This window comes from Vogesella indigofera (assembly GCF_028548395.1).
Lineage (GTDB): Bacteria > Pseudomonadota > Gammaproteobacteria > Burkholderiales > Chromobacteriaceae > Vogesella > Vogesella indigofera_A.
Window position 1 is genome coordinate 54861 of record NZ_JAQQLA010000005.1, and the last position, 55422, is coordinate 110282.

The window sequence follows — 55422 nt, forward strand, 5'->3', positions numbered from 1 at the left end:
AGCAGGAATTTGTCCTGTTCCGCCTTCCATTTTGCCGGTTCGCTCCAGATCGCCGGCTTGGCGCGGCTGACGTCGTCGATGGTGCCCGGCTTGAACTGGCTGAACGGTGCCGCGGCGACCGCTTTCAGTGCGTCGGCGTGCTTGATGAACACATCTTTGCGATAGCCGCTGCCGCGCAGCATCACCCCCATCGGCTCGAAGCTGCGCAGTACCTGTTTGAAGGCTTTCTGGCGGTCTTCACCGGGGCCGGCCTGGCTGGTGGTGGCAAGGAGGGCGAGGGTGGCAAGCAGGAGAATTTTTTTCATGATCTTGAGGCGGGTGAAAAGAGTGGCCATTGGGCGCCGGGCACCCAAAAAAGTTCAGCCCCGCTCGGGGCTGAACGCGGTGATGGACGCCGGACTCAGTCGTTGCGGAAGCTGTCGTGACAGGCCTTGCAGGTCTTCTGGGTGGCGCCAAACTGTGCCTTGATCGCGGCGAGGTCACCGCCGGCAGCGGTCTGCTTCAGCTTGGCGGTCTCGGTCTTGTGCTTGTCGATGGCGGCTTTCCAGTCTTGCGGCTTGCTCCAGATCTCGGCGCGGGCATCGGTCTTGCCCTTGTCGCTGCCGGCCGGGAAATGCTGCCACGGCTGCTGCGCCAGCGCATCCAGGTGCGCGGCGAGTTTGGCGAACTCGTCCTTGCTGTACGGCGTTTCGCCCTTCACGGTCTTGGCCATGGTGCCGACGGTTTGCTTGTACTGCTTGAAGATTTCCTGGCGCTGGGCGACCGGGTCGGCGGCAAATGCCGGGCTCAGCAGCACGGTACAGGACAACACGGTGAGCAGTAGCTGTTTCATCTGCAGGCTCCTTACGGATGGGTAGGCAATGGATGCCGACAGCTTAGCACACCGCATTGCACCATCGAAGCCGCGGGCGGTTAACAGTTGTTAACGGTGTTGTTATATAGTAACATTTAAGAATTGCTGCTATTTGTCTTCCTTATTCCCTTTAATTCCCGGTGACTTGTCATGGATAAAGCTGGCTTTATGGCCGCAGCCGACCACCAGTGCCAGCAACAAGGCGTGAAGCTGACCGCGCTGCGCCGCCAGGTGCTGGAGCTGGTGTTGGCGCACGAAGGCGTGGTCAAGGCTTATCAGGTGCTGGCCGATCTGCAGCGCGAGCGCGGCATTGCCGCGCCGCCGACGGTGTACCGGGCGCTGGATTTCCTGGTGGAAGCCGGCCTGCTGCACAAGGTCGACGCGCTCAACGGCTATATCGTGTGCAGTCACGTTGGTTGCTGTCACGAAGGGCTGATCCTGGTGTGCACCGCCTGCGGCAGCGTCAACGAGCTGGAGGCAGCGCCGGCGCTGGACACGCTGCGACAGCAGGCGGCAGCGCAGGGCTTTGCCATCGCGCAACAAAACCTATTACTGACCGGACTGTGCCAGGCATGTCGAGTATGAAAAAAACCACCGTCAACGTGCTCACCGGCTTTCTCGGGGTGGGCAAGACCACGGCGCTGCGCCACCTGATCGCGCAGCGGCCGCAACATGAAAAATGGGCGATCATCGTCAACGAGTTCGGCGAGATCGGCATCGACGGCGCGGTGCTGGACAACGGCGAGCTGCCGATTGCCGAGATCGCCGGCGGCTGCCTGTGCTGCGTCGCCGGGCCGCAGATGACGGTCACCGTCGCCAACCTGCTGCGCCGCGAACGGCCGGACCGGCTAATCATCGAGGCCAGCGGCCTCGCCCACGCCGCCGGGCTGATCGACGAGCTGCGCGCCGAGCCGCTGGGCAACGCGCTGGAAGTGGGCGCGGTGATGACGCTGGTCGATCCGCGCCAGTTCGCCAACAACGACTACTTCCGCCAGCCGCTGTACCGCGACCAGGTGATGATCGCCGACGTGCTGCTGGCCACCAAGTGCGACCTCGCCGACGCGCCAACGTTGGCCGCATACCGCGACAAGGCCGCCGCGCTGTTTCCGCCCAAGTCGCTGATCGCCGAGATCAGCGACGGCGCCGCCGATCCGGCGTGGCTGGATGCCGCGGTGCAGAACAAGTCGCGCTACCGGCCGGCGGTGCGGCCGGGCGATGCCTCCGGCTGGCAGTCGCAGGGCTGGACCTTCGCGCCGGAAGCGGAGTTCTCCGGCGAGGCGCTGACCGACCTGTTCGACCGCCTGCCGCAGCTGGTCGACGGCCTGGTGCGCGCCAAGGGCGTGTTCCGCGTGCTGGATACCTGGCTGTGGCTGAACTGGACTGAAGGGCAGTGGGCGGCCAACCAGGTGGCGTGGCGCCGCGACAGCCGTTTCGAGGTGATCGGCAGCCAGATCGACGCCGACGCGCTGGAAGCCGCCATCCAGGCCTGCGTATTGCCGGCCGGCAGCGAGAACGGGGCGTGAGCGGTATGACACCTTCCCATCCGCACGAACCGCATTCACACGATCATGCGCACGCACACGGCGCCGCGCATGCGCACTCCCATCCGCACCCGCACGCCGCCGGCGAGACCTCGCACCTGCCGCGCTGGCGTTTGCTGTCGCTGTCCGCCGGCCAGCGCCTGCTGCTGGCCGCGCTGCCGCTGGCCGCGCTGTGGCTGCTGGTGCACTGGGCATTGCAGGAGGTGGCATGATCCGGCTGGAAAACCTGACGGTGTCCTACCGTCGCCACCCCGCCGTGCACCACGTCAGCGGTAGCTTTGCCGATGGTCAGGCCACGGCGATCTTCGGCCCCAACGGGGCCGGCAAGAGCACCTTGCTGAAAGCCATCATGGGCGCGCTGAAGCCGGATGCCGGTCGCGTGCTGATGCGCGGAGTGGCACGCCGTGACATGGCCTATCTGCCGCAGCAGTCGGAAATCGACCGTTCGCTGCCGGTGTCGGTGATCGACCTGGTATCCAGCGGCCACTGGCAGCGCAGCGGTCTGTTCGGCAAGGTTGGCCGCAACGATGACGACGCGTCGTGGAACGCGCTGGTTACCGTGGGGCTGGAAGACTTCGCCACCCGCCCGATCGCCGCGCTGTCCAGCGGCCAGTTCCAGCGCGTGCTGTTCGCTCGCATCCTGGTACAGGACGCGCCGCTGATCTTGCTCGACGAGCCGTTCAACGCCGTCGACGCCGCCACCACCGCCGATCTGCTGGCGCTGGTCGAACGCTGGAAGGCGGAAGGGCGCACCGTGATCGCGGTGCTGCACGACGAGCAGCAGGTGCGCGAGCACTTTCCGCAGACGCTGCTGATGGCGCGCGAGGTGATCGCCTGGGGCGACACCGCCGAGGTGCTGACCGCGGACAAGCTGCGCCGCGCCAGCGATACCGCCGCGCACTGGTCGGCCAATGCCCCGGTGTGCCGCGTGGATGGAGTAACTCAGTGATCGATTTCCTGTACCAATGGGTGCTAGCACCCTTTGTCGAGTTTGCCTTCATGCGCCGTGCGCTGGTGGCGTGCCTGGCGCTGGCGCTGGGCAGCGCGCCGGTCGGCCTGTTTCTGGTGATGCGGCGCATGAGCCTGGTCGGCGACGCGATGAGCCACGCGGTGTTGCCCGGCGCCGCGGTCGGCTTCCTGATCGCCGGCCTGAGCCTGCCGGCGATGAGCCTCGGCGGTTTTGTCGCCGGCGTGCTGGTGGCCGGTTTTGCCGGGCTGGCGACGCGCTTTACCGAGATCAAGGAAGACGCGAGCTTTGCGGCGTTTTATCTGCTGTCGCTGGCCATCGGCGTGCTGCTGGTGTCCAGCAGCGGCAGCAATGTCGACCTGATGCACCTGCTGTTCGGCTCGGTGCTGGCGGTGGACGATGCCGCGCTGCTGCTGGTGGCCAGCGTCGCCAGTGTGACGCTGCTGACACTGGCGGTGATCTATCGCCCGCTGCTGCTGGAAAGCCTGGACCCGGTGTTCCTGCGCGCGGTCGGCGGCCACGGCAGCGTGTGGCACCTGCTGTTCCTGCTGCTGGTGGTGCTGAATCTGGTGTCCGGCTTCCAGGCGCTGGGCACCCTGATGTCGGTGGGGCTGATGATGCTGCCGGCGATCTGCTCGCGGCTGTGGGCGGCCACCGTCGGCGGCATGCTGCTGGCGGCGTTCCTGATCGCCGCGCTGGCGGGCATGGGCGGGCTGCTGCTGTCCTATCACGTCGAGCTGCCGTCCGGGCCGTGCATCATCCTGCTGGCCGGCCTGTTCTATATCGTTTCGCTGTTTGTTGCCCCGCAGGGCGGCGTGTTGCCCCGCCTGCTGCGGCAACGTCATTTGGAGAGTTGAGCGCGTGAACGTACGGAAAATTATTGTGAGCAGCCTGCTGCTGTCGCCGCTGGCGGCGTGGGCCAACCTGCCGGTGGTCGCCAGCTTCAGCATCATGGCTGATATCACCCGCGAAGTCGGCGGCGAGCGCGTCAGCGTGGTGTCGCTGGTCGGCGCCGATCAGGATGCCCACGTGTTCCAGCCCAAGCCGGCCGACGTCAAGAAGCTGGCTGAAGCCAAGGTGTTCGTGGTCAACGGCCTCGGTTTCGAGGGCTGGATCAACCGCCTGAACAAGTCGGCCAACTTCAAGGGCGTGACCGTGACCGCCGCTAACGGCCTTAAGCCGCTGGCGGTGGCGGAAGACGGGCACGGCCACGACGAGCATGGTCACGATCACGGCCGTGCCGATCCGCACGCCTGGCACAACCCGCAGCACGTACTGCGCTATGTCGACAATATCGCCGCCGGTCTCAGCCGTGCCGATGCCGCCGGCGCCGCTTACTACCGCGAGCGCGCCGCTGCCTACAAGGCGCGGTTGCAGGAACTGGACAGCTGGGCCGGCAAGCAATTTGCCGCGGTGCCGGCGGCACGGCGCAAGGTGCTGACCTCGCACGACGCCTTTGCCTATCTCGGCCAGCGCTACGCGATCCGCTTCATGGCGCCGCAAGGGGTGAGCACCGACGCCGAGGCCTCGGCCAAGTCCGTGGCGCAGCTGATCCGGCAGGTGAAAAAGGAACAGGTGAAGGCGGTGTTCATCGAGAACATGTCCGACCGGCGCTTGATCGACCAGCTGGCGAAAGAGGCCGGCGTCAAGGTCGGCGGCAAGCTGTACTCCGATGCGCTGTCCAGCCAGCCCGGCGCGCGCAGCTATCTGGAGATGTTCCGCAGCAATGTGACCGCGCTTAGCCAGTCGATGTAAGCAGCAGCCACAGGTGCCAGCCACCGAGTGCCATCACGGCCAGTCCCGCCACCAGGCGGACTGGCCGTTGCTGTTTCAGCTGCTGCAATTTGCTGGCAAACAGCCCCATCAGCAGCAGGTTGGGCAGGGTGCCGAGGCCGAAGGCCAGCATCACCAGCGCGCCCTGGCCGGCACCGCCGGAGGCCAGCGCGGCGATGCTGGCGGTGTAGACCAGCCCGCACGGCAGCCAGCCCCAGATCGCACCGGCCAGCAGCGCCTGGCGGGCGGTGCGCACCGGCAGGTAGCGGCGGGTCAGTGGCTGCAGTCGTCGCCACAGCGGCCGGCCGAGGTGTTCGATGCGGGTGATGGCGGCGGACAGGCCGGCCAGGTACAGGCCGAGCAGGATCAGCAGCAGGTTGGCCGCAATGAACAGCGCGGTCTGCAGCGGCTGGTACGCCGCCTGGCTCAGTCCCCACTGCGCCAGGCCACCGAGCAGCGCGCCGGCACAGACGTAGCTGCCGATGCGGCCAACGTTGTAGCACAGCAGGTGCCACAGCGGCGCCGATTGCGACTTGCCCAGCGAAATGGCGGTGACGATGCCGCCGCACATGCCGAGGCAGTGCACGCCGCCGAGCAGGCCGGCAAGAAACAGGGACAGCAGACTGATTTCCAGCATGGGTGACAACGCAGGCAAAAATGATGGCCGCTAGTGTAGCAGCCGGGCCCGGCCGCGGCGCGGAACTTGTCGCGGTCGGCCATTTGTAAACGCTGTTTATTGAATGGCTGGCAGCAAATTGCGCCACCGTTTGCCCGGCGGGGCGAAACTTGCAAAATCAGCAACATAGTCCATGGTTAAAGCTAGCAAACCCGCGTCAATGCTCACAAGGTAGCCATTTTTTTCGGTGAATCCACAGTGAATAACGCTGTTGAATATTGTGCTTCAGCTGGGCTTTGTCGAGGCTGGAGGAGTGCCACATGACACAAAAAATCATTGTCGAACGTCTTGGGCAATCAGCAATTGTCACGATCAACAACCCGCCGGCCAATGTGTGGACGATAGAGTCGTTGCAGGAGCTGGCCCGGGCGATGGACGCGCTGGCGGCCGACGCCGCCATCCGCGCGGTGGTGCTGACCGGCGCTGGTGAGCGCTACTTCTCGGCCGGTGCCGATCTCGCGCTGTTTGGCGACGGTGCGGCCGCGCACGCCGGCAAGGTGGCGGACGCCTTTGCGCTGGCGTTTGACGCGGTGCGCCACTATCCCGGCGTGACGGTGGCGGCGGTGAACGGTTTCGCGCTGGGCGGCGGGCTGGAGTGCGCGCTGGCCTGCGACTACATCGTGGCCGAGCGCGGTGCCAGCCTCGGATTGCCGGAGGCGCGCGTCGGGCTGATTCCCTGTGCCGGCGGTACCAAGGCGCTGACCGACCGCGTCGGCGTGCCGTGGGCGAAACGCCTCATCCTCGGCGGCGAGTTCGTCACCGCCGACAAGGCGCTGGCCATCGGGCTGGTGGAAGAGGTGGTGGAAAGCGGGCTGGCCAAGATTGTGGCGCTGAGCCTGGCGGCGCGGGTGCGCGAGCAGTCGCCGCAGGCGATCCACGCCGCACGGCGGCTGATCGAGGCCAGTCCGGCACAAACGTTGGCCGCACAGCTGGCGGCGGAAAAGGCGGCGTTCCTGGCGCTGATCGGCAGTGCGGAACAGCTGGAAGGCGTGCGCGCCTTCAACGAGAAGCGCGAGCCGGGCTGGGCGGAGCAGGACGACGACTGAACGTCATGCTGCTCGCGTAGCCATGAAAAAACCGGCCAGCGGCCGGTTTTTTCATGGTGGAAGCACACTGGCTTACTGAACCTTGGCGCTGGCCTTCAGCGACTTGATCAGTGCTTCGATGCGCTGCGACTGGATGCGCTGCTCCAGTTGCGGACGCAGGGTTTCCAGCGGTGGTGCCGCTTCTACTTTCACGTCGTTCAGCTTGATGACGTGGAAACCGAAATCGGTCTTCACCGGGGTGGCGGTGACCTGGCCCTTGGCCAGCTTCACCATCGCCTCGGAGAACGGTGCCACGAAAGTGCCTGGCTCGTTCCAGCCCAGATTGCCGCCGTTGTCCTTGGAGCCCGGATCCAGCGATTTTTCCTTGGCCAGCTGCGCGAACGGCTTGCCTTTTTTCAGCGCTTCGATCACGGCCTTGGCTTCGGCTTCGGTCTTCACCAGGATGTGGCTGGCGTCAAAGCTCTTGCGCTCCGGGAACTCGGCCTTCACCTTGTCGTACTCGGCACGGGCCTGGGCGTCGGTCACCGGGTTGGTGCGCAGGTGTTCCTTGATCAGGCGGTTGGCCAGGGCCATCGCCTTGGCGTTCTCGATTTCGGCGAGGTAGTCGGCGGACTTGTCGAGGCCCTTCTTCACGGCTTCCTGACGCAGGATTTCAGCGGTGATCAGCTGGTCCTTGACCATTTGCGCCATTTCCGGCGTCGATTTCTGGCCTTGCGCTTCCATCATGCGGGTGATGGCATCAATACGCTGCTGGCTGATGGCAACGCCATTGACCGAAGTGGCGAACGCGCAAGCAGTGGCGGTCAGCAGGCTGACGGCAATCAGGGTTTTTTTCAAAGGGAAGTTCATCGGGGTTTCCAGTGGTTATTGAATGTTGGCTTTCTGACGCAATTCGCCGATCGCGTCACTAATCGCTTTGTCCTGCAGGTCGCGGGCGATCTGCGGCTTGACGGTATCAAAAGGCAGCGGCTTCGCGTCGCGGATGTCCTCTACCTTGAACAGGTGCCAGCCAAGGCCGGAGCGCAGCGGCTGGGCGCTGAACTTGCCTTTGGGAATGGCTTGGAGCGCGGCGGCCAGTGGCGGTTCCATCGACGCCAGATTTCCCCAGCCCAGGTCTCCACCGCGTTCGCGGCTAGGCTGGTGGGTGGACTTGCTGGCGGCCAGGGTTTCGAACTTGGCGCCTTTTTTCAGCTCGGCCAGCACGCTGTTGGCGTCGGCTTCGCTGTTGACGATGATCTGGCGGACTTTCACTTCCTTCACGCCGTTAAAGCGCTCGCTGTACTGCTGGTAGGCCGCCTTCAGCGCGCTGTCCGACACCGGGCTGGTGCTGATGCTCTGCTTGAAGAATGCCTGCTGCAGCAGTTCGGTGCGTGCCTCGGTCAGCTGTTGCTGGAATTCCGGCTTCTTGTCGAGGCCGGCCTTGGTGGCCGCCTGCACGATCAGTTCGCGGTTGATCAGTCGCTGGCGCACTTCTTCGCGCAGCGCCGGGCTGTCTTTTAGCTGGCCATTGCTGCTGCCGATAACCTGCTTCACCGCCTGGTCCAGGGTGCTGCTGTCGATGGCGCTGCCGTTGACGGTGGCCACCGGTGCGGCCAGGCTTGGGGTGCTGCCGACGGCAGCCAGCAACAGGGCCGCGATAGTGAGTGATTTCTTCATGGAGTGGATTTCAGAGATCGTCCGGAGTAAGGGTTTTGAGTGCCAGGGCGTGAATGCCCTGCTGCATCAAGTCGCCGAGCGCATCGTACACCATCCGTTGCCGCTCGATGCGCGACTTGCCGCTGAAACAGGCGCTGACGATCAGCACATTGTAGTGGCCGCCGCTCTTGGCGCCGGCGTGGCCGGCATGGGAGGCGCTGTCGTCCTCGATGTCGAGGTGCTCCGGCGCCAGTGCCGCCAGACGCTGGCGCATGGTTTCGATGATGGCGCTCATGCCGGCAGCACTTTGCGGAACGGCTTGACGCTGACGCTGGCGTAGACGCCGGCGGCGACATAGGGGTCGGCCTTCGCCCATTGCTCGGCCGCGGGCAGCGAGTCGAATTCGGCAACGATCAGGCTGCCGGTGAAGCCGGCCGGGCCGGGGTCGTTGCTGTCGATGGCCGGGAACGGACCCGCCAGCAGCAGCCGGCCGTCGTTCTGCAGTGCCTGCAAGCGGGCCAGGTGTTCCGGCCGTGCCGCCAGGCGGTTGTCGAGGGAGTTAGGGGCGTCGGTGCCTGTGATTGCGTACAGCATGGTGCCTTTCTGTGTCTCTCAAAAGCGGTCTGGCCGGTGGCCGACCTGCTGCGGGGGCGGTGAAGGCGGGCCGCGGTTCTGCACTGGCCGGCACCGGAATCACTGCGCTGTGTCTGCTGAAATGGCGGCCACGGCCGCGATTTCAAGCGGCAAGGCCGGGGGGCGGAGCAATATGTCAGGATTATGCGGTGCCGGGTAGTGGCTGACAAGCTGGCAGGGCTATCACGCCCTTGCCGACTGCGGTACAGTTGCCAACAGCATTGATCGTGGCGGCAGGCGGCCCGATCGAATCATCATTCATGGAAACAGGGCAGGGAAAAAGAAATGACAACAGGACAGTTTCGTCTGGTGACGCGCAGTGATTTCGATGGTCTGGTCTGCGCGGTGTTGCTCAACGAGCTCGGGCTGATCAACGACATCAAGTTCGTGCACCCGAAAGACATGCAGGACGGCAAGGTCGACATCACCGAGCGCGACATCACCACCAACCTGCCATACGTCGAAGCCGCACATCTGGCCTTTGACCACCACCTGTCCGAAACCCTGCGCAACGCCTCCGGCAAGCAGAACCACATCATCGACGCCGCGGCGCCGTCCGCCGCGCGCGTGGTGTACAACTACTACGGCGGCAAGCAGCGCTTCCCGATGATCGCCGACGACATGATGGCGGCGGTGGACAAGGCCGACGCCGCACAGTTTTCGCGCGACGAGATCCTCGATCCGAGCGGCTGGGTGCTGCTCAACTTCCTGATGGATGCCCGTACCGGCCTTGGCCGTTTCCGCGAATTCCGCATCAGCAACTACGCGCTGATGATGGACCTGATCAAGTACTGCCGTGACCACTCCATCGACGAGATCCTGCAGCTGCCGGATGTGCGCGAGCGGGTCGAGCTGTACTTCGAGCACGAGGCGCAGGCCAAGGCGCAGATCCAGCGCTGCGCCCGCGTCGAGGGCAAGGTGGTGGTGCTGGACCTGCGCAACGAGACGCTGATCCACCCGATCAACCGCTTCATGATCTACGCACTGTACCCGCAGGCCAATATCTCCATCCACGTGCTGTGGGGGCTGAACCAGCAGAACACCGTGTTTGCCACCGGCAAGTCGATCCTCGACCGCAGCAACCGCACCAGCGTCGGCGAGCTGATGCTGAAGTACGGCGGCGGCGGCCACGAAGCCGCCGGCACCTGCCAGGTCGACAACGACCAGGCCGAGCGCGTGCTGGGCGAACTGGTGGTGCAGATCAACGCCAACGAGGGCTAAGCGTCCCGCAGCTGTTGCAGCAACGCCCGCGCGGCAAACAGGTCCTTGCATACTGCCAGGGCCTGTTTTGCCATGGAGGCGGGCGGCTGCACGATGTCCGGCACGATGATCACCCGCATGTTGGCCGCCAGCGCGGCGCTGGCGCCGTGTACCGAGTCTTCCAGCACGATGCAGCGCGCCGGTTCCACCTGCAGCCGTGCCGCCGCCGCCAGATAGATGTCCGGTGCCGGCTTGCTGTTGGCGACGTCGCTGGCGCTGACCACGTGCTGGAAATAGGGCGCCAGCTGGCTGCGTTGCAGCTTCAGCTGTGCCAGCGGTCCTTCGGTGGCAGTGCCGACGGCACAGGGGATCGCCTGCTGCCGCAGCCAGTCCAGGAGAGCGGTGATGCCGGGCTTGAGCGGAATGTCGCCGTGCTGCAGCTGCCGGTGGTAGTACTGCCGGTTCAGCAGCGCCAGGGCCGGCATGTGCGCGGACAGCTCGGGGTGCTGCTGCAGATGGCGCAGGCAGTGCTGGTGGCTGAGACCGACCAGCTGGTGCAGGGTGTCCTCGCCGATGCGGGTGCCCAGCTCGCTGGCGGCATCGCGCCAGGCCTGGGCGCAGAGCTGCTCGGTGTCGATCATCAGTCCGTCCATGTCCAGCAAAATGGCGTCGTACGGCATGGTGTGCTTATCCTTATGGGGCGGGTGGGGTGGTAAAGCCGCGTGGCCTGCTGTCTTTTATCATAAAATGCCCGGCGGGTAGTGGCGCCGCCGCGGGCGGCAAGCAAACACAGCGAAAGGTGTTATGGCGTATTCGATACTGGTGGCAAATCCAAAGGGCGGCAGCGGCAAGTCGACGCTGTCGACCAATATCGCCGGTTTTTACGCGTCGCAGTCGACCAGGGTGATGCTGGGCGATATCGACAAGCAGCAGTCGTCGCTGAGCTGGCTGGCGCAGCGGCCGCCGGCGGCGCCACCTATCCAGGGCTGGCAGATGACCGAGGGCCTGGCCAAACCGCCGAAGGACACCCAGGTGGTGGTCCTCGACAGCCCGGCCGGGCTGGACGGCAAGCGGCTGCGCGCACTGGTGAAGAAGGTTGATCGCGTCATCGTGCCGATCCAGCCGTCGCCTTTCGACATGTGGGCCAGTAGCGAATTCTTTGACGCCTTGCTGGCGGAGAAGGCGGTGCGCAAGGAAAAGACCTTCGTCGGCGTGGTCGGCATGCGCGTCGATCCGCGCACCCGCTCCGCGCGTGAGCTGGAAAGCTTCCTGTCTCGCTACCAGGTGCCGGTGCTGGGCTGGATCCGGGACACCCAGTTCTACGTGCAGGCCGCCGGCGCCGGGCTGACGCTGTTCGATCTGCCGCCGGCACGGGTGCGGCGCGACATCGAGGCGTGGCGCCCGATCCTGTCCTGGCTCGACAATTAGCGCTTGACGCCCCGATTTTGCGCGGCGTAGAGTCAGTACCGTTTGCCCTGCGCCCGTCAGCGCCGCAGGGCAGCAAAATTGCAAGCGAAAGCCGCCCGGCTTTCGCTTTTTATTTGGGGGCTCCCGAAATCTGCACCGCTATCCGGAACGGTGGTGCAGCACCATTCCACGAATGGTTTCCCGAATGCACATGGAGTGACAGCTGATGATCCACACCGAACTCAATTACGGCGATGTCTATCTCGTTCCGAAAAAAACCGTTGTCGACAGCCGCAAGGAGTGCGACACCTCGGTGCAGTTCGGCCCGCGCCGTTTCGTGATGCCGCTCTACGCGGCCAACATGAAGAGCGTGGTCGATGCCGAGACCTGCGAATACTTCGCGCGCCGCAACTGGTTCTACACCATGCACCGCTTCAATGTCGACGCCGTGGCCTTCGTGCGCGACATGCAGGCCAAGGGCCTGTTCGCCTCGATCAGCGTCGGCGTCAACGGCGATACCCTGCAGCAGCTGGCCGCGCTGCAGGCCGCCGGGCTGAGTCCGGAGTACATCACCCTCGACGTCGCCAACGGCTGGTGCGTGAAGGCGGAGCAGATGATCCGCTTTATCAAGCGCGAGTTCCCGGACAGCTTCCTGATCGGCGGCAACATCGCCACCGCCGAGGCGGCGCGCGAGCTGCAGGAATGGGGTTGTGACGCGATCAAGGCCGGCATTGCCGGCGGCCGGGTGTGCATCACCAAGAACAAGACCGGCTTCCACCGCCCGATGGTGGCCACCGTGCGCGACTGCGCGGCGGCGGTGTCGGTGCCGGTGATCGCGGACGGTGGCATCGTCGAGCACGGCGACGTGGCCAAGGCGCTGGCCTGCGGCGCGAGCATGGTGATGGCCGGCTCGCTGTTTGCCGGCTACGACGAGTCGGCGGGCGAGATCGTCGAGATCGACGGCAAGCACTACAAGGAATACTTCGGCAGTGCCTCGCAGTTCAACAAGGGCGAGTACAAGAACGTGGAAGGCAAGAAGATACTGGTCGAGTACAAAGGCAGCATCGGCCGCCTGCTGCACGAGCTGCAGGAAGACCTGCAGTCGTCGGTCAGCTACGCCGGTGGCCGTGAGCTGTCCGCGCTGCGCACGGTGCAGATGATCGCCGTCGCACACTAGGGCGGTGAGGGGGCCGGTCTGCCCGTTGGCAGGCCGGCCCGGTTCTGGCCGCGCGTTGACGGGCGGCATATCGAGACAAGGGGCAGACCGTGTTGTCGCTTTCCTTACGCCGCAGTCTGGCTGCCGCCAGCTGGTGGCTGTTTTCCGTTTACCTGTTGTTGCTGAAGCCGGCGGGTGCGCCGTCGGCGATTCCCCATTTCGACAAGCTGGGCCACGCGCTGCTGTTCGCGGTGTGGGCGTGGCTGCTGGCGCGCAGCTTCGCCGCTCGCCAGCGGCCGCCGTTGCGGCCAACCTTGTGGCTGTGCCTGGGCTGGGCGCTGCTGTCCGAGCTGGCGCAGGGCAGTCTGACACTGACCCGCAGCGCGGAGGCGGGCGACGTGGTGGCCGACATGGCCGGCGCGTTGATTGGCCTTTACCTGTGGCGGCGGGGTCAGGGCCGGTGACGGTTGCGGCCAACGTTGGCCGCAACGCAAGGCGTGCCGCTCAGGTGCTGTCTCGCGCCAGCAGCTGGTAGCCGAGATCGACCCGGATCGCTGCCGGTGCCTTGCCCGCCATCAGCTGCAGCAGCATGCTGGCCGCGGCCTTGCCGATGTCGTAACGCGGGGTGTCGACCGTGGTCAGCGACGGATTGCTCCACGCCGAGGCGTCCAGGCCGTTGAAGCCGGCAATCGCCAGCTGCTGCGGAATGGCGATGTGGCGGCGCTGGCACTGGAACAGCACCCCCAGCGCCAGATCGTCGTTGTTGCAGAACACGGCGTCGCAGTCCGGCGCCTGCAGCAGCAGGCGATCCAGCAGCCGCGAGCCGAGTCCGACCGAGGACGGGCTGGCCTCGGCCAGTTCGCGATGCGGCTGATACAGGCCGGCTTCGCGCAGCGCGGCACGGTAGCCCTCGCCGCGCTTGAGGGTGCGCGGGTCCAGCTGAGCCGCCAGAAAGGCGATGCGGCGATAGCCTTTGTCCAGCAGGAAGCGGGTGAGGGCGTAGCCGCTGTCGAACTGCGAGAAGCCGACGCAGGGGCTGTCGCCCTGTTCTGCCAGTTCCATCATGTGCACGGTGGGAATGGCGGCGGCCTGCAGCAGTGTCTGTGCTGCCGGGGTGTGGTCGAAGCCGGTGATCAGGATGCCGTCCGGGTTGTACTCCAGATAGGTGCGCAGCAGCTTTTCTTCGGCCTGCGGCGAGTAGCGGGTGTCGCCGATCAGCATCTGGTAGCCGGCCGGGTGCAGCGTGTCGTGGATGGCGGCGAGGGTGTCGACAAACACGGTGTTGGACAGCGACGGCACCAGCACCACCACGCTGTGCGACTTGGCCGACGCCAGCGCGCGCGCGGCGCGGTTGGGGACATAGCCCAGCAGCTGCACGGCGTCGTCGATGCGCTGGCGTAGCGCTTCCGAGACCAGCTCCGGCTTGTTCAGCGCGCGGGAAATGGTGATGGCGCTGACACCGATATGGTCGGCGACATCGCTCAAGGTGGTCCGGCTCTGGCCGGTGCGGGGTTTGCGTTCGCTCATGGGCTGCCATTGTAAGGGGGAGGGCGGCTTGCATCGCCGGATTCGATGTTGCGCTGCACGATCAAAACTGCTTTACCTTGCCGAATGTTAGCGCTAACCTTCGAGCAACCTTAGCACCCGGTGCCGCTTTGCTCAAGCACCGGACACCAGTGGCCGCGCGATGCGGCTTTTCATTCACCTGAGTATGTTAACGCTAACATGAATAAAGCACCGATGATTGTGGTGATGGGCGTGTGCGGTTGCGGCAAGAGCGAGATCGGTCGCCGGCTGGCCGCGGCGCTGGACACCGGCTTTGTCGAAGGCGACGACTTTCATCCGCCGAACAATGTGGCGCAGATGGAGGCGGGCACGCCGCTGACCGATGCCGACCGCCAGCTGTGGCTGGAGACGCTGCGCGACAGGATCGCCGCCGCCGCGCACGCTGGCCGCGGGCTGGTGTTGTCCTGTTCGGCGCTGAAACGGCGCTACCGCGACCTGTTGCGCGAGGGCGAGGCCGCCACCGTGTTCGTGCATCTGCACGGCAGCCGCGCGCTGATCGAAGCGCGGATGCAGGCGCGGCAGGGCCATTTCATGCCGCTGGGCCTGATCGACAGCCAGTTTGCCGATCTGCAGCCGCCGGCAGCGGACGAACGCGCCATTGCCGGCGACATTACCCTGCCGCCGGACGAGCTGGTCCGGCACATCCTGCAGCAGCTGGCTGCACTGTCATGAGGAGTAATCATGCATAACTGCATATCCCGTCTCGAACGGCTTGTTGAATGGCTGATGGCGCTGGCACTGGCGGTGATGGTGGCGCTGGTGTTCGGCAACGTGGTGCTGCGCTACGCGTTCGATTCCGGCATCGCCGCCGCCGAGGAAGTGTCGCGGCTGATGTTCGTGTGGCTGGTGTTTCTCGGTGCCATTCTCGCGGTGCAGCAGAACTCGCACCTCGGTGTGGAAATGGTGCAGGCGCGGCTGTCGCCGGCGTGGCGCCGCGGCTGTGCCGTGCTCAGCCATCTGCTGATGCTGTATGCGCTGTGGCTGTTCCTGCAAGGCAGCTGGAGCCAGACCCTGATCGGGCTGGAAACCTATTCCACCGTGCTCGCCTTCCCGATGGCGCTGTTCGCCGGCGCCGGCCTGTTGTGTGCCGTGGCCATGCTGCTGCTGATTGCGGCCAACCTTTACCGCATCGTCCGCCGCCACCCGCACGCACAAATCCCCGGTAGCCCGGACTCCCATTCCACCGGCCAGGACCTGTAAGGAATACACCATGACGATCGTGATTTTTCTGGCCGTGCTGTTTGCCTGCATGGCACTGGGCATGCCGGTGGCCTTTGCCCTGATGCTGACCGGCATCGCGCTGATGTTCCACCTCGACTTCTTCGACGCGCAGCTGGTGGCGCAGAACCTGCTGTCCGGCGCCGACAACTTTCCGCTGATGGCGGTGCCGTTCTTCATCCTCGCCGGCGAGCTGATGAACGCCGGCGGCATCTCGCGCCGCATCATCAATCTGGCGGTGGCCTTTGTCGGCCACATTCCCGGCGGCCTCGGCTTTGTCGCCATCGCCGCCTCGGTCTTGCTGGCCAGCCTGTCCGGCTCCGCCATTGCCGATACCGCCGCGCTGGCCACGCTGCTGATCCCGATGATGCGCGACCACGGCTACCCGGTGGAGCGGGCCTCCGGCCTGATCGCGTCCGGCGGCATCATCGCGCCGATCATCCCGCCGAGCATGCCGTTCATCATCTTTGGCGTCACCACCAACACCTCGATTACCGCGCTGTTCCTCGCCGGCATCGTGCCGGGGCTGCTGATGGGCGTCGGCCTGGTGCTGACCTGGCTGCTGGTGTCGCGCGGCATGAACGTCACGCCGCAACCGAAGCAGAGCTGGGCACAGCGTCGCTACGCGCTGCGCGACGGGGTGTGGGCGCTGATGCTGCCGGTGATCATCATCGGCGGCCTGAAGTTCGGCATCTTCACCCCGACCGAGGCGGCGGTGGTGGCGGCGATGTATTCGCTGCTGGTCAGCCTGCTGGTGTATCGCGAGCTGAAACTGTCGGTGTTGCAGCCGGTATTCGTGCATGCCGCGCGCACCACCGCCACGGTGATGTTCCTGTGCGCCGCCGCGCTGGTGTCGTCGTACATGATCACGCTGGCCGATCTGCCGGCACAGATCGCCGAGATGCTGGGGCCGTTGATGGAGCAGCCGCGCCTGCTGATGGCCGCCATGATGGTGCTGCTGCTGGTGGTCGGCATCGTGATGGACCTGACCCCCACCATTCTGGTGCTGGGGCCGGTGATGATGCCGCTGGTGCAGCAGGCCGGCATCGACGCCACCTACTTTGGCGTGATGTTCGTGCTGGTCGGCTCCATCGGCCTGATCACGCCACCGGTCTGCACCGTGCTCAATGTGGTGTGCGGCGTGGCCAAGATTTCGATGGAAAGCGCAACCCGCGGCGTGTGGCCGTTCCTGCTGACCTACCTGCTGTTGCTTAGCCTGCTGGTAGCGGTGCCGGAAGTGGTCACCGTTCCCGCCCAGTTCTTCCGCTGAGCGTAAGCCAGCCCGATCACAGCTGTAACAACACAACCGAGGAGAGACTCATGAAAACAATGTTCAAACCGCTGCTGGCCTGCCTGATCACCGCCGGTACCCTGGCCGCACCGCAGGCGCTGGCCGCCGACATCAAGCCGCGCATCATCCGCTTTGGCTACGGTCTGGCGGATGACAGCAACCAGGGCCGCGCGGTGAAGCTGTTTGCCGACGAAGTGGCTAAGCGCTCCGGTGGCAAGCTGAAGGTGAAGGGCTTCGGCTCCGCCAGCCTCGGCAACGACGTGCAGATGCAGAACGCGCTGATCGGCGGCGCGCAGGAAATGATGGTCGGCTCCACCGCCACGCTGGTGGGGGTGGAAAAGGACTTCGGCGTCTATGACCTGCCGTTCCTGTTTGCGAATGAAAAAGAGGCCGACACCGTGCTGGACGGCCCGTTCGGGCAGAAACTGATCGCCCGGCTGCCGGCCAAGGGCCTGGTCGGCCTGACCTACTGGGAAAACGGCTTCCGCAACGTGACCAACACCAAGCGGCCGATCACCCGCTTCGAGGACTTCCAGGGCATCAAGCTGCGCGTGATGCAGAACCCGGTGTACATCGACATGTTCAACAGCTTCGGCGCCAATGCCGTGCCGCTGGCGTTCGCCGAGCTGTTCACCGCGCTGGAAACCCGCGCCGTGGACGGCCAGGAAAACCCAGTCAACACCATCCAGTCCAGCAAGTTCTACGAAGTGCAGAAGTACCTGTCGGTGACCAAGCACGTGTACAGCCCGTGGGTGATGACCGCCAGCAAGAAGTGGTGGGACGGCCTGTCCCGCGACGAGCAGAAGATCCTGCAGGACGCCGCGGTGGTGTCGCGCAGCTTCGAGCGCAAGGATTCTCGCGCCGAGGCGATGCGCAGCGTGAAATTCCTGACCCAGCAGGGCATGAAGATCAACATGGTCAGCGACGCCGAACTGAAGCGCATGCGTGACAAGGCCAAGCCGGCCTTCGACAAGTTTGCGGCCAACGGTGGCGCCGAGGTGCTGAAGGACCTGCAGGGCGCGCTGGGCCAGTTGCGCAAGTAAGCCTGAGCCATCACCGTGGCGGCGCCAGCGTGCGCCGCCACGCTGTCTTTCCCCGCGCTGGCATCTGCCGGCGCTTTGTTTTGCCCATGCCCGCGCAAAGGTTGGCCGCAAGCGCGGTTGCCAGCACTGGCGCGGCCAGCCGCCCCTGAGACGGCTTGCTTGTCGTGTGTCTCATCGGGCGCGTTGTGCATTCGTGCCGTCTCACTGGCGGTAATGGTCGATCCGGCGGCTTCGGCGGCGCATTGTTTCTACTGCATGCTCGTACTCGCGCGATTGGCTATTAGCGCTATCCACACTCGCACCCTCCACACGATTTCTCCCGCAAAACCTTCCGTTCCCCTGCATGGAAATGATCCAGTGTCCGGCACACGGCTCGTGCCGGTTTGCTGCTGCCCGGCACTTGTCGCAGCGCCTGCGCCGTCGTGGGCGACTGATTTCTGCCGCCACGCCCACCATTAAGTCATCTTGTTTGAGCACAGTTTTAATCGAAAAGCATTTGATGTTGCGAATCGTTTTCATTTGCGTTATTGTTCATGAAAAGCCATCCGACAGTTAAAGATATCGCTTAACAAAACAGGAAATCGCTCGCCATGCAGCCCCAGTCTCCTTTGTCTCTTTCCCATTCAGCCGCTTCGGTTACCACAACAGCATCCCTGCTCAAGCCGCTGGCTTTTGCCACGCGCATGGCCTTCTCCGGGATGCTGGTGGTCGGGTTTGCAGGCCATGCCTACGCCGAAGAAGTCGCCGAGCTTCCGGCGGTGCAGGTTAGCGCGGACCAGTCCAGGCTGCTTTCCCGGCCTTATGCCGGCGGCCAGGTTGCCCGTGGGGGGCGCTTGGGCATGCTGGGTAATGCGGCCGCGATGAAGTCGCCGTTCAGCACTAGCAGCTATACCTCGCAGGCGATACAGGACCAGCAGGCGGCAACGGTGGCCGATGTGCTGGCCAAGGACTCTTCCGTCCGCGCCAGCCAGACAGGGGGGGTGGTCGATTCGTTCTTCATCCGGGGTTTTCCGATTGGAGAGGGGAATCTGGGTGAAGTCGCGCTCGATGGGCTCTATGGTGTAGCCCCCAACTACCGGGTATTCACCGAATACGCCGAACGGGTCGAGGTGATCAAGGGGCCGGCCGCGCTGCTGTACGGCATGTCGCCAAACAGTGGTGTCGGCGGCGTGATCAACGTGGTGCCAAAGCGGGCGCTCGTTCAGGACCTGACCCGGTTCACCGCCGACTACGCGTCGGATGCGCAGGGGGGCGGGCATCTCGATGTCAGCCGGCGCTTCGGCACGGATGAGCAGTTTGGCGTGCGCTTCAACGGCAGCCACCACCAGGGCGACACCGCCGTGGACAAGCAGTCCCGCACCGCGGATGTCGGGGCCTTGTCGCTCGACTATCAGGGCGAGCGCTTCAAGGCGACGCTGGACCTGATCAGCCAGCAGGAGGAGTTCGATGCCCCGTCGCGGCCGTTTCTGGTCGCCGCCGGTGTCGCCGTGCCGTCGGCGCCGGACGGGCAGAACAACGTAACCCAGCAATGGGCGTGGTCGAAGATCAGCGACCGCTCGGCCATGTTGCGCACCGAATACGAACTGAGCGACAAGCTGGCGCTATTTGCCAATGTCGGCGCCGCCCACACGGAGGTGTCGCGCCTGTCCGATCAGACGCCGACGATTCTGAACGCCGCGGGCGATACCACGGCGACGCCGATGCACTTCAAGTTCGACATCGAGCGCTTCACGGCCGACGCGGGCGCGCGTGCCCGCTTCGATACCGGTCCGGTACGTCATGCGGTTACCTTGCAGGCCAGCACCTATCGTGACCAGCTGGCGCGGGGTTCCACGAGCGGCACGGCCGTGCTGTCGAACATCTACTCGCCGGTGGACAGCCCGAGCCAGAACGTGAGCGCGCCGTCGACGGTGCCGAAGGTGTCCGAAACCACGCTGTCCGGCGTCGCCCTGGCCGACACGCTGTCCATGCTCGACGAGCGCCTGCAGCTCATGGTCGGCGTGCGCCGGCAGCAGGTCGAATCGGACAACTTCAACACGACTACCGGCGCCGTGACGTCTTCCTACGACAAGAGTGCGGTGACGCCGTTGTTCGGCATCGTCTTCAAGCCATGGGAAAAGGTCTCGCTTTACGCCAACCGTATCGAAGGGCTGAGCAAGGGAGACATCGCACCGGCGACGGCATCCAACTCGGGGGAGGTGTTCGCACCGTACAAGTCGAAGCAGTATGAGGTCGGGGTGAAGATCGATCACGGTGGCCTGATGACCACGGTGAGCGCTTTCCAGATCACGAAGCCGAGCGGCCAGCTCACCAACGGCGTGTTCGCGGTTGACGCCGAGCAGCGCAACCGTGGTCTGGAACTCAATGTGGCCGGCGAAGTGGCGAAGTCGGTGCGGCTGTTTGGTGGCGTCACCTTGCTCGACGCCGAGCTGACCAAGACCAACAGCAGCGCTACCCGCGGCAAAGAGCCGGTTGGCGTTCCATCGGTGCAGGCGAACCTGAATGCCGAGTGGGATACGCCGTGGCTGTCGGGACTCACGCTGACGGGCGGCGTGGCCTATACGGGCAAGCAATACGTCAACCAGGCCAATACGCAAAGCCTCCCGTCTTGGACCAAGGTCGACGTCGGTACGCGCTATCGCACCAAGATCGACGGCAAGCCCACCACGTTCCGGGCTGGCGTTCAGAACGTGTTCAACCGCGACTACTGGTCGGGCGTGGCCTCCTACAGCACCCTCTCGCAAGGGGCGCCTCGCACGCTGCAGCTGTCCGCCACGGTGGACTTCTAAACCGGGTGGGGGAGGTCGACTATGCAAAGCCATACTCAGCTGCTTGAGGCCGAAATCGGGAGCCTGAAGGCTTGGACGCCCGGTGTGCTCCGGCCCATCCTGGATGCGGCCGTCGCGGTGATAGGTCCCAATCCGCTGCGGATGGATTGAGCCATGTCGAATGTCGTCGCACCGGGGCCGGCGTCGCGTCTGGTCCACCTGCTGTTCGTGATTCAACTGGTGTCGATGGGTGCCATGGAGATGAGTGGCCCGTTCTGGCCACTGCACCTGAAGGCGCTGAGTACCGCCAGTTGGGAATTCGGCTTCTCGGGAGTCGCCGTCTACGTCGGACCGATGCTCGGCATCGTGCTTACCAGCGCGTTCTGGGGCCGGGTCGGTGACCGTTTCGGCCACAAGCTGATGATGATCCGCGCCTTGCTCGGTCTCGCGCTGACCCAGTTGGCACTGGCCTACGCGCAGGATGTGTGGACCATTCTGGCCTTGCGCTTCGTGCAGGGGGCCTGCGCTGGCTTCATCGCGCCAGCGCAGGCCTATGGCGTCAGTATCGAGTCGCCGGCGCGCCGGGCGCGCCTGTTCGCCTATCTGCAGGTGTCCACCAATATCGGATCGCTGGCCGGTGCGGTGATGGGCGGCCTGATCCTGGACCATGCCAATTTCCGCTGGATCAACATCGGCGCCGCCGTGCTGTGCGCCGCCTGCGCCGCCGCCGTGGCGCTGCTGCTGCCCGGCGTGGCGCCGGTCGCCAGGGCCGTACCCGCTACCACCACGGTGCAGGTCGACCTTTCCTCCGCGTGGCGTCGCGCGCCGATCGCCGGACTGCTGGCGGTGACCGGCATCCTGCTGGTCAGTCGCATGGTCACCCAGACGCCGTTCTCGCTGTACGTGAGTTCGGTGTTCGGGGTGAGCAACTGGCTGGTGGGATTGTGCTATGGCCTGCTGGCGCTCGGTTTCGTCGTGTCCGCCTCGCTGTGGGCGCGCTACTTCGAGCACGCCAGCTTGCCGTTGGCGCTGCGCCGCATCGGCCATGTGGCGATGGCCTGCGCGGTGTTGACGGCTGCCGCCGGCATCACGCGCGATATCGGAGCCTTCTTTGCCATCCACTTTGCCTGGGGCGTGCTGCTCGGTGCGACCACGCCGGTGCTGATGGCGCTGATCTCCAGGTCGGCCGGCAGCCTGGGGCAGGGCTACGTGCTCGGGGTGGCGCAGAGCACCGCGCAGTTCTCGTCGATCACCGGCATCGCGCTGGGCGGCTGGCTGACGCAGAGTTTCGGGCTGCAATACACCTATTTCTATGTGGCGGCGTGCTATCTGCTGGCCGTGGCGGCGGTGCTGCTGGTGCGGAGGGAGCGCATGCCCGCGCCTCAGCAGCAGGGTGCGTAGTCGCCGCTTCGTTCTCCTGCCGGCTCGGAATGCCGTGAAACAAATCGAATACGAAGCAGTTATTTTTTGAGGATATTGATGATGCTATTTCAACGCCGACGGGCGCTGGTGGTACTCGTGGCGCTCTGCCTGATGGTGGCGCTGGGGGCACTGTTCTTCATGACGGGGCCGGCCAAGGCGGATGCGTCCGCGGTGCTTGCCGAGGGACGCACCACGGTCACCGACCTGGCCGGGCGCAAGGTGCAGGTGCGTCTGCCGGTACAGCGCGTGATCCTGGGTGAGGGGCGCCAACTGTACCTGGTGGCCGCGCTCGATACCGACAACCCGCTCAAGCGTATCGCCGGTTGGCGCAAGGATCTGATCCAGTCCGATCCGGACACCTATCGCGGCTACCTGCGCAAGTTTCCCGGGATCGCCGACCTTCCCACTTTCGGCGGCTTCGAGGACGGTACCTTCGATATCGAGCAGGCGATCTCGCTCAAGCCCGACGTGATCGTGATGAACATCGAGGCCCAGCGCGCCACCGAAGACGCGCGCTATATCGAGAAGTTGGCCGCACTCGACATTCCGGTGGTGTACGTGGATTTCCGCCACGCCCCGATGGAAAACACCGAGCCGACCATGCGTCTGTTCGGCAAGCTGTTCGGCAAGGAACAGCGTGCCGAGGCATTCATCGCGTTCCACAACGAGCAGGTCAAGCGCGTCACCGACGTGATCGAGGCCCGCCAGCCGGCGCGCCCCAGGGTGTTCATCGAGCGCATCGGCGGCTACACCGAGGACTGCTGTCTGAGCTTCGGCAACGAGAACTTCGGACGCTTCGTGGAGATCGCGGGCGGCGACAACGTCGCCAAGCAGGCGATCCGTGGCACGTTCGGTCAGCTGAACCCGGAGCAGGTGATCGCTGCCGACCCTGAGCAGGTGGTGGTGACCAGCGCCAATTGGGAGGCGTTCGTGCCGAATGGCAGCTGGGTGGGCGTGGGGCCAGGGGCCAACCTGAAGCAAGCCGCGCACAAGTTGGCCGCCTACCCGAATCGCCCGGCCTACGCCGGCATCACGGCTAACCGTAAGCACGCGTTCCACGCCATCTGGCACCAGTTCTACAACAGCCCGTACCAGTTCGTGGCGATCCAGCAGCTGGCCAAGTGGTTTCACCCCGAGCTGTTCGCCGATCTCGACCCGGATGCCACCTTCCGCGAGCTGCACGAGCGCTTCCTGCCGATTCCGTACCAGCCGGGCTATTTCGTGAGCCTGCACGAGAAGGAGGGGCAATCATGAGCGCCGCCGACATGAGCATCCCCAAGCGGAGTGCGACGTACCGCGGGCTGGTGCAGAAGAAGCGCCTGATGCTGGGGGTCTTCGCCATCCTGCTGCTGTTGAGCCTGCTGCTCGACCTGGCGCTTGGCCCGGCCAGCTACAGCCTGGGCGACGTGGTGCACGCGCTGTTCCGTCCGGACAGTGCCGCCTTGCAGACCCGGGTGGTGCTGTGGGAGATCCGCCTGCCGGTGGCGCTGATGGCGCTGGCGGTGGGGGCCGCGCTGTCGCTGGCCGGCGCGCAGATGCAGACCATCCTCAACAACCCGCTGGCCAGCCCGTTCACGCTCGGCATTTCCGCCGCCGCCAGCTTCGGCGCGGCCCTGGGGCTGGCGTTCGGGCTCAAGCTGTTTCCGGCCGCGGCCGAGTACATGGTGCCGCTCAACGCCTTCCTGATAGCGATGCTGTCGGCGATGCTGATCCACATGCTGAGCCTGCGCCGCGGCGTGAGCGCCGAGACCATCGTGCTGCTCGGCATCGCGCTGGTGTTCACCTTCAACGCGCTGCTGGCGCTGGCGCAATACTTCGCCAGCGAGCAGGCGGTGGCCGCCGTGGTGTTCTGGACCATGGGCAGCCTGACCAAGGCCACCTGGCCCAAGCTTGGCGTGGTGTGCCTGGTGATTCTGGTCACGCTGCCGGTCTTCGCCAGACGCGCGTGGGCGCTCACCGCGCTGCGCCTGGGCGACGACAAGGCCGCCAGCTTCGGCGTGGACGTGCGCCGCCTGCGCTTCCAGACCCTGATCCTGGTCAGCCTGCTGGCCGCGTTTCCGGTGGCCTTCGTCGGCTCCATCGGCTTCGTCGGCCTGGTCGGCCCGCACATCGCGCGCATGCTGATCGGCGAGGACCAGCGCTTCTTCCTGCCGGCGTCGATGCTGGCCGGCGCGCTGATGCTGTCCGCGAGCTCCGTGGTGAGCAAGACGCTGATCCCGGGGGCGATCTTCCCCATCGGGGTGGTCACCTCGCTCATCGGCATGCCGTTCTTCATTTCACTCATACTCGGCAGCAAAAAGAACGCATGGTGACACTACGTTTGGAAAATCTCGGCGCCAGCTATGACCGCCACGAAGTCATTGCCGGCATCAACACCCCGGTCTTCCTGGGCGGTGAGGTGGTGGCGGTCATCGGTCCCAACGCGGCCGGCAAATCCACCCTGTTCAAGCGCATCGCCGGACTGATCGACGGCCCCGGGCGCGTGCTGCTGGAAGGTTCTAGCAAGGGCCGGGACGGCATCTGCTACATGCCGCAGGACATCAGCGCCAACGCACGGCTGACGGTGTACGAGTCGGTGCTGCTGGCGCGCAAGCAGCAGACGCCGTCCTGGGCGGTGCACGACACGGATCTGGCGCGCATCGACGACATCCTGGCCGCGCTCGGCATCGACGCGCTGGCGTTTCGCAACCTCGGCGAGCTGAGTGGCGGGCAGCGCCAACTGGTATCGATCGCGCAGACGCTGGCGCGCGATCCGGAAGTGCTGCTGATGGACGAGCCGACCAGCGCGCTCGACCTGCACCGCCAAATGCAGGTGCTCGGATTCATGCGCCAGCTGGCGCGCGAGCAGGGGATGATCGTGTTCATCGCAATCCACGATCTCAACCAGGCCCTGCGTTTCGCCGACCAGGCGCTGGTGATCGCCGGCGGTAGCGGGCAGGGCAGCGGCCCGTGCGAAGAGGTGATCACGGTCGACATGCTGCGTGCGGTGTACAAGATCGACGCCCGCATCGAACGCTGCTCGCAGGGCGCCGGCCACGTCATCGTCGATGGCGTGGTTCAGGAGACGGCCACGCTGCAACACTGAGCGGGAGGTCGAGGTGCTTGTGCCAGCCATTGAAACCATCTCCAGGGAACAGACAAATGCGTGATTACCCGTCCTACTGTGTCGCTCTCAAGCCGGTGGACTTCTTCCTGCCTTCCGAAGAGGTCGATGAGGCGGCCGTGCACCGGCTGGCGGCTGCCATCGCCCGGGCGGGCATGTGGACGACGCCCATTCCCGTCGATAGGGAAACCGGCATCATCATGGACGGCAACCACCGCGCGCGCGCGGCGGTTTTGCTGGGGCTGCATTATCTGCCGTGCGTACTGCTGGGCTATCGGGACCCCAGAGTGGTCGTCACCCACTGGCGCAGCGGTGAGCCATTTTGCGTCGACAGCATCCAGCGCCAGATCTTGTTGCACAAGAAGCGCTTTCCATACAAAACGACCCGGCATCTTTTTGCGCCAGTGCTACCCGAGACCGAGATTCAGCTGGGCATGCTAAGAGGCACGGCCAAAAAGCCCTGAACGGCATCCCCTTGCGGTGAAGTCAAAGCAGTCGGTCGATGCCCCGGAGCTTATCCAGTCGGTTTAACCGCAGAGCCCAGCCTGGGCGGGGGAGGGGCGCGACAAGGTTGGCCGCAACGGTTCAGGCCCGGCTTGCGGCCAACGTTGCGGTGCGGACCTGTTGCTGCTTGCGGCGGCGTGCCTGCCACTGGTACACCCCGCTGGCCGACAGCAGCGCCAGGCCCAGCCCCGCCAGCATCAGCAGCACGCGCAGCGGCCAGCCGCCGAGACTGCCGGTGTGCAGGCCGTACACCCAGGTGGTGAGCCGCACCGCCGGCGCCGCCTGCTCCACCGGCGTCACCCGCAGCAGCTTGCCGCTGTAGGGGTCGATCTCCACATTGCTGCGGCCATTGGGATGCAGCTCGCCGGCCTGGCGCCAGCGCAGCAGCAGCGGCTTGCCCGGCTTCGACTCGTACTTGATGTCCACCAGCCGCGCTCCCTGCATGACCTGCGCCGCACGCGCCACCAGCACGTCCAGCGGTAGCCGTGTCGCGCCGGGCTCCGGGTTGAGCTTGATCTTGGCCGGTGCACGGTAACCGTACCAGCCGTTAATCCAGTTGTTCACCTGGCGGTTGAACACTTGGTAGGCGCCGGTGAGGCCGGCGCACAGCAGCAGCACGCTGCAGCCCATGCCCAGCAGCCGGTGCAGGTCGCCCAGCCACACCCGCGCGCCCTTGCCGCGGCGCAGCTGCCAGGCACGCGACCAGTCGCGCGGCCACCAGTACACCAGGCCGCTGACGGCCAGCAGCATCAGCAGCAGCGCGCAGATGCCGCCCAGCGTTTCACCCGCCTCGCCCAGCAGCAGGGTTTCATGCAGGTGCAGCAGCCAGTCGAACGGGCCCTGGCCAGCGGCCTGGTCCGAGGTAATGCCGGCGCTGCCGCCATCCAGCCAAAGCCGCCGCTCGGCATCCGGCAGATGCAGCCGTACCTGTACCGCCTCGCCCGCACCGGCAAAGCGCAGGTTGAAATCGGCAGCGGGGTAGCGCGCCAGCACCGCGTCGGCCAGCGCCTGATAGCCGGCAACGTTGGCCGCAGGCGCCGGGCGCTGGCCGCTGGCGGTTTCGATCTCGGCGCGGAACACCAGCAGGCTGCCGGAGAGGCCCAGCAGAAGCAAAAAGCAGGCACAGCCCAAGCCCAGGTAGCGGTGCAGCAGTATCAGGTAACGTTTCATGAATCGGTCCGGTGATGGTATGCCATTCGGGTGAATGGTGGATTGGCCGGTTTGCGGCATTGCAGCAAATTGTATCACGAACGATAATTCTTCGTATTTACAACAAGACCAAGATGTCACGCATGAAAACGCCCTCCCTGCTTTCCGTCCCCCTGCTGCTGGGCCAGCTGTTGCCCGCCGCCAGCCACGCCGCCACAGGCAGTACCACCGACAGCACCGAGCTGGCCACGGTGGTGGTGACCGCCCCGTCACGGCCAGGCAGCAGCTACCAGCCAAGCCGGTCCGTCAGCAGCGGCTATGAACGCGCGCCTCTCGACACACCGCAGGCGGTGGCAGTGGTGGCGCCGCAAGTGATCCGCGACCAGCAGGCGCGCACGTTGCAGGAGGCGGTGAACAACGTCAGCGGCGTGGTGGAGACCAACACCCTGGCCGGCATCGCCGACAGCGTCATCCGTCGCGGCTTCGGTAGCCGGGGCGACGGCAGCATCCTGCGCGACGGCGTGCGCGCCGCCACGTTGCGCAACTTCGGCGTCACCAGCGACAGTGTGGAGGTGCTCAAGGGGCCAGCCTCACTGCTGTACGGCATTCAGGAGCCGGGCGGGGTGATCAACGTGATCAGCAAGAAGCCGCAGTACAGCCAGCAAGGCAGCATCGGTCTGCGCAGCAGCAGCTTCGGCGGCGGCGCGGCCGACGTCGACCTGACCGGCCCGCTGGGCGACGGTGGCCTGGCCTACCGCGTGATCGGCGAGCTGGAAGAGGGCGACTACTGGCGCAACTTCGGCAACACCCGCCGCAAGCTGATCGCGCCGTCGCTGGCCTGGCAGGACGGCAACAGTAGAGCCCTGCTGTCCTACGAATACCTGGACTTCAAGACCCCCTACGACCGCGGCACGGTATTCGCCAACGGCAAGGCGCTGGCCATCCCGCGCGAACAGCGTCTGGACGAGGCCTGGAACATTGCCGAGGGGACTTCGGAAGCACTCAACAGCAGCTACAGTCGGCAACTGAACGACAGCTGGCAGTGGAAAGCCAATCTGGGCTGGACCCGGCTGCGCTACAGCGACAACCAGGCGCGCCCGGTTTCCTACAACGCCACGACCGGCGTGCTGACCCGCCGCGCCGACGGCAACCGCGACTTCGACAACACCACCCTGTTGCTGTCCACCCGCCTGCAGGGTGACGTGTTCCTGTTCGACCAGCGCCACGAACCGGCCATTGTGCTGGAAAGCGAACAGCTGCGCGAAGCCAAGGGCGACGTGATGCAAGGCGTCAACAACACCAGCTTCAATGTCTACAACCCGGTGTACGGCACGCTGGCCTACCCCGCCAAACTCAGCAGTAGCAAGAGCGACACCCGCAGCGACATCGACACCCAGGCACTGGTGCTGCAGGACAACTGGCACTTCGCCGACGGCTGGATGGCCAGCCTGGGCAGCCGCTACCAGCACTACCGGCAGGAAGACGGCAGCGGCCGCCCCTACGGCGTCACCGGCCGCAGCAGCGGCAACGTGTTGCTGCCGCAGCTGGGGCTGCTGTACCGGCTGGCGCCGCAGTGGTCGCTGTACGGCAACTACAGCGAATCGTTCAAGCCCAATACCGCCAGCGACGGCATGAGCTTCGACCCGGAACGCGGCATCGTGCACGAGGTGGGCGGCAAGTACGAGCACGGCGGCATCAGCGCCAGCCTGGCGCTGTACCGCATCGAGAAAAGCAATGTGCTGGTGAGCGAGAACAACGTCAGCCGCGCGGTGGGCAAGGTGCGCTCGCAGGGCGTGGAGCTGGACGTCAGCGGCCAGTTGAGCCGGCAGTTGTCGGTGATCGCCAACTACGCGTATACCGACGCCGAGGTGACCGAGGACCTTGCGGCCAACGTCGGCAAGCAGCTGTTCAACGTGCCGCACCATAGTGGTGGCGTCTCGCTGGCTTACGACTTCGGCCGTGACGCCCAGGGCAGCCGCTGGCGCGCTGGCGGCGGCCTGCGCTACGTCGGCACCCGCCAGAGCGACGCCAGCAACAGCTTCGAACTGCCGCGCTACCAGGTGGCCGACGCCTTCGTCGCCTGGCAAGGCAAGGTTGGCCGCAACAAGCTGGACGTGCAGCTAAACGTGAAGAACCTGTTCGACAAGACCTACTACAGCTCCAGCAGCGGCAGCGCGCTGCAGGTGAAGGTCGGCGACCCGCGCGAGATCAGCGTGCAGACCCGCCTGTCGTTCTGAACCGCGGCACCCGCCACCGCGCCGAAGGGCAGGGCGGGCGATATGGCTTGCCGCAGCAACACCCCCCGTCCACGGGACGGGGTGTGTTGTTTCGGCGCGCGGGGCCGCTCATCCCGCTGCATCGTCTTCGCCTGACTTTCCGCCGTCCCCTTGCTTTGCGGGCGGCATCCGTTCCGAAGCCTGTGGACGGGCTTCGGCTTGAGGCGGGAGTCTGTCTACGGCACCCGGGACGGCCCAGGCCGAGCCTGTCATGCGGCGCTTGCTGTCATTTGCGGCACCCGGTCCCTCGGCACCAGGCGGGTCGAGGCGCTTGCCGCTTTAGAAGGTCGGGATCGACTCAGGCCAGCCCGAACGTTTTCCTCAGGCCCTTCTCGACCGGGCCCGCGGGCATGAAGCGGCGCAACCTGGCCAGAAGCGAGGCCTCGCCCTTGGGTGTATGGCGCATCTTCCAGGCGCCCAGTGCGGCATCGACTATCGTGGCGGCGACGCCATCGGGATCGGGCGCTTTTTGGACCGCGTTCTGGATTGCCTGGGAAACGATGCCAAGCTCCTTGTCGTAGTCGGGGATTCTGGTGACGGTCCGGGGCGCATTCAGATCGAGCTTGGTCTTGGTAAACGAGGGTTCGACCAGCGCCACGCGAATGCCAAACTGGCGCACCTCGTGATCCAGCGTCTCGGACAGCCCCTCGACGGCATGCTTGGACGCCGAATAGAGCGCCATGTACGGCGCTGGCAGAAAGCCCAGCACCGAGCTGACGTTGACGATGCGGCCGGAACGCTGCACGCGCATGTGCGGCAGCACCGCCTTGATCGTGCGCAGGAGGCCGAAGAGGTTGGTGTCGAACAGCTCCTGGGCTTCGGCAAGCGACGTTTCTTCCGTGGCGCCCAGCAGGGTCACGCCCGCGCTGTTGACCAGCACGTCGATGCGCCTGGCCCTCGCGATGATGGTCTGGATGCCGCGCTCGATCGACGCTTCGTCACGGATATCCATCTCGACGAGGGCAACGCCGGGTATGGCCTGCGCCTTGGCCGGGTTGCGCACGGTGCCGAATACGCGGCAGCCTTGCTTGGCAAATTGCATGGCGGCGGCGCGCCCGATACCCGACGACACGCCGGTGATGACGACAACCTTGGAATTCGACATGGCAGTTCCTCCTTGTGTGGGTGGCTTGGGGTGGGAGTCAGCTGTGCGAGGGCGCCGGCCGGATCTTGAACCAGATGGCGTACATGGCCGGCAGGAACACCAGCGTCAGGACCGTCCCGGCGAAGGTGCCGCCGATCAGCGTGTAGGCCAGCGTTCCCCAGAACACCGAATGGGTCAGCGGGATGAAGGCCAGGATCGCCGCCAGCGCGGTCAGAATCACCGGCCGCGCGCGCTGCACGGTCGCTTCGACCACCGCACGGAAGGGATCCAGCCCGGCCTGCTCGTTTTCACGGATCTGTCCGATCAGGATCAGCGTGTTGCGCATCAGGATGCCGGACAGTGCAATCAGGCCGACCAGCGCATTGATGCCGAAGGGTTGCCGGAACAAGAGCAGCGTCGGCACCACGCCGATCAGCCCCAGCGGGCTGGTCAGGAAGACCATCACCATGCCGGCGATCGAGCGCACCTGCAGGATGATGATGAGCAGGGTGATGGCCAGCATGATGGGGAAAATCGGCAGCATGGCGACCGTCGCCTTGCCCGATTCTTCGATGGCGCCGGCCTCTACGATGCGGTAGCCGCTGGGCAGCTTGTCCATGATGGGCTGGAGTTGCCGGGTCATGGCCGTCGACACGTCCGGCGGCTGCAAGCCTTCGGCGATGTCGCCGCGCACGGTGATCGTCGGCACGCGGTCGCGCCGGCGCATTAGCGGTTCTTCCATGTGCACCTCGATCTTGCCCACCTGCGACAGCGGGATGCGCTGCCCGTTGGCGCCCGCCAGCGTGTAATCGCCAATCCTGGCCGGATCGAGCCGGACATTACCGGCCGAGCGCGCGACAACCTGCACCGTGCGTATGTCCTCGCGCACGGTGGTCACCGGCATGCCGCTGAGCAGGAATTGGAGTTGCTGGGCCACGGCACTGGACGTCAGTCCGACGGCTTGCAAGCGGTCCTGCTGCAAGGTGAAGTGCAGCGTGGGCACGCGCACGCCCCAATCCGTGTTGACCGTGCGCATCAGCGGGCTGGCGTCCATGAGCTGCTGCACCTCGGCCGCCACTTTGCGCAACACCGCCGGATCAGGGCCGCTGACCCGGTAGGCCACCGGGAACGGAGAATACGGGCCGAATACCAGCTGGGTGACCCGCACGCGCGCCTCGGGGGCGAGGCCGCCGGCAATCGCCTGGCGCAGCCGCTGCTTCAGCTCGTCGCGTTCCTCCTGGCTGTCAGTGCGCACCACAATCTTGGCGAACGACGGATCGGGCAGTTCCGGCCCCATCGCCAGATAGAAGCGCGGCGCGCCCTGGCCGATATAGGACGTGACGATCCTGGCTTCCGCTTGCCTGGCCAGCCAGGCCTCCACCTTCGCGGCGGCTGCACTCGTTTGCGTGATCGACGTGCCATAGGGCATCTGCACCTCGACCAGTACTTCAGGCCGGTCAGAAATCGGGAAGAACTGTTTCTTGACCACCGCCATGCCGAGTACCGACACCACGAAAAGGGCGATCACCGTGCCGGCGACAAGCCACTTGCGGGCAATGACGCGCCCCAGCAGCTGGCGAAAGCGGTTGTAACGTGGCGTGTCGTAGATCGCATCGTGACCGCCTGCCACCTTCTTGAAGTCGGGCAACAGCTTGACCCCGAGATACGGCGTGAACACCACCGCGACCACCCACGACGCGATCAGCGCGATGCCAACGATCCAGAACATGTTGCTGGTATATTCACCCGCCGAGGACCGGGCGAAGCCATTGGGCATGAAGCCGACTGCCGTCACCAGCGTGCCCGACAGCATGGGCGCCGCGGTGTGGCTCCAGGCGTAGGCCGAAGCTTTGACGCGGCTGTAGCCTTCTTCCATCTTCACCACCATCATCTCGATGGCGATGATGGCGTCGTCCACCAGCAGGCCCAGCGCCAGAATCAGCGACCCCAGCGTGATGCGGTCGAAGTTCTTGCCGGTCGCCAGCATCACGGCAAAGACGACGGCCAGCGTCAGCGGCACGGCCGCGGCAACCACGACCCCGACACGCCAGCCCATGCTCACGAAGCTGACCAGCATGACCACCAGCACCGCGGCGAAGAACTTGACCATGAACTCATCGACCGCCGAGCCGATGTTGACGGCCTGGTCGGTGACTTTGCTCAGGCTCATGCCCAGCGCTTGCCCGGCGTTGATCGCACTCACCTCGCTGTCCAGGGCCTTGCCCAGGTCCCGCCCGTTCCAGCCGTCGCGCATGATCACACCCAGCAACAGCGCCGGTTCGCCGCCGTTGCGGATCATGAACGTTGCCGGGTCTTCGTAGCCGCGCTTCACCGTGGCGATGTCCGACAGTTTCAGCGTGCGGCCCTGCGCCACGATGGGCGTGTCGCGGATTTTCTGCAGTTGGTCGAAGGCGCCGTCCAGACGGATAAACACCTCCGGCCCCCTGGTTTCCACCGCGCCGGCCGGCGTCAGCGCATTCTGGTTATTGAGGGCGGCGAACACGTCCTGCGGGCTGACGCCCAAGGTCGCCAGACGCTCGTGTGAAAACTCGACGTAGATCCGCTCCGCCTGCTCGCCAACGATGTTGACCTTCTTGACGCCCGGCACATGCAGCAGACGCTGGCGCAGCGTTTCCGCGTCGCGAACCAGCACTCGCTGTGGCTCGCCCTTGGCCTTGAGTGCATACAAGGCGAAGGTCACATCGGCGTACTCGTCGTTGACAAACGGGCCGACCACGCCGGGCGGCAGATTGCGTACTTCGTCTCCGACCTTTTTACGGGCCTGGTAGAACTCGTCCTGCACTTCCGACGGCGGGGTGCTGTCCAGCAAGGTCAGCGTGGTGAACGCCAGCCCCGGACGGGTGTAGGTCTCGCTGCGGTCGTACCAGCGCAGTTCCTGCAGGCGCTTCTCGATCTTCTCGGCCACTTGGTCCTGCATCTCCTGCGCGGTAGCACCGGGCCAGGCGGTGACGATGGTCATCACCTTGATCGTGAAGGAGGGGTCCTCGGCCCGACCCAGCTTGAAGAAGGACATCACCCCGCCCAGCGAGATCAGGATGATCAGGAACAGCGTGATGGCGCGTTCGCGTACTGCGAGCGCCGACAGGTTGAAACGGCTTTCGCTCACGGCTTGACTCCTTCTGCTGCCGTGGCGACGGCTTGGTCAGCCACCCGGATCCGCTCGCCTTCGCGCAGCAGGTGCGCGCCGAGCGCGACGATCCGGTCGCCTTGCTTGATCTGGCCGGCGATGCGTGCGCCATCGTCACCCAGGTGCAGGACGGTGACCGGCCGCCAGGAAACCTTGGCCGGCTTGCCATCGATCAGCCATACCCCCGGCCCCTTGCCCGCGTCGAACAGCGCGCCAATTGGCACCTGCATGCCGTCGTTCACCGCGGCATGGCCATCCGGAATCCGGATGGTCACCGTGGCCCCCAGCGGGGCGTCGGCCAATTCGCCCTCCAGCACATAGCGGGCTTCGAAAGTGCGGGTGAGCCGGTCTGCGGCATCGGAGAGCTGACGAAGTCTGGCCGGAACGCTGACGTCTTCCTTGCCGAACAGCGTGGCTTGCCCGATGGAACCGACCGCAGGGCGCAGGGTTTCCGGCAGCTGGATGACGGCCTCGCGGCGACCGGCGCGGGCCAGACGCACCACGGTCTGCCCTGCGCCCACGACCTGGCCGGGCTCGGCCAGCGTTTCCATGACCACGCTGTCGCCATCGGCCACCAGCTCCGCATAGCGGCTTGCATTTTGGGCCACGTCGGCCTGTGCTTCGGCCGCGCTGAGCTGGGCTTTGGCGGCATCTGCCGCCGCTTTGATCTGGTCGTAGGCGGAGGCTGAAATCGCACCGGTGCCACGCAGGTCACGGTAGCGGGCTTCGTCCTGCGCCGCCTGCTGCGCCCGCGCTCGCGCCGCGGCAACCGTCTCCTGCTGCGCCTGTGCGGCCAACTTGAGATCGGCCGGGTCTATCCGCATCAGGGGTTGGCCGCGCTTGACGGTTTGCCCGGCGTCCACCAGGCGCTCCAGTACCTTGCCGGAGACACGGAAGCCGAGATCGCTCTGTACCCGGGCGGCGATGGTGCCAGTGAAGGAGCGGGATTCAGGGGTGCTTGCCTGAACAATGGCGGTACGTACCAGCGGGGTGCCGGTGCGGGGATCGGTCTGTGCTTTTTCGCCGCAAGCGACCAGGGCAAACGGCAGGACACAAATGACGGTGGAGATAGCAAGGCGATGCCGAAGCATGAAAGTCCCTTTGACGAAGTGATCGGGACTTTCAGTATTGTTCTTGTGACCAATTTAGTCAATAGTCACTAATCGCCTATGGCATTACGGCGACAGGCTGCGCAGCACCAGGCTGGAGAGTTGCGCGGGTGCCTCCTCGGTATTGTCGAAGTTGTACTGCAACAGCAGCGGGTGCAGGTAAGGGCGCATCACCAGGTAAATCGCTTTGGCGGTTTCGTCGAGCGGCGTCTTGCGCTCAAAGTCTCCGCTCAGTCGCCCCTGCTGCACGATGTCCTGCAGCAAGTGCTGAATGCGCGCCTCGTAGGCGACCGTCGCCTGCCAGCGTTCGCCGGCGGCCGAGGCCGCGATTTCGTAGAGCTTGCGGTCCTGGAAAAACAGCCGCAGGCTGGCCTCTACAATGGTTTTGAACATCCGCCGCAGTTTCTCGGGCGGCCGCTCGGCTGCGTCCACCGCCGCCCTGACATCGTCCTCGATCTCGCGCAGGCAGTTGGCGCAGATCATCTCGCCGATGGCCTGCTTGGACTCGAAGAACTTGTAGATATAGGCCTTGGAAAAACCGATGGCCTTGGCGAGGTCGGACACCGTGGTCTTCTCGTAGCCATAGCGGCTGAAGTGCTCGGTGGCGGCGGCAACGATCTGATCGCGTACTTCGTGGTCGGCCGGTCCGCGGGCGGCAGCGGGGGAGGTGTGTGTATTCTTCATGGGCGGTAGCTTACAGACGTGCTCAAAAATTGACAATGAGTGACCAATATGTATTATGGTCACTATAGTTCATTCTGATTCGGAGCCTGCCCGTGCTAGCCAAATGCCCCCTTGCCTTGCTTATCGCCGCCGGTCTGTTGACCGGCTGTGCCGTCGGTCCCGATTATGCCCGGCCCGATATGCCGATGCCTGAACGGTATCTGGGCGCTGCCGCAGTGGAACAGCGACAGGCGGCCACCAGCGCCGACCTGGCTGCATGGTGGACGGGGTTCGGCGATCCGCATCTGAGTCGATACGTCATGCTGGCGTTGGAACAGAATCTCGATCTCGCGCAGGCATCGGCTCGCGTCGTTCAGGCGCGGGCGGGCTTGGGGGCGGCCAAGGCCGCGTTGCTACCGGCTGGTCATGTCAGCGGCCAGGCCGCCAGAGCCTACCAATCCCTTGAAACGCCCGTGGGGCAAGTCCTGAATTCGACACCGGGTTTCGACCGTTATGGCAATGCCTACGAGGCCGACCTCGGTGCCAGCTGGGAACTGGACCTGTTTGGTGGCTTGCGCCGTGGACGGGAAGCGGCGCTGGCCGAGTATCAGGCTTCGGCAGCCGGTAATACGGCGACTCGCCTCGCGGTGGCGGCCCAGACCGCCGACATCTATATCAGCATCCGCGGATTGCAAACCCGTCTGGATGTCGCCCGACGACAGGTGCAGAAACAGCAGGCGCTGCTCAAGACCATCCAGCTGTTGTACGGCAAGGGCTTGGCGGCCGAACTGCAGGTGAGCCAGGCCGAAGGGGCGCTGGCCCAGGTCCAGGCCTCCGTACCGGTGCTCGAAACGGGGCTGGACGCGGCCATGAACGCACTGGATGTGATGCTGGGTTCATCACCCGGCACGCATCGCGCCGAGCTGGCCGAAGGCGGGGCCATCCCTGTCGCCCCACGCATTGCCGCCACCGGCTCGCCGGGCGAGTTGCTCCGGCGCCGGCCCGACCTGATCGTGGCCGAGCGCCGTTTGGCGGCGTCGAATGCACGTATCGGCGTCGCCATTGCCGAGTATTACCCCAAGCTTTCCCTGAGCGGCTTGATCGGCAGTGCGACGGCAGTGTCCGCCGGCAATCTGTTCACCAGCGGTGCCAGCCAGGCTGCCGGCGTGCTGGGGCTGCGCTGGCGTCTGTTCGATTTTGGGCGCATCAACGCGCAGATCGACCAGGCCAGGGGCCAGGAGGCCGAGAGGTTGGCCGCATATCGGCTGGCCGTACTGCGGGCAAGCGAGGACGTGGAAAACGCCTTCTCGGCCTTGGTCAAGCGCGAGGAACAGGCTGCCGTGCTGGCACGGGGCGTGGACTCGCTCGGCCGTGCCCGGTCGGCTTCGTTTGCCGCCTATCAAAAAGGGGTGGTCAGCCTGATCGAGGTGCTGCAAGCCGATGAAAGCCTGCTCCGCGCCGCCGACGCACAGGCACTGGCGCAAACGGAATCGGCACGCGCGGCGGTCGCCGCCTTCAAGGCGCTTGGCGGTGGTTGGCAGCCCCGTGAATCCGAAGTGCAGGCAAGCAAGTAGCAACAGGAACGAGCCCGGATTCCTGCGCAAATCTGCCATGGTGAGTTTCCCTGCTTATTGGCCGCTTCGGCCGACTCCCTGGCTGCTGCCCGGCCCGGCCCGAGCAAACAAGGGGTGTCACGATTCCATGGGGGATGCGCTTCCGATTTTTGATCACGCGCTATATCGGTCAGCGCAGCGGGTCGCGTTATGGTCGACAGGCCGGCACCAAGAGGCAGCCTGAATTCCATCATGTTATCCTGTCAGTCTGTTGTGCTGACTTCCCATAAAGTCCACGGCAAAACAGGATAAAAGACAGGATTGAAACCCATAGATGCGGCACCGTAAGCCGCCAGGAATAAGGCTTGTAGACCCGCTATGCTACTGATGATCGACAACTACGACTCCTTCACCTACAACCTCGTGCAGTACTTCGGCGAGCTGGGGCAGGAAGTCAAGGTCTTCCGCAACGACGAAATCACGCTGGAAGAAATCGAGGCACTGGCGCCGCAGTACCTGGTGCTGTCGCCCGGCCCGTGCACGCCGAACGAGGCCGGTATCTCGGTGCCGGCCATCCACCACTTTGCCGGCAAGCTGCCGATCATGGGCGTTTGCCTCGGCCACCAGAGCATCGGCCAGGCCTTCGGCGGCAAGATCATCCACGCCAAGCAGCTGATGCACGGCAAGGTGTCGCCGGTGGCGCACCACGATATCGGCATGTTCCGCGACATCCCCAACCCGGTGACCTGCACCCGCTACCACTCGCTGGTGATCGAGCGCGAGTCGCTGCCGGACTGTCTGGAGATCACCGCCTGGACCGACGACGGCGAGATCATGGGCGTGCGCCACAAGACGCTGCCGATCGAGGGCGTGCAGTTCCACCCCGAGTCCATCCTGACCCAGCATGGCCACCAGATGCTGGACAACTTCCTGAAAGAATTCGCCTAAGCCGCATAGCGCCGCAGACGCCGGAGAAAAAAGATGATCACACCGCAGGCCGCCCTCAATCGCCTGATCGACCAGAACGAACTGTTCCACGATGAAATGCTGGACCTGATGCGCCAGATCATGCGCGGCGAAGTGCCGCCGACGCTGATCGCCGCCATCCTGATCGGCCTGCGCGTGAAAACGGAAAGCGTGTCGGAAATCGCCGCCGCGGCACAGGTGATGCGCGAGTTCGCCACCCGCGTGCCGGTGAGCGACACCACGCGGCTGGTGGATACCTGCGGTACCGGCGGTGACAAGAGCCATACCTTCAACATCTCCACCACCGCCGCCTTCGTATCGGCGGCGGCCGGCGCCCGCGTCGCCAAGCACGGCGGCCGTTCGGTGTCGTCCAGCTCCGGCAGCGCCGACGTGCTGGAGGCGCTCGGCGTCAACCTCAATCTCAGCCCGGAGCAGGTCGGCCGCTGCATCGACGACATCGGCGTCGGCTTCATGTTCGCGCCCAACTACCACAGCGCGATGAAGTACGTGGCGCCGGTGCGGCGCGAGCTGGCGGTGCGCACCATCTTCAACATCCTCGGTCCGCTGACCAACCCGGCCGGCGCGCCCAACCAGGTGATGGGCGTGTTCCACCCCGACCTGGTCGGCATCCAGGCGCGCGTGCTGCGCGAGCTGGGCAGCCAGCACGTGATGATCGTGCACGGCGAGGACGGTCTCGACGAGATCACCCTGTCCGGCTATACCAGCATCGCCGAGCTGAAGGACGGCGCCATCCGCGAATACCGCATCGACCCGGCCGATTTCGGCATCGCCCACGCGCCATTGGCCGCGCTGCGCGCCGACAGCGCCGAGCAGTCGAAAACCATGCTGCTGGCGGTGCTCGACGGCCAGAGCGGCCCGACGCGCGACATCGTGCTGCTCAATGCCGCGGCGGCGATCTACACCGCCGGCATCACGGCCAGCCTGGCCGATGGCGTGGCGCTGGCTCGCAGCGTGATCGACAGCGGCGCAGCGCGCGCCAAGCTGGACGCGCTGGTACAGCTGAGCCAGTCGCTATAATGAACCTCCCGGCCGCCGACAGAGCGCCGGCGGTTGCGGCCAACCTTCTACTTCTTATCGGGTTTGAGCAATGACCATCTCTCCCTCCATTTTCAAGGCCTACGACATCCGCGGCATCGTCGGCGACACACTCACCGCCGACGCCGCGCGCCTGATCGGCCGCGCCATCGGCTCCGAGGCGCGTGCGCGCAATGTCGGCACCATCTGCGTCGGCCGTGACGGCCGCCTGTCCGGCCCCGAGCTGTGCCACGCGCTGTCCGACGGCATCCGCGCCGCCGGCGTCGACGTCATCGACGTTGGCCGCGTCGCCACGCCGATGCTGTACTTCGCCGCCTACCAGCTGGAAACCTACTCCGGCGTGATGGTCACCGGCAGCCACAACCCGCCGGACTACAACGGCTTCAAGATGATGCTGGACGGCGACACCCTCGCCGGCGACTGGATCCAGAAGCTGTACCAGCGCATCGTCGACAACGACTTTGCCGACGGTCACGGCGGCTACAGTACGCACGACATCGTCGACGCCTACCTCAACCGCATCACCGGCGACATCAAGCTGGCGCGGCCGATGAAGGTGGTGGTCGACTGTGGCAACGGCGTGGCTGGCGATTTCGCGCCGGAGCTGTTCCGCGGCCTCGGCTGCGAGGTGCACAAGCTGTTCTGCGAGGTGGACGGCACTTTCCCCAACCACCATCCCGATCCGGCCAAGCCGGAAAACCTGCAGGACGTGATCCGCACGCTGCAGGACACCGACGCCGAGATCGGCCTGGCGTTTGACGGCGACGGCGACCGCCTGGGCGTGGTCACCAAGGACGGCAGCATCATCTGGCCGGACCGCCAGCTGATCCTGTTCGCGCAGGACGTGTTGTCGCGCCAGCCGGGCAGCAAGATCATCTACGACGTGAAGTGCACCCGCCTGCTGGCGCCGGCGATCGCCGCCGCCGGTGGCGTGCCGATGATCAACCGCACCGGCCACAGCTTCATGAAGGCGGCGCTGAAAGCCAACCCGGACGCAGGCCTCGCCGGCGAGATGTCTGGCCACGTGTTCTTCAAGGAGCGCTGGTACGGCTTTGACGACGGCCTGTACGCCGGTGCGCGCCTGCTGGAAATCCTGTCCAAGGTGGCCGACCCGTCGGCGCTGCTCAATGCGCTGCCCAACGCGCTGTCCACGCCGGAATTGAACCTGAAGACCGCCGAGGGCGAGAACCACGCGCTGATCGAACGCCTGCAGCAGACGGCACAGTTCGATGGCGCCAGGGACATCATCACCATCGACGGCCTGCGCGTGGAGTACGCCGACGGCTTCGGCCTGATGCGCGCCTCCAACACCACGCCGGTGATCGTGCTGCGTTTCGAGGCCGACAACCAGGCGGCGCTGCAACGCATCCAGAACGATTTCCGCCGCGTGCTGGCCAAGGAAACCAGCGCAGCGCTGCCGTTCTGAGCGATAATCGCCGCCAGTTGACCGCCTCGATGGCGGTCTGATCAGTCAAAGGTTGGCCGCGGCCAACCTTTCGCATTAGCAAGGCGGCACGACACACTCGTGCCGCCGGCTTTTTAAAGGGAATGCCATGTACGCCGAAGCTGCCAGCACTTTTCAAACCGTCCGCGACCTGCTGCGCTTTGCCGTGTCGCGCTTTACCGATGCCGGCCTGACCTACGGCCACGGCACCAGCAATGCCTACGACGAGGCCGCCTATCTGATCCTGTCGACGCTGAAGCTGCCGATCGACCGCCTGGAGCCGTTCCTCGACGCCCAGTTGCTGCCGAACGAGGTGCAGCAGGTGGTGGCGCTGATCGAGCGCCGCGCCGAAGAGCGCGTGCCGGTGGCCTATCTCACCAACGAGGCGTGGCAGGGCGAGTTCAACTTCTACGTCGACGAACGCGTGATCGTGCCGCGCTCCTTCATCTTCGAGCTGCTGGGCGAGCCGCTGGAGCCGTGGATCGAACACCCGGAACTGGTACACCGCGCGCTGGACCTGTGCACCGGTTCCGGTTGCCTGGCGATCCAGCTGGCGCACCACTATCCGGACGCCGAGATCGACGCCGTCGACATCTCGCTGGACGCGCTGGAAGTGGCCAGCATCAACGTGCAGAACTACGGTCTGGAAGACCGCATCCAGCTGATCCACAGCGATCTGGTGGAGGGGCTGGAAGAGCCGTACGACCTGATCATCTCCAACCCGCCGTATGTCGATGCCGAATCGGTGGACGCGCTGCCGCAAGAATACCTGCACGAGCCGGAACTGGCGCTCGGCTCCGGCGAGGACGGCCTGGACGCCACCCACGTCATCCTGCAGAACGCGGCGCGCCTGCTCAATCCGCAGGGCGTGCTGCTGGTCGAGATCGGCCACAACCGCGACGTGCTGGAAGCGGCCTATCCGAGCCTGCCGTTCATGTGGATGGAAACGCAGAGCGGTGACGGCTTCGTGTTCCTGCTGACGCGCGAAGACCTGGTCGCCGCCGGCCTCGGCGACCCGCTGAACGACGCCGACTTCGGCGATCTGGTGATCGAGGACGAAGACATCTGAGCGGTCACGGCTTGCGGTCAACGTTGGCCGCAAGGCTGAGCGTACAAAAAAGGCAGCCCGTTGACGGGCTGCCTTTTTTTGCGGCGGCGGACAGGGCAGGAGGACTAATTGCTGCCCTGCAGCCCGTACTTCTTCACCTTGTCGAATAGCGTGGTCTTCGGTGTGCCCAGCGCGGCGCTGGCCTGGGTCAGGTTGCCGCCGTGACGGCGCAGCGCCTCCACGACCAGGCTCTTTTCATAGGCTTCCACGCATTCGGCGAGGCTGGGCGAGTTGTGGCCGTCGCCGCTGTCCTTGAACGCCGGCAGCCCCAGCGCGTAGCGTTCGGCGACGTTGCGCAGTTCGCGCACATTGCCCGGCCAGTCGTGCGCCATCAGCCTCGACAGCGTCTTGCGGTCCACCTCCAGCGGCTCGCGGTCGAAGCGCAGCGCCGCCTGCTGCAGGAAGCATTCGAACAGCAGCGGAATGTCCTCGCGCCGTTCGCGCAGCGGCGGGATTTCCAGCGTCACCACGTTGAGGCGGTAGTAGAAGTCGGCGCGGAACTTGCCCTGTTGCGACAGCTCGCCCAGGTCTTCCTTGGTGGCGGCGATCAGGCGGCAGTCGACATCGACCATCTGGTTGCTGCCCAGGCGTTCCAGCTTGTGTTCCTGCAGCACGCGCAGCAGCTTGATCTGCAGGTTGATCGGCATGGTCTCGACTTCGTCGAGGAACAGCGTGCCCTTGTGCGCGTGCTCGATCTTGCCGATGCGGCGCTTGCCGGCGCCGGTGAAGGCGTTGGCCTCGTGGCCGAAGATTTCGCTCTCGAACAGGTGCTCCGGCAGGCCGCCGCAGTTGATCGCCACGTAGTTGTGCTGCTGGCGGCGGCTGAATTCGTGCAGGCAGCTGGCGACCAGCTCCTTGCCGGTGCCGGTTTCGCCGTTGATCAGCACGTTGGCACCGGTGTCGGCGACGTTGAGGATCAGTTCGCGTAGCTGGCACATCGCGGCGGAGCGGCCGATCAGGCGCTGCGCCAGCGTCTGCTTGCCGTCCAGCTGGCGGCGCAGGCTTTCCACCTCCAGGCTCAGCCGGCGCTGCTCCAGCGCGCGGCGGGCGACCTCCACCAGCCGTTCCGGCGAGAACGGTTTTTCCATGAAATCGTAGGCGCCGTCCTTCATCGCCTGCACCGCCATGCTGACGTCGCCGTGGCCGGTGATCAGTACCACCGGCAGGCTGCGGTCCTGCGCCTTCAGCTGCTGCATCAGGGTCAGGCCGTCGATGCCGGGCAGGCGGATGTCGCTGATGACGATGCCGGGGAACTGGCCGTCGATCAGCGGCAGCGCGGCTTCGGCGCTGGCGACGCCGGTGACCGGGATGTCTTCCAGCGTCAGCGCCTGCTGGCAGCCGAGCAGGACATGGGGATCGTCTTCCACGATCAGGACGCGCAATGCTTCAGACATGATGGAGTTCCTGTTCCGGGCACAGCGGCAATTGCAGCACGAAGGCGGCGCCTTGTGGCAGCGGCTGTGCCTGCAGTGTACCGTTGGCCGCCGCGGCGAGGCTGGCGGACAGGGTCAGCCCCAGCCCCAGCCCGCTGCCCTGCGGCTTGGTGGTGAAAAAGGGTTCGAACAGATGCTGGCGTACCTGTTCCGGCAGGCCGCCGCCGTTGTCGGCCACGGTCAGCAGGTAGCGGCCGCCGTCGCGCTGGCCGCTCAGGCGCACGCAGGCGGCGGGCACGCCCTGCAGCGCGTCCAGCGCGTTGCCGACCAGGTTGACCAGGATCTGCTCCAGCCGCGTCTGGTCGATGGCCAGCAGCACGTCGTCGAATTCGCGCTGCACCGTGACCGGGTGGCGCGACAGCCGCGGCTGCAGCAGGAACAGCGCGGCGTCGACCGCGGTTTCCAGTCGCGCCTGGCCGTCGGCGTGTTCGGAGCGGCGGGCGAAGGAGCGCAGCGAGCCGGTGATCTTGCCCATGCGCTCCACCAGTTCGCCGATGGTCTTGAGGTTGGCCGCAGCGGTGTCGTAGGCGCCGCGGGCGAGGAACTTCACGGTGTTGCCGGACAGCGTGCGCAGCGCCGCCAGCGGCTGGTTCAGCTCGTGGGCGATGCTGGTCGACATCTGGCCGATCACCGCCAGCTTGCCGGCCTGGATCAGCTCGTTCTGCGCCTTGCGCAGCGTCTGCTCCGCCAGCTCGCGCTCGCGGATTTCGGCCAGCAGGCGCTCGTTGCTGGCGGAAAGGTCGGCGGTGCGCTCTTCGATGCGGCGTTCCAGCTCGCTATTGGCCGCCTGCAGTGCCTCGCGCGCCGACAGGCGGGTGGCGATCACCTTGCGCCGCTCGTTCCACGCGATCAGCAGCAGCGTCAGCACCGCGACGATGGTGGCCGCCAGCATCGCGTGCGTCCACGCCGCCGCCTTCAGCGCCGCCAGCGGGCTGAGCAGGGTCAGCTGCCAGCGGGTGTCGTTGAGGGTGCGCGACTGCGCCAGGAACAGGCGGCCTTCCGGCGCGGCGACGTCGGGGTCGGACAGCTCCCAGCGATCCAGCCCCGGCGACAGCGTGCGCCGCGATTTCAGCTGCAGCAGCGGCAGCGACGCCCAGTGGTATTGCAGGCTCTGCGCCAGCTGGTTGCGCCGCTCCTGCGACAGCGGGTGGATCACGTTCAACCGCCAGCGCGGCTTGGAGGCGAGGATGATGACGCCGTTTTCATCGGCGATGAACACGTCGGCGCCGGCCTTGCGCCAGCCGGCTTCCAGCTGGCCGAGGCGGACCTTGACCACCGCCACGCCGGCGATGCGGCCGTTGACGCGCAGCGGGCTGGACAGGTAGTAGCCGGCCTCGCCGATGGTGCTGCCGATGCCGTAGAAGCGACCGGGGCGGCCGGCCATGGCCTCGGTGTAGTAGGGGCGGAACGACAGGTCTTCGCCGACATAGCTGTCGCTGCGGCGCCAGTTGCTGGACGCCAGCACGCGGCCGCCGCTGTCCAGCACGTAGACCGCCAGCGTGCCGCTGCGCTCGTTCATCGCCGCCAGGTAGCGGTTGACCTCCAGCTGGTGGCTGGCGTCCGGCGACTGCAGCAGCTGCAGCGTCACCGGGTTGAGCTGCAGCAGGCCGGGCAGCCATACGAAGCGCTCGATCTCGCTTTCCACGCCGCGGGTGTGCAGCTCCAGCTGGCGGTTGCCCTGCTCGCGCAGGGCGTCAATACCGTGCTGCACCGAAAACTGGTAGGTCAGCGTGCTGCACAGCAGTACCAGCCCCAGCAACAGGCAGCTCAGGAACAGCGGTTTGCGGATACGGACAGACATGGCAGAAAAAAGCGTTGCGGCCAACATGGGATGACAGGATTCCGGTTCTAACACAGGCCATGGCCGGCGTCAGCAAAATTGCGGCAGGGCGAGGTGCCATTTTTGTTGCACCCCGCGCTTAACATGGCACGCCAGGCGCGCCGTTGCGGTGTTTCTGCCTTGCACTATTCGTGCCAGTGACAAGCGGCAGCGATAACAAGCACTTGCCGCCACCGGCCATCGCAAAACCGAACCGCTGCCGTGGCGGCATCCGGAAATCCGTACGCCATGCCGTCCGGAAAGCCATCGTCAAGCCGGCGGCCAGGCGGTAATATTCACCGATTGGCCGCTTCCGGGTTGGCCGATGACCTGTCGTCACACCATTGCGGTGAGTTTGCGCCGCAGCCGGGACTTGGAGATAACATAAACATGTTTGGCAACAGCAAGAAAAAGATCGCCGCACTGGAAGAACGCCTCGCCACCCTGGACCAGGAGCGCGCGACACTGCAGCAGCAACTGGAGCAGGCGCGCCAGGCGCTGGGCAACTGCGAACAACTGAGCCGCGAAAACGAGCTCGCCCAGCAAAAGCGCCACAGCTACCGCCAGCCGTTCGGGCAGTTCTGTGACGGTGTCGCGCAGCTGCGCGGCAGCTTCAGCAAGCTGGCCGAGGACATGGAAGGCTGCTTCAGCCTGGCCACCGACACCGCGGCCGGCCTCGATCACACCCGCAGCGTGGTCGACACCCTCGCCAACAGCTTCAGCGACATCGCCAATGCACAGCAATTGACCGCGCAGCAGATGGACACCCTCAACAGCAAGACCGGTGAAATCCGCCAGTTCGTGCAGCTGATCAAGGACGTGGCCGACCAGACCAACCTGCTGGCGCTGAACGCGGCAATCGAGGCGGCGCGCGCCGGCGAGCAGGGCCGCGGCTTTGCCGTGGTGGCCGACGAAGTGCGCAAGCTGGCGGAGCGCACCTCGCAGGCGACCAACGAGATCGCCAGCCTGGTGGGTGATGTGGAGAAAGCGTCCAGCGACACCAAGCAGCAGGTCAGCGAGGCGGCGGAGCAGGCTGAGAAGTATCGCCACACCGGCGAGGAAATCGCGGTGGCGATCAAGAAACTGGTCGACGGCAGCGAGCAGATGGCGAAGGCGATCACCGTCGGCACCAACGCCAGCTTCATGGAAGTGGTGAAGCTGGATCACGTCGTCTACAAGATGGAGATCTACAAGGCCTTCATCGGTTACCACACCCTGGACGCCGGCCAATTGTCCAATCACACCCACTGCCGCCTCGGCAAGTGGTACTACGAGGGGCGCGGCCAGCAGCAGTGCCGCGACCAGGCCAGCTACGGCCAGCTGGAGGCGCCGCATGCACGGGTGCACGACAGCGGCAAGGCGGCACTGCAGGCGTTCTACGCCGCCGACTACAGCGCGGCATCGCAGGCGCTGGCGACCATGGAACAGTCGTCCGACGAGGTGATGGGCTTGCTGGACCGGCTGGTGCACCTCGGCCACTAAGCCGTCGCAGGGCGGGCACGTCGCCGCAGATAGGCGGGTAAGGCAAACAGGGCATGGTGATCGCACCATGCCCTGTTTTCATTGGCGCAGGCCTGTCGCGCTTGCGGCCAACCTTGTGCCGCTCAGTGGCCGGCGTCGACCACCACCGCTCCCGCAGGTGTTTTCGGCGGCCGCGACAGCCACACCAGCCCGGTCAGCAGCAGGAACAGCACCGTGGCCAGCCAGAATACCTCGTTGGCGCCGATAAACAGCCCCTGGCGGCTGATGTCGCTGGCGATTACCGCCGCCGCCTGCTCGGCGCTCAGCCCGGCCTGCTGCATCGCGGCCAGCGTGTCGCGGGTGGCGTTGTCGTACAGGCTGACGTGTTCGGTCAGCTGGGTATGGTGCAGCCCTTCGCGGTGCTCCCACTGCCAGGTGGTCAGCGAGGCACCGATCGAGCCGGCCAGCGTGCGCATGAAGTTGGACAGGCTGGAGGCACTGGCCAGCTGCTGCGGCTTCATGTTGGACAGGGTGATGGTGGTCAGCGGCATGAAGAAGCCGGCGATGGCAAAACCCTGCACGAACTGCGGCCACGCCACGCCGGCAAAATCCATCGCCGGATTGAAGGTGCTGTAGCGCCAGTAAAAGCACGCGGCAAACATCAGGAAGCTGAAGGTCACCACCCAGCGCATATCCAGCTTGTGCGCGTTCTTGCCGATGATGGGCGACAGCAGCACCGGCAGGATGCCGATCGGCGCGGTGGCGAGGCCGGCCTCGGTGGCGGTATAGCCCATCTGCGTCTGCATCAAGAGCGGCATCAGCACGATGGCGCCGAAGTACAGCATGAAACCGACGCTGACCGAGGTCACCCCGACCGCGAAGTTGCGGTCGCGGAACAGCGACAGGTCGATCACCGGGTGCTTGTCGGTCAGCTCCCACACCACCAGGTAGGACAGCGCCAGCAGCGCGATGATGCCGTAGAGCATGATCTCGCCGGAGTGGAACCAGTCCAGCTCCTTGCCGCGGTCCAGCATCATTTGCAGGCAGCCGACGCCGAGTACCAGCAGGATCAGCCCCACCTTGTCGATCGGCAGCTGCAGGATGGTGGTTTCGCGGTGGCGCAGCTCGCGCCAGGCCAGCCCCGCCGCCACGATGCCGATCGGGATATTGATGTAGAAGATCCAGCTCCAGTGCCAGTTGTCCGACAGCCAGCCGCCCAGGATCGGGCCGAAGATCGGCGCCACGATGATGGTCGTCGTCCACAGCGCCATGGCGATGGCGCGTTTGTGCGGCGGATAGCTCTGCAGCAGCAGGCTCTGCGACAGCGGGATCATCGGCCCGGCCAAGAGCCCCTGCAGCACGCGGAACAGGATCAGCAGTTCCAGGCTCGGCGCCAGGCCGCACAGCCACGAGCTGATCACGAAGCCGATGGTGGCCAGCAGGAACAGGCGCACCTCGCCGACGCGCTTGGCCAGCCAGCCGGTGATCGGCACCGAGATGGCATTGGCGACGCCGAAGGAGGTGATCACCCAGGTGCCCTGGCTGGTGGAGGCGCCCAGATCGCCGGCGATGGTGGGGATCGCCACGTTGGCGATGGTGGTGTCCAGCACCTGCATGAAGGTGGCCAGCGACAGCGCCAGGGTGACCAGTGTGCGCGAGCGTCCTTCCAGTGGTGGATGCGACATGATCACGCTCCCTTAGCGGCCAAGGTTGGCCGCAATGATGCTGGCCACCGCCTGGTCGGCCTGCGCCAGCTGGCGCTCGAACACGCTGGTGCTCAGCGCCGGATTGCGACGGGCGGCGGTCAGCAGTGGGCCGTCCTGCCGGCTGGTGTCGACGCTGACCGACATCGACAGGCCGAGGCGTAGCGGGTGCTGCTGCAGCTCCTGCGGCTGCAGCGCGATGCGCACCGGCACGCGCTGCACCACCTTGATCCAGTTGCCGGTGGCGTTCTGCGCCGGCAGCAGCGAGAACACGCTGCCGGTGCCGGCGGCGAGGCCGGCGACCGTGCCGTGATAGGTGACGTCATCGCCGTACAGGTCGGCGTGCAGCTCGACCGGCTGGCCGATGCGCAGCTCGCGCAGCTGGCCTTCCTTGAAGTTGGCGTCGACCCAGGCGCTGTCCAGCGCCGCCACCGCCAGCAGCGGGGTGCCGGGCTGGATGCGGGCGCCCGGCTGCGCGCTGCGGCGCGCGATCTGGCCGGATACCGGCGCGCGGATCTCGGTGCGCGCCAGCGCGAGGTAGCTCTCGCGCAGCGCGGCGGCGGCGCGCGCTACCGCCGGTTGTTGCTCGGCGCGGTCGCTGAGCACCAGTGCGCGGCTGGCCTGCTGTTCTTCCTCGCCGACCTTCAGCGCGGCGCGGGCGGCGCTCAGTGCGAGGCGGGCACTGTTGGCCGCGTCGCGGGCGTGCTGCAGTTCTTCGCCGGCGATGGCCTGATCACGGGCGGCGGCCTCGCGGCGCGCCAGATCGCCATTGGCGCGGGCGACATCGGCCTCGGCCCGGGCGACGTCGGCCGCGCGCTGTGCCACCAGCGCGTCGGATTTGCCGCTGACCGAGATCAGCTGCCGCGTCTGGCGCACCGCCTGCGCCAGTTCGGCCTCGGCGCGGGCGTAGGCCAGCTGGGCGTCGTTGCGGTCCAGCGTCAGCAGCAGGTCGCCGGCCTTGACGTTCTGGGTGTCGTCGGCGTGGATGGCGACGATGCTGCCGGCCACCTGCGACGACACCGGCACCAGATTGCCGGCGACGTAGGCGTCGTCGGTGGCCTGGTGGTGGCGTAGTGCAAGGAACCAGTAAGCGCCGGCGGCGAGGCCGGCGATGGCCAGCGCCACGCTCAGGCGGGTGAGGGCGGTGCGGCGGGTGGTGTTGGGGGCGGTAGTCGGGGTGGTGTTGTCCATGGTGTTCTTGCTCCGGAATTCAGCGGGTGGCCGCCGGGGCGGTGCCCAGCGTGCGGATCAGGGCGGCCTGGCTTTGCAGGCGCTGGATGTGCAGTTCGAGCGCGGCGAGGCGGGCCTGGGTCAGCTGGCGCTGCTCCGCCAGCAGACTGGCGGGGGTGGCCAGGCCGGCGCTGGCACGGCTTTGCACCTTGGCGACGCTGTCGCGGCGGGCGAGCAGCGCCTGCTGCTTGGCGGCCTCGGCCTGACGCAACCGCGTCAGCTGGCTGCTGTGGTCGGCGGTATCGCGGATCGCGTTCAGCAGCGTCTGGTTGTAGCTGGCGATGGCGGCTTCCAGCTCGGCACTGCGGCTGTCGAGGCGTGCGTTCAGCTCGCCGTTGCTGAACAACGGTAGCGTCAGCGCCGGTGCCAACCGCAGCACGCGCGCGCCGGGGTTGAACAGGTCGCCCAGCTCCTGCGCCGACAGCCCGGCCATCAGGTTGAGACGGACATCGGGATAGAAGTCGGCACGCGCCGCGGCGACGTTACCGCGGCTGGCCTCCACCCGTTCCCGCGCCGCCTGCACGTCGGCGCGCAGGCCCAGCTGGCTGCTGCTCAGCGGTGCGGTGTCCAGCGTCCACTGCGGCAGCGCGGCGGCGGGCAGCGCGTCGATGGCGGCCTGCGGCTGGGCACTGAGCGCGGCGAGGGCGTGGGCGGCGGCGCTGATGCGCTGCTCGCCGCGCAGCAGGCGCTCGTCGCTGTCGGCCAGCTGGGCGCGGGCCTGCAGCACCTCGTCCGGCTGTGCCAGACCGTGCTTGACGCGCTGCTCGGCGTTTTGCAGCAGGCTGGCGGCCTGCTGCCGGTCTTGCTGTAGCAGCGTCAGGCTAGCCTGCGCGCCGCGCCATTCAACATAGCTGCCGACCAGCGCGTAGGCCACGCTCTGACGCGCGTCGCTGGCTTCCAGCTCGGCGGCACGGGCCTGGCCACGGGCGGCGGCGAGCTGGGCGCGGGTCTTGCCCCAGAAGTCGAAGCGGTAGCTGAAGTCGGCGGACACCGTCTGCAGCGTGGTCCACTGGCCGAGCATGGCCGGTGGCAGCGCGTCGAATTCCGAGGTGCGCGCGCGGCTGGCGCCGAGGTTGCCGTTGACCTTCAGGCCGTCGTTGCTGGCGACGCTGGCAATGCCGGCGCGCGCGGCGCGCAGGCGGGCATCGGCGGCGTCCAGCCCCGGATTGTTGCGCAGCGCCTGCGCCAGTAGCTGCTCGAGGCTGGCGTCGTTCAGCGCGCGCCACCAGTCGGCGGCAAAGGGGGAGGCGGCTTCGCTGACCGCCAGCGCGGCCGGGGTCAGCGGCTGGCTTTGCAGCGGGGCCACCGCCGGGGTGGCGCAGCCGGTCACGGCCAGCAGTGCCAGCAGGGCGCTGACGGGCAGCAAGGATGGGTTGTAGTTTCTCATTTGACTGTCACCTGCGTGACTACTTGTGTCGAAAAAAACCGCCGGGGCGGGTTGGGGGTGGCTGGCGGCAATGCCGTGGGGCTTGCGGCCAACCTTGGTGATCCGGGTGGCGGGTTCTGGCGCTCAGCCGCCGAGCTGCTGCATCAGCTTGCGCAGCAGCGCTTCCAGCTGCGCACGTTCCTCACCGCTGAACACGGCCCACAGCTCGCGCACCTGCTGCCGCTGTTCCGGCATCACCTGTTCGATGAAGGCGAGGCCGCTGTCGGTCAGCTCCAGATAGGTGCGGCGGCGGTCAACGGCGCAGGGCTGGCGCCGGATCAGGCCGCGGTTCACCAGATCGTCCACCACGCGGGTGGCATTGGTGCGCGAAAACGCCAGCGCATCGGACAGCTCGGACGGCATCAGCCGTTCTTCCGGCCGCGCGTACAGCACCATCAGCGCCATCCAGGTGGTTTCGTTGATGTCGTGCACCGCCAGCGACTGGTTGAAGTAGCCCAGCAACAGCGGCTGGATGTGCAGCAGCAGGCGGGTGAGGGTCACTTCCTCGCGCGGGCTGCCGGGCAGGCGGCGGGCGATGGTGTCGATGGCGTGTTCGGTGGCCGCAAAGCTGTGGCCGCAGGCAGGTGCTTTCATCGGGTAATAATAACGTGCGTTACTATTTATTTCAAGGCGGAACTTATCCCGTGGCGCCGGCGGTGCGCTGGCGCCGGCCGACAGGGCGCGGGTTTCTTGATCGGCATCATTCAGCCGTGTGCTGCGCCGCGGCAATACTGTCGGCAACACCCCACCGGAGCCTGATGATGAACCTGACAACCCACCTGAGCGCGGTGCACCGCCACTGCGACGACTCATTTGCCGCGCTGGAGCAGGCGGTGCGCCAGCAGGACTGGGCCGGCGCCGATGCGCTGTGCGCCAGCTTTTGCGAGGAAATGGCGCAGCACTTTGCCGACGAGGAAAACCGGCTGTTCCAGGCGTTGGAAGCGGCCACCGGCATGCGCGGCGGGCCGACCGCGGTGATGCGCTACGAGCACGAACAGATGCGCGAGCTGATGGAAGATCTCAACCGCGATCTGCTGCAGCGTGACGCTCGCGGCGTGGCCGCCACCTGTGACACCTTGCTGGTACTGATGCAGCAGCACAATATGAAGGAGGAGAACATCCTCTACCCAATGTGCGACAGCCGGATTCCGGATGCCGCCTCCTTGTTGCAGGAGCTACGCCATGTCACCCCGTGATTTGCGCGGCCTGGTGCCGCCGGAACCAATGGAAATCATCCTCGACGACGTCGACAACGGCAGCAGCGGCCAGCAGCTGGCCTATGTGCTGCCGCACTTCCCCGGGCCGCTGATCCCGCTGCTACAGCAGCGCAAGGTCAGCTTTGACAGTGAAATGCTGCCGGACATGAGCGGGGTGGTGCTGAAGCTGGTGCTGCCCTGATGCAGGCCATGCCCAGTTTTGACCGCGCACCGCCGCTTTCGCTGCCGGTGCGTTATTTTTTGGCGGCGGCGTGCTGGCTGCTGCCGCTGGCGGCCAGCCTGCTGCTGACCGACAACGACTATCCATCGCTGAGCCTGCTGCTGCCGCTGCACCTGCTGGCGCTGGGCGTGCTCGGCAACGCCATGCTGGGCGCCTTGCTGCAGATGGTGGCGGTGGTGTCCGGCGTGCCCTGCTTGCGGCCAACGTGGTGGCGGCTGGGGGTGTGGAGCCTGTGGCAGCTGGCCACCGCCAGCCTGTGCTGGGGCTTTTACCGGGCGCTGGCGCCGCCGTGGCTGCAGCTGGCCAGCGTGCTGTTTGCGCTGCTGGCCGCCGCGCTGTCGGGCCTGCTGTACGGGCTGTGGCGCAGCCCGGCGGCGGACGGCAGCAGCCGCGGCCTGCGCCTGGCGCTAGGCCTGTTGCTGCTGACCCTGCTGCTGGGTCTGTCGATGCTGGCGGTGCTGGGCTGGGGTCGGCCGTGGCCGCTGCTGAGCCTGCTGCCGCTGCACCGGCTGGCGGCGCAGGGCTGGGTGTTGCTGCTGGTGATGGCGGTGGCGCAGGTGATCGCGCCGATGTTCCTGCTGACGCCGGCCTATCCCGGCTGGTGGCAGCGCCACGGCGCCACGCTGTGGCTGCTGGCCTTGCTGGCCGGCGCTGCTGGCCTGCTGTGGCAACCGCAGTGGCCGTGGTGGTCGCTGGCGTGGCTGCCGCTGGCGCTGTTTGCCGCACTCAGCCTGCGCCTGCTGCGCGCCAGCCGGCGGCCGCAGGAGTGGCTGCTGCCGTACTGGTGGCTGGCGTTTGCGCTGTTGGCCTTGCTGGCGGTACTGCTGCCGCTGCTGGCGTGGCAGGGCAGTGCGCCGTGGCTGGCGCGCGCGCTGGCGTGGTGTATGCTCGGTGGTTTTGCGCTGACGCTGGTGGTCGGCATGCTGTACCGCATCGTGCCCTTCCTGCTGTGGCTGCACCTGAAGAATGCGGCGCCGCCACGCCATCGCGTCCCGGCGCTGCATGCCTTCGTGCCGGAAACCGCCGCGCGGCACAGCTGGCTCGCACTGTTGCTGCTGCAGCCGCTGGCGGCGCTGTGGGTGTGGCAGCCGCAGCTGGGCTGGCCGCTGGCGCTGGCGCTGCTCGGCCTGTTGGCGCTGCTGCTATGGCATTTCGCCGCGGCGGCGCGGCAGTATCGCACCGCCCGCCGCGCCTTGCCGTCTTAGAGACTTTCACGATCGGCCGCGACTTGATCTCAATGGTGGCAATACGGCATTAAAAACGGCTTCGGGATGCTTGTTTATCTCTGGATAAACGCCGCTTCCCGGCCGTTTTTGCCTTGTCTCGCGTGAGCGCGCGTGGCCGTGAACAGGTGCTCAGCCGGCCAGCGCCTGAGCCAGCGTCGCCTGTAGTCTGGCCTGCAGTCGTACCACCTCGCCGATGATCAGCAGGGCCGGGGGTTTGACCGAGTGCTGCTGCACACAGGCACCGAGGCTGGCCAGCTCGCAGCACAGCACCCGCTGTTGCGCGGTGGTGGCGTTCTCGATGATGGCCACCGGTGTGGCGGCGGCGCGGCCGGCGGCTTGCAGCTGGTCGGCGATATTGGCCGCCTCGCCCAGCCCCATGTACACCACCAGCGTTTCCTCGGCGCCGGTGTGGCCGGTCCACTCCAGCGTGCTCTGCCCGTCGCGGCGATGGCCGGTGACGAAGCTGACGCCCTGCGCGTAGTCGCGGTGCGTCAGCGGAATGCCGGCCGCCGCCGCCGCGCCCATCGCCGCGCTGATGCCGGGGATCACCTCGCAGGCGATGCCGGCTGCGGCCAACGTTTCCAGCTCCTCGCCGCCGCGCCCGAACAGGAACGGGTCGCCGCCTTTCAGCCGCACCACGCGCAGCCCTTGTTGCGCCTTGGTCACGATCAGCTGGTTGATGTCCTGTTGCGGCAGGGTGTGGCGGCTGGCGCGCTTGCCGACGCAGATCTGCTCGGCGCGGCGGTTGACCAGCGCCAGTACCGCGTCGGACACCAGCAGGTCGTACAGCACCACGTCGGCCTCGTTGAGGCGGCGCAGCGCCTTCAGCGTCAGCAGGTCCGGATCGCCGGGGCCGGCGCCGACCAGGCTGACCTGGCCGTGGCGCAGCGGGTAGGGATGGGGGAAGGAGGCAGGGGCGTTCATTGCTGTTCCAGTCTGGCCGGCGGCCGCTAAGGGGATGACGCCAGTGTAGGAACGGCGGCGCCCGGGAATCGTTGATTCGCATCAATGCTATCTGGATGGGTGGAAACGTACAGTTCGCCCTGACACGCCGGGTTCCCGGTGACGCAAGAAAAGGAGGACGCGATGAGCGCCAGTTTTACCAAATCGACCGCGCGCAACATCTTTTACGGTGGCGCGGTGTTTTTCTTCCTGCTGTTCGTGGCGTTGACACTGGATACGGTGCAGGCGCTGCCCAAGCGCGACAACCGCGCCAACCTGACCGAGCAGGTCGCCCGCGGCAAGAAGCTGTGGGAGGTCAACAACTGCATCGGCTGTCACACGCTGCTGGGCGAGGGCGCCTATTTCGCGCCGGAGCTGGGTAACGTCTACCAGCGCCGTGGCCCGGAATTCATCAAGGCCTGGATCAAGGCGCAGCCGACCGGCGCGCCGGGACGTCGCCAGATGCCGAACTTCCATCTCAACGATGCCGAACTCGACGACCTGGTGGCCTTCCTCAAGTACAGCTCGGAAATCAATACCAATAACTGGCCGCCGAATATCGAAGGCTGATGCCTGTCGATCCCGGTAATTCATCATCCAAGGAGAACCAGATGACTTCCTCCGCAATGGCCACCGCGCGCGCTGCCAGCGTCTCGGCGGCGGCCAATGACCCGCTCACCAATGTCCAGCTCAAGTACCGCTCGCAAGCGGTGGCCAAGCCGTACTTTGTCGCCGCGATCGGCCTGTTTGTCGGCCAGATCCTGTTCGGCCTGATCATGGGCCTGCAGTACGTGATCGGCGATTTCCTGTTCCCGGAAATCCCGTTCAACGTGGCACGCATGGTGCACACCAACCTGCTGATCGTGTGGCTGCTGTTCGGCTTCATGGGCGCCGGCTACTTCCTGATTCCGGAAGAATCGGAACGCGAGCTGCACAGTCCGAAACTGGCCATCATCACCTTCTGGGTGTTCCTGATCGCCGGGGCGCTGACCATCGTCGGCTATCTGGCGGTGCCGTACGCCACGCTGGCCAAGATCACCGGCAACGACTTGTTGCCGACCATGGGCCGCGAGTTCCTGGAACAGCCGACCATTACCAAGATCGGCATCGTGCTGGTGGCGCTGTCCTTCCTGTTCAACCTGAGCATGACCGTGCTCAAGGGCCGCAAGACCAGCATCAGCATGGTGATGATGCTGGGCCTGTGGGGGCTGGCGATCTTCTTCCTGTTCTCATTCTACAACCCGGACAACCTGGTACTGGACAAGTACTTCTGGTGGTGGGTGGTGCACCTGTGGGTGGAAGGGGTGTGGGAACTGATCATGGGCGCGATGCTGGCCTTCGTGCTGGTGAAAGTGACCGGTATTGACCGCGAAATCATCGAGAAGTG

At 65.9% G+C, this 55422-nt stretch carries 53 protein-coding genes and 1 pseudogene (2 of these 54 running past the window's edge); 33 read left to right on the forward strand and 21 right to left on the reverse strand.

From position 1 onward, the window contains the following. Positions 1-305 carry the 5' portion of a c-type cytochrome gene (locus PQU89_RS10840; protein WP_272765841.1) on the reverse strand. It extends 124 nt beyond the left edge of the window, so 305 of the gene's 429 nt are visible here — the first part of the coding sequence; it begins with the start codon at positions 303-305; the stop codon falls past the left edge of the window. Between the two features lie 95 nt (positions 306-400). Continuing rightward, the gene (locus PQU89_RS10845) at positions 401-832 is read right to left on the reverse strand and encodes a c-type cytochrome (protein ID WP_047966467.1); all 432 of its coding nucleotides are present in this window, start codon (positions 830-832) and stop codon (positions 401-403) included. 171 nt (positions 833-1003) lie between these two features. Here PQU89_RS10845 and PQU89_RS10850 point away from each other — a divergent pair, with 171 nt between their 5' ends. From PQU89_RS10850 to PQU89_RS10875, 6 genes are read left to right on the forward strand one after another with little or no spacing between them, the layout of a single operon-like run. Continuing rightward, positions 1004-1438: a Fur family transcriptional regulator gene (locus tag PQU89_RS10850; RefSeq protein WP_047966466.1), complete on the forward strand. Its 435-nt coding sequence runs from the start codon at positions 1004-1006 to the stop codon at positions 1436-1438. After that, entirely contained in the window at positions 1426-2376 is a 951-nt protein-coding gene (locus tag PQU89_RS10855) for a CobW family GTP-binding protein (protein WP_272765842.1), read from the forward strand. Before PQU89_RS10850 ends, PQU89_RS10855 begins: the two co-directional genes overlap by 13 nt. 5 nt (positions 2377-2381) lie before the next feature. Further along, positions 2382-2606 (forward strand): hypothetical protein, encoded by a 225-nt coding sequence (locus PQU89_RS10860; protein ID WP_272765843.1) that lies wholly within the window; start codon positions 2382-2384, stop codon positions 2604-2606. After that, entirely contained in the window at positions 2603-3343 is a 741-nt protein-coding gene (locus tag PQU89_RS10865) for a metal ABC transporter ATP-binding protein (protein WP_272757037.1), read from the forward strand. The genes PQU89_RS10860 and PQU89_RS10865 overlap by 4 nt, the downstream gene beginning before the upstream one ends. Positions 3344-3393: 50 nt before the next feature. Then, a complete protein-coding gene (locus PQU89_RS10870) occupies positions 3394-4218 on the forward strand; it encodes a metal ABC transporter permease (RefSeq protein ID WP_047966538.1) in 825 nt (274 codons plus the stop codon). Between the two features lie 4 nt (positions 4219-4222). After that, positions 4223-5116: a metal ABC transporter solute-binding protein, Zn/Mn family gene (locus PQU89_RS10875; protein WP_272765844.1), complete on the forward strand. Its 894-nt coding sequence runs from the start codon at positions 4223-4225 to the stop codon at positions 5114-5116. Here PQU89_RS10875 and PQU89_RS10880 read toward each other — a convergent pair. Further along, complete coding sequence (locus tag PQU89_RS10880; RefSeq protein WP_272765845.1) at positions 5100-5771, reverse strand: sulfite exporter TauE/SafE family protein; 672 nt, start codon at positions 5769-5771, stop codon at positions 5100-5102. The two genes, PQU89_RS10875 and PQU89_RS10880, sit on opposite strands and share 17 nt — an antisense overlap. A gap of 299 nt (positions 5772-6070) precedes the next feature. Here PQU89_RS10880 and PQU89_RS10885 point away from each other — a divergent pair, with 299 nt between their 5' ends. Then, entirely contained in the window at positions 6071-6856 is a 786-nt protein-coding gene (locus PQU89_RS10885; RefSeq protein WP_272765846.1) for an enoyl-CoA hydratase, read from the forward strand. 72 nt (positions 6857-6928) lie between these two features. Here PQU89_RS10885 and PQU89_RS10890 read toward each other — a convergent pair whose 3' ends face one another. From PQU89_RS10890 to PQU89_RS10905, 4 genes are read right to left on the reverse strand one after another with little or no spacing between them, the layout of a single operon-like run. Further along, positions 6929-7705 carry a peptidylprolyl isomerase gene (locus tag PQU89_RS10890; RefSeq protein WP_272765847.1) on the reverse strand — a complete coding sequence of 259 codons (777 nt, stop codon included), beginning with the start codon at positions 7703-7705 and terminating at the stop codon, positions 6929-6931. Positions 7706-7720: 15 nt separating this feature from the next. Further along, positions 7721-8512 carry a peptidylprolyl isomerase gene (locus tag PQU89_RS10895; protein ID WP_120809567.1) on the reverse strand — a complete coding sequence of 264 codons (792 nt, stop codon included), beginning with the start codon at positions 8510-8512 and terminating at the stop codon, positions 7721-7723. Between the two features lie 10 nt (positions 8513-8522). Next, entirely contained in the window at positions 8523-8786 is a 264-nt protein-coding gene (locus tag PQU89_RS10900) for a BolA family protein (protein WP_189352417.1), read from the reverse strand. After that, the gene (locus PQU89_RS10905) at positions 8783-9085 is read right to left on the reverse strand and encodes a YciI family protein (RefSeq protein WP_272765848.1); all 303 of its coding nucleotides are present in this window, start codon (positions 9083-9085) and stop codon (positions 8783-8785) included. Before PQU89_RS10905 ends, PQU89_RS10900 begins: the two co-directional genes overlap by 4 nt. A 324-nt stretch (positions 9086-9409) precedes the next feature. Here PQU89_RS10905 and PQU89_RS10910 point away from each other — a divergent pair, with 324 nt between their 5' ends. Continuing rightward, positions 9410-10345 (forward strand): exopolyphosphatase, encoded by a 936-nt coding sequence (locus PQU89_RS10910; protein WP_272765849.1) that lies wholly within the window; start codon positions 9410-9412, stop codon positions 10343-10345. Here PQU89_RS10910 and PQU89_RS10915 read toward each other — a convergent pair. Next, positions 10342-11004, reverse strand: coding sequence for an HAD family hydrolase (locus tag PQU89_RS10915; protein ID WP_272765850.1), 663 nt, complete (start codon positions 11002-11004; stop codon positions 10342-10344). The two genes, PQU89_RS10910 and PQU89_RS10915, sit on opposite strands and share 4 nt — an antisense overlap. A 142-nt stretch (positions 11005-11146) precedes the next feature. Between PQU89_RS10915 and PQU89_RS10920 the strand changes: the two genes are divergently transcribed. The 3 genes from PQU89_RS10920 to PQU89_RS10930 all read left to right on the forward strand — a co-directional run bounded on the left by PQU89_RS10920 (position 11147) and on the right by PQU89_RS10930 (position 13351). Beyond that, on the forward strand, positions 11147-11752 hold the full coding sequence (locus PQU89_RS10920; RefSeq protein ID WP_272765851.1) for a nucleotide-binding protein: 606 nt from the start codon (positions 11147-11149) through the stop codon (positions 11750-11752). A gap of 205 nt (positions 11753-11957) precedes the next feature. After that, on the forward strand, positions 11958-12908 hold the full coding sequence (locus PQU89_RS10925) for a GMP reductase (RefSeq protein WP_272765852.1): 951 nt from the start codon (positions 11958-11960) through the stop codon (positions 12906-12908). 89 nt (positions 12909-12997) lie between these two features. Beyond that, on the forward strand, positions 12998-13351 hold the full coding sequence (locus PQU89_RS10930; RefSeq protein ID WP_272765853.1) for a VanZ family protein: 354 nt from the start codon (positions 12998-13000) through the stop codon (positions 13349-13351). 40 nt (positions 13352-13391) lie between these two features. Here the strand turns inward: PQU89_RS10930 and gntR are convergent, their stop codons facing one another. After that, positions 13392-14414 (reverse strand): HTH-type transcriptional regulator GntR, encoded by a 1023-nt coding sequence (gene gntR, locus PQU89_RS10935; protein ID WP_272765854.1) that lies wholly within the window; start codon positions 14412-14414, stop codon positions 13392-13394. Positions 14415-14612: 198 nt separating this feature from the next. Between gntR and PQU89_RS10940 the strand changes: the two genes are divergently transcribed. The 10 genes from PQU89_RS10940 (at position 14613) to PQU89_RS10985 (ending at position 25762) form a co-directional block, all read left to right on the forward strand. Further along, on the forward strand, positions 14613-15125 hold the full coding sequence (locus PQU89_RS10940) for a gluconokinase (RefSeq protein ID WP_272765855.1): 513 nt from the start codon (positions 14613-14615) through the stop codon (positions 15123-15125). Positions 15126-15134: 9 nt separating this feature from the next. After that, positions 15135-15653: a TRAP transporter small permease gene (locus tag PQU89_RS10945; protein ID WP_272765856.1), complete on the forward strand. Its 519-nt coding sequence runs from the start codon at positions 15135-15137 to the stop codon at positions 15651-15653. 10 nt (positions 15654-15663) lie between these two features. Next, positions 15664-16941, forward strand: a complete 1278-nt coding sequence (locus PQU89_RS10950; RefSeq protein ID WP_272765857.1) for a TRAP transporter large permease — start codon at positions 15664-15666, stop codon at positions 16939-16941. A 50-nt stretch (positions 16942-16991) separates the two neighbouring features. Further along, on the forward strand, positions 16992-18005 hold the full coding sequence (locus tag PQU89_RS10955; protein WP_272765858.1) for a TRAP transporter substrate-binding protein: 1014 nt from the start codon (positions 16992-16994) through the stop codon (positions 18003-18005). Between the two features lie 590 nt (positions 18006-18595). Continuing rightward, positions 18596-20794, forward strand: coding sequence for a TonB-dependent receptor (locus PQU89_RS10960; protein WP_272765859.1), 2199 nt, complete (start codon positions 18596-18598; stop codon positions 20792-20794). A gap of 153 nt (positions 20795-20947) precedes the next feature. Then, positions 20948-22174 (forward strand): MFS transporter, encoded by a 1227-nt coding sequence (locus PQU89_RS10965; RefSeq protein ID WP_272765860.1) that lies wholly within the window; start codon positions 20948-20950, stop codon positions 22172-22174. Between the two features lie 78 nt (positions 22175-22252). Then, positions 22253-23449: an ABC transporter substrate-binding protein gene (locus PQU89_RS10970; protein WP_272765861.1), complete on the forward strand. Its 1197-nt coding sequence runs from the start codon at positions 22253-22255 to the stop codon at positions 23447-23449. Beyond that, a complete protein-coding gene (locus PQU89_RS10975; RefSeq protein ID WP_272765862.1) occupies positions 23446-24507 on the forward strand; it encodes a FecCD family ABC transporter permease in 1062 nt (353 codons plus the stop codon). The genes PQU89_RS10970 and PQU89_RS10975 overlap by 4 nt, the downstream gene beginning before the upstream one ends. Continuing rightward, positions 24501-25280 carry an ABC transporter ATP-binding protein gene (locus tag PQU89_RS10980; protein ID WP_272765863.1) on the forward strand — a complete coding sequence of 260 codons (780 nt, stop codon included), beginning with the start codon at positions 24501-24503 and terminating at the stop codon, positions 25278-25280. The genes PQU89_RS10975 and PQU89_RS10980 overlap by 7 nt, the downstream gene beginning before the upstream one ends. A gap of 56 nt (positions 25281-25336) precedes the next feature. Continuing rightward, the gene (locus PQU89_RS10985) at positions 25337-25762 is read left to right on the forward strand and encodes a ParB N-terminal domain-containing protein (RefSeq protein ID WP_272765864.1); all 426 of its coding nucleotides are present in this window, start codon (positions 25337-25339) and stop codon (positions 25760-25762) included. 121 nt (positions 25763-25883) lie between these two features. Here the strand turns inward: PQU89_RS10985 and PQU89_RS10990 are convergent, their stop codons facing one another. Next, positions 25884-26972, reverse strand: coding sequence for a PepSY-associated TM helix domain-containing protein (locus PQU89_RS10990; protein WP_272765865.1), 1089 nt, complete (start codon positions 26970-26972; stop codon positions 25884-25886). A gap of 122 nt (positions 26973-27094) precedes the next feature. On the opposite strand from PQU89_RS10990, the gene PQU89_RS10995 reads away from it, so the two are divergent. Further along, positions 27095-29188: a TonB-dependent siderophore receptor gene (locus PQU89_RS10995; RefSeq protein WP_272765866.1), complete on the forward strand. Its 2094-nt coding sequence runs from the start codon at positions 27095-27097 to the stop codon at positions 29186-29188. 337 nt (positions 29189-29525) lie between these two features. On the opposite strand, the gene PQU89_RS11000 is transcribed toward PQU89_RS10995, so the two are convergent. The 4 genes from PQU89_RS11000 to PQU89_RS11015 all read right to left on the reverse strand — a co-directional run bounded on the left by PQU89_RS11000 (position 29526) and on the right by PQU89_RS11015 (position 35252). Then, a complete protein-coding gene (locus tag PQU89_RS11000) occupies positions 29526-30332 on the reverse strand; it encodes an oxidoreductase (RefSeq protein ID WP_272765867.1) in 807 nt (268 codons plus the stop codon). 37 nt (positions 30333-30369) lie between these two features. Continuing rightward, positions 30370-33438, reverse strand: coding sequence for an efflux RND transporter permease subunit (locus PQU89_RS11005; RefSeq protein ID WP_272765868.1), 3069 nt, complete (start codon positions 33436-33438; stop codon positions 30370-30372). Further along, entirely contained in the window at positions 33435-34550 is a 1116-nt protein-coding gene (locus PQU89_RS11010; protein WP_272765869.1) for an efflux RND transporter periplasmic adaptor subunit, read from the reverse strand. The genes PQU89_RS11005 and PQU89_RS11010 overlap by 4 nt, the downstream gene beginning before the upstream one ends. 84 nt (positions 34551-34634) lie before the next feature. Next, on the reverse strand, positions 34635-35252 hold the full coding sequence (locus tag PQU89_RS11015; RefSeq protein WP_272765870.1) for a TetR/AcrR family transcriptional regulator: 618 nt from the start codon (positions 35250-35252) through the stop codon (positions 34635-34637). A 92-nt stretch (positions 35253-35344) separates the two neighbouring features. Here PQU89_RS11015 and PQU89_RS11020 point away from each other — a divergent pair, with 92 nt between their 5' ends. The 5 genes and pseudogenes from PQU89_RS11020 to prmB form a co-directional block, all read left to right on the forward strand. Further along, entirely contained in the window at positions 35345-36805 is a 1461-nt protein-coding gene (locus tag PQU89_RS11020; RefSeq protein WP_272765871.1) for an efflux transporter outer membrane subunit, read from the forward strand. Positions 36806-37162: 357 nt separating this feature from the next. Further along, positions 37163-37732: an aminodeoxychorismate/anthranilate synthase component II gene (locus tag PQU89_RS11025; RefSeq protein ID WP_189353125.1), complete on the forward strand. Its 570-nt coding sequence runs from the start codon at positions 37163-37165 to the stop codon at positions 37730-37732. Positions 37733-37765: 33 nt separating this feature from the next. Beyond that, positions 37766-38788, forward strand: coding sequence for an anthranilate phosphoribosyltransferase (gene trpD / locus PQU89_RS11030; protein WP_272765872.1), 1023 nt, complete (start codon positions 37766-37768; stop codon positions 38786-38788). A 70-nt stretch (positions 38789-38858) separates the two neighbouring features. After that, positions 38859-40232 (forward strand): phosphomannomutase/phosphoglucomutase, encoded by a 1374-nt coding sequence (locus tag PQU89_RS11035; protein WP_272765873.1) that lies wholly within the window; start codon positions 38859-38861, stop codon positions 40230-40232. Between the two features lie 127 nt (positions 40233-40359). Continuing rightward, positions 40360-41247: pseudogene (prmB, locus tag PQU89_RS11040) on the forward strand (50S ribosomal protein L3 N(5)-glutamine methyltransferase); the annotation flags it as partial. A 176-nt stretch (positions 41248-41423) separates the two neighbouring features. Here the strand turns inward: prmB and aauR are convergent. Together aauR and PQU89_RS11050 are read right to left on the reverse strand one after the other, a co-directional pair. Continuing rightward, on the reverse strand, positions 41424-42752 hold the full coding sequence (gene aauR, locus PQU89_RS11045) for a two-component response regulator AauR (protein ID WP_272765874.1): 1329 nt from the start codon (positions 42750-42752) through the stop codon (positions 41424-41426). Beyond that, entirely contained in the window at positions 42745-44592 is a 1848-nt protein-coding gene (locus PQU89_RS11050; RefSeq protein WP_272765875.1) for a sensor histidine kinase, read from the reverse strand. The genes aauR and PQU89_RS11050 overlap by 8 nt, the downstream gene beginning before the upstream one ends. 408 nt (positions 44593-45000) lie before the next feature. Here PQU89_RS11050 and PQU89_RS11055 point away from each other — a divergent pair, with 408 nt between their 5' ends. After that, entirely contained in the window at positions 45001-46092 is a 1092-nt protein-coding gene (locus PQU89_RS11055; RefSeq protein WP_272765876.1) for a methyl-accepting chemotaxis protein, read from the forward strand. A 122-nt stretch (positions 46093-46214) separates the two neighbouring features. On the opposite strand, the gene PQU89_RS11060 is transcribed toward PQU89_RS11055, so the two are convergent. The 4 genes from PQU89_RS11060 to PQU89_RS11075 form a co-directional block, all read right to left on the reverse strand. Beyond that, a complete protein-coding gene (locus tag PQU89_RS11060) occupies positions 46215-47756 on the reverse strand; it encodes a DHA2 family efflux MFS transporter permease subunit (RefSeq protein WP_272765877.1) in 1542 nt (513 codons plus the stop codon). A gap of 12 nt (positions 47757-47768) precedes the next feature. After that, the gene (locus PQU89_RS11065) at positions 47769-48965 is read right to left on the reverse strand and encodes an HlyD family secretion protein (protein WP_272765878.1); all 1197 of its coding nucleotides are present in this window, start codon (positions 48963-48965) and stop codon (positions 47769-47771) included. Between the two features lie 19 nt (positions 48966-48984). After that, entirely contained in the window at positions 48985-50391 is a 1407-nt protein-coding gene (locus tag PQU89_RS11070; RefSeq protein ID WP_272765879.1) for an efflux transporter outer membrane subunit, read from the reverse strand. 123 nt (positions 50392-50514) lie between these two features. Then, complete coding sequence (locus tag PQU89_RS11075; protein ID WP_272765880.1) at positions 50515-51024, reverse strand: MarR family transcriptional regulator; 510 nt, start codon at positions 51022-51024, stop codon at positions 50515-50517. Positions 51025-51188: 164 nt separating this feature from the next. Here PQU89_RS11075 and PQU89_RS11080 point away from each other — a divergent pair, with 164 nt between their 5' ends. The 3 genes from PQU89_RS11080 to PQU89_RS11090 are packed head-to-tail and all read left to right on the forward strand — an operon-like array spanning position 51189 to position 53072. Continuing rightward, on the forward strand, positions 51189-51626 hold the full coding sequence (locus PQU89_RS11080; protein ID WP_272765881.1) for a hemerythrin domain-containing protein: 438 nt from the start codon (positions 51189-51191) through the stop codon (positions 51624-51626). Then, positions 51613-51828: a DUF2249 domain-containing protein gene (locus tag PQU89_RS11085; protein ID WP_170152084.1), complete on the forward strand. Its 216-nt coding sequence runs from the start codon at positions 51613-51615 to the stop codon at positions 51826-51828. The genes PQU89_RS11080 and PQU89_RS11085 overlap by 14 nt, the downstream gene beginning before the upstream one ends. A gap of 8 nt (positions 51829-51836) precedes the next feature. Further along, the gene (locus PQU89_RS11090; protein WP_272765882.1) at positions 51837-53072 is read left to right on the forward strand and encodes a hypothetical protein; all 1236 of its coding nucleotides are present in this window, start codon (positions 51837-51839) and stop codon (positions 53070-53072) included. Positions 53073-53222: 150 nt separating this feature from the next. On the opposite strand, the gene cobA is transcribed toward PQU89_RS11090, so the two are convergent. Further along, positions 53223-54017: a uroporphyrinogen-III C-methyltransferase gene (cobA, locus tag PQU89_RS11095; RefSeq protein ID WP_272765883.1), complete on the reverse strand. Its 795-nt coding sequence runs from the start codon at positions 54015-54017 to the stop codon at positions 53223-53225. Positions 54018-54179: 162 nt separating this feature from the next. On the opposite strand from cobA, the gene PQU89_RS11100 reads away from it, so the two are divergent. Then, entirely contained in the window at positions 54180-54605 is a 426-nt protein-coding gene (locus PQU89_RS11100) for a c-type cytochrome (protein ID WP_047967298.1), read from the forward strand. Between the two features lie 41 nt (positions 54606-54646). After that, positions 54647-55422, forward strand: the 5' portion of a protein-coding gene (locus PQU89_RS11105; protein WP_272757081.1) for a cbb3-type cytochrome c oxidase subunit I. The gene runs 679 nt beyond the window's last position; only the first 776 of its 1455 coding nucleotides appear in the window; it begins with the start codon at positions 54647-54649; its stop codon lies off the right edge, out of view.

Excerpts from the sequence above, each read along its gene's own strand:
- PQU89_RS11060 (WP_272765877.1), bottom strand. The coding sequence starts at position 47,756 with ATGTCGCATCCACCACTGGAAGGACGCTCGCGCACACTGGTCACCCTG.
- PQU89_RS10885 (WP_272765846.1), top strand. The coding sequence starts at position 6,071 with ATGACACAAAAAATCATTGTCGAACGTCTTGGGCAATCAGCAATTGTC.
- PQU89_RS11050 (WP_272765875.1), bottom strand. The coding sequence starts at position 44,592 with ATGTCTGTCCGTATCCGCAAACCGCTGTTCCTGAGCTGCCTGTTGCTG.
- PQU89_RS11025 (WP_189353125.1), top strand. The coding sequence starts at position 37,163 with ATGCTACTGATGATCGACAACTACGACTCCTTCACCTACAACCTCGTG.
- PQU89_RS11035 (WP_272765873.1), top strand. The coding sequence starts at position 38,859 with ATGACCATCTCTCCCTCCATTTTCAAGGCCTACGACATCCGCGGCATC.
- PQU89_RS10945 (WP_272765856.1), top strand. The coding sequence starts at position 15,135 with ATGCATAACTGCATATCCCGTCTCGAACGGCTTGTTGAATGGCTGATG.
- PQU89_RS10975 (WP_272765862.1), top strand. The coding sequence starts at position 23,446 with ATGAGCGCCGCCGACATGAGCATCCCCAAGCGGAGTGCGACGTACCGC.
- PQU89_RS10900 (WP_189352417.1), bottom strand. The coding sequence starts at position 8,786 with ATGAGCGCCATCATCGAAACCATGCGCCAGCGTCTGGCGGCACTGGCG.
- gntR (WP_272765854.1), bottom strand. The coding sequence starts at position 14,414 with ATGAGCGAACGCAAACCCCGCACCGGCCAGAGCCGGACCACCTTGAGC.
- PQU89_RS10850 (WP_047966466.1), top strand. The coding sequence starts at position 1,004 with ATGGATAAAGCTGGCTTTATGGCCGCAGCCGACCACCAGTGCCAGCAA.
- PQU89_RS11090 (WP_272765882.1), top strand. The coding sequence starts at position 51,837 with ATGCCCAGTTTTGACCGCGCACCGCCGCTTTCGCTGCCGGTGCGTTAT.
- PQU89_RS11100 (WP_047967298.1), top strand. The coding sequence starts at position 54,180 with ATGAGCGCCAGTTTTACCAAATCGACCGCGCGCAACATCTTTTACGGT.
- aauR (WP_272765874.1), bottom strand. The coding sequence starts at position 42,752 with ATGTCTGAAGCATTGCGCGTCCTGATCGTGGAAGACGATCCCCATGTC.
- PQU89_RS10970 (WP_272765861.1), top strand. The coding sequence starts at position 22,253 with ATGATGCTATTTCAACGCCGACGGGCGCTGGTGGTACTCGTGGCGCTC.
- PQU89_RS10865 (WP_272757037.1), top strand. The coding sequence starts at position 2,603 with ATGATCCGGCTGGAAAACCTGACGGTGTCCTACCGTCGCCACCCCGCC.
- PQU89_RS10940 (WP_272765855.1), top strand. The coding sequence starts at position 14,613 with ATGAATAAAGCACCGATGATTGTGGTGATGGGCGTGTGCGGTTGCGGC.
- PQU89_RS11010 (WP_272765869.1), bottom strand. The coding sequence starts at position 34,550 with ATGCTTCGGCATCGCCTTGCTATCTCCACCGTCATTTGTGTCCTGCCG.
- PQU89_RS10845 (WP_047966467.1), bottom strand. The coding sequence starts at position 832 with ATGAAACAGCTACTGCTCACCGTGTTGTCCTGTACCGTGCTGCTGAGC.
- PQU89_RS10925 (WP_272765852.1), top strand. The coding sequence starts at position 11,958 with ATGATCCACACCGAACTCAATTACGGCGATGTCTATCTCGTTCCGAAA.
- PQU89_RS10980 (WP_272765863.1), top strand. The coding sequence starts at position 24,501 with ATGGTGACACTACGTTTGGAAAATCTCGGCGCCAGCTATGACCGCCAC.
- PQU89_RS10960 (WP_272765859.1), top strand. The coding sequence starts at position 18,596 with ATGCAGCCCCAGTCTCCTTTGTCTCTTTCCCATTCAGCCGCTTCGGTT.
- PQU89_RS10915 (WP_272765850.1), bottom strand. The coding sequence starts at position 11,004 with ATGCCGTACGACGCCATTTTGCTGGACATGGACGGACTGATGATCGAC.
- PQU89_RS11085 (WP_170152084.1), top strand. The coding sequence starts at position 51,613 with ATGTCACCCCGTGATTTGCGCGGCCTGGTGCCGCCGGAACCAATGGAA.
- PQU89_RS10990 (WP_272765865.1), bottom strand. The coding sequence starts at position 26,972 with ATGAAACGTTACCTGATACTGCTGCACCGCTACCTGGGCTTGGGCTGT.
- trpD (WP_272765872.1), top strand. The coding sequence starts at position 37,766 with ATGATCACACCGCAGGCCGCCCTCAATCGCCTGATCGACCAGAACGAA.
- PQU89_RS11080 (WP_272765881.1), top strand. The coding sequence starts at position 51,189 with ATGATGAACCTGACAACCCACCTGAGCGCGGTGCACCGCCACTGCGAC.
- PQU89_RS10870 (WP_047966538.1), top strand. The coding sequence starts at position 3,394 with ATGCGCCGTGCGCTGGTGGCGTGCCTGGCGCTGGCGCTGGGCAGCGCG.
- PQU89_RS10905 (WP_272765848.1), bottom strand. The coding sequence starts at position 9,085 with ATGCTGTACGCAATCACAGGCACCGACGCCCCTAACTCCCTCGACAAC.
- PQU89_RS11055 (WP_272765876.1), top strand. The coding sequence starts at position 45,001 with ATGTTTGGCAACAGCAAGAAAAAGATCGCCGCACTGGAAGAACGCCTC.
- PQU89_RS10860 (WP_272765843.1), top strand. The coding sequence starts at position 2,382 with ATGACACCTTCCCATCCGCACGAACCGCATTCACACGATCATGCGCAC.
- PQU89_RS11075 (WP_272765880.1), bottom strand. The coding sequence starts at position 51,024 with ATGAAAGCACCTGCCTGCGGCCACAGCTTTGCGGCCACCGAACACGCC.
- PQU89_RS10890 (WP_272765847.1), bottom strand. The coding sequence starts at position 7,705 with ATGAACTTCCCTTTGAAAAAAACCCTGATTGCCGTCAGCCTGCTGACC.
- PQU89_RS10955 (WP_272765858.1), top strand. The coding sequence starts at position 16,992 with ATGAAAACAATGTTCAAACCGCTGCTGGCCTGCCTGATCACCGCCGGT.
- PQU89_RS10880 (WP_272765845.1), bottom strand. The coding sequence starts at position 5,771 with ATGCTGGAAATCAGTCTGCTGTCCCTGTTTCTTGCCGGCCTGCTCGGC.
- PQU89_RS10895 (WP_120809567.1), bottom strand. The coding sequence starts at position 8,512 with ATGAAGAAATCACTCACTATCGCGGCCCTGTTGCTGGCTGCCGTCGGC.
- PQU89_RS10985 (WP_272765864.1), top strand. The coding sequence starts at position 25,337 with ATGCGTGATTACCCGTCCTACTGTGTCGCTCTCAAGCCGGTGGACTTC.
- PQU89_RS11070 (WP_272765879.1), bottom strand. The coding sequence starts at position 50,391 with ATGAGAAACTACAACCCATCCTTGCTGCCCGTCAGCGCCCTGCTGGCA.
- PQU89_RS10855 (WP_272765842.1), top strand. The coding sequence starts at position 1,426 with ATGTCGAGTATGAAAAAAACCACCGTCAACGTGCTCACCGGCTTTCTC.
- PQU89_RS11015 (WP_272765870.1), bottom strand. The coding sequence starts at position 35,252 with ATGAAGAATACACACACCTCCCCCGCTGCCGCCCGCGGACCGGCCGAC.
- PQU89_RS10910 (WP_272765849.1), top strand. The coding sequence starts at position 9,410 with ATGACAACAGGACAGTTTCGTCTGGTGACGCGCAGTGATTTCGATGGT.
- PQU89_RS11000 (WP_272765867.1), bottom strand. The coding sequence starts at position 30,332 with ATGTCGAATTCCAAGGTTGTCGTCATCACCGGCGTGTCGTCGGGTATC.
- PQU89_RS10965 (WP_272765860.1), top strand. The coding sequence starts at position 20,948 with ATGTCGAATGTCGTCGCACCGGGGCCGGCGTCGCGTCTGGTCCACCTG.
- PQU89_RS10995 (WP_272765866.1), top strand. The coding sequence starts at position 27,095 with ATGAAAACGCCCTCCCTGCTTTCCGTCCCCCTGCTGCTGGGCCAGCTG.
- PQU89_RS11065 (WP_272765878.1), bottom strand. The coding sequence starts at position 48,965 with ATGGACAACACCACCCCGACTACCGCCCCCAACACCACCCGCCGCACC.
- cobA (WP_272765883.1), bottom strand. The coding sequence starts at position 54,017 with ATGAACGCCCCTGCCTCCTTCCCCCATCCCTACCCGCTGCGCCACGGC.
- PQU89_RS10950 (WP_272765857.1), top strand. The coding sequence starts at position 15,664 with ATGACGATCGTGATTTTTCTGGCCGTGCTGTTTGCCTGCATGGCACTG.